Below are 47,812 nucleotides of genomic sequence, written 5' to 3'. Positions count from 1 at the left end.
TTACTCTGTATCACCTTCGGCAGAAAGGGCTTTGTTTTGTCATGCAAACTCACCCAGTGATACCTAGCCTCATATGAAGTTCGTGTTCCTCAGACCGGAAGTTTGCCGCTCGCTTCCTTCAGATTCCGCGTCACCACGGACACCCTTGCGTTAAGCTAACTGCTACTTCTGCCTTCGCAGCTCGGGACTTTCACCCTATAGATTACACCCATGCCGGGCGCACATGTAAAAAGCAGCAAGGATACCCATGCTGCTATTCTTTCTATCTATCTTATCGATATTAGTAACCCATTTCAAGATTTAATGATTGTGATACTATTGGTGTTCGATTGATTTCTTCTCCAATGGAATTTTCATTCAACTTTATTTCAAGCATAGAAAGCTTTTGTTTTGAAACAGCCAATTTATCCTGCTCTTCTTTATTTAAATTTTTCCTAAGTTCAGAGAAAGAAGCCTCAAGAGCAAACTCCAACTCTTCTAATTGATCATGAATATCCGTCAACTTAATTAACAGTTTTTCCTTTTCAATTGAACGATCAGCCATGTTTGAACCCTCCCTGTGAATTCTTATTGTTATTATTCTCTTTCTCTAATTTGCTTCCTTCCCTCTTGACAAAACTAGAAGCTATTCGGCAAAGAAAGTGCCTATCTGATATTTCCCCCATTTTTCATTCGACAAACATTCAATCGAATGAAAAAGACAATTACGTACATCCTAAAATTGGAGGTGTTAAAATGGCTAAAAATAAACAAAACAAAAAACAAGGACAACCAGTCAATGAAGAAAAAAGAGTCGGCTATGGTGATAAAAAACTTGAAGGACCTAACCGTCCAGCAGAGTAAAAAGCAAGGTTTATCCTTGCTTTTTTATTCCCATTTTTTAAGATGAAAAACTTTATGAAATGAGAGTAGAAGCATGAGTTGATTAGACTTTTCAATGTACCAGTCTGTTAGATGGATTGGGTGCCGATGTTTGACCGGATATTTCATCCATTTGGAAGGAACTCTTCGTTTCTTACTCCAATCATTCGAAATATTTTGGTGGTGCTCAATAATGGGGTACGTCATTCTCAAAATTGGAGTTTTTATCCCTGTCTTTACCTTGAAATATTGTTCATAATCATTTCTTGATCCTGTGTGTGAGGTTTTTTCCGCAAATTCAAAGAAATGTGGGAATAATCTCGGATGAAATAAGATGTTAGCCAATCTCTTACCTAAATTTATTCGTTTAGAAAGTGATCGAAATCCATTTACACTCGCACCATAAACTTCACCTCCCATTGTAGGAAATAATACACAACTAAAATGCAACCAATCTTGAAATTGAAACATAAGAGATTGAAAAACTCTTTTCTTTAATAGCGGATGGTCAATAACTGGAGTTTGAATCACATTTTGTTCATTAATGATTAAAGCTGTCGTTAACCTAAAACGATCTTTTTCCTTCCAATATTTGTACCATTCCTTTTGTATAAATGAAGAAACATGAAAATATGGTAATAAATGAAACATGGGGCGTTTCATTTCCGTCGAATATTGATAAATCAAAAGCTGAGGGTATACATCGTGAAAAATAAGCCAATTTGCTCGTTCAAACACTAAAAACAACTGTTTTCTATATTCAGGTGCCAATAGTTCACAAAATATGGAACCTTCAAGATCACACATATTCCAGCCACCATTACGTGATACCATGCTCGCAAGAAATGCCCAAAGTATATCTCGATTATTTTTAAAATATGAAAAGTAAGCATTCGTCCTCGAGATATTATCCATGTTTCTCTTATCAGTTTCAAAACGAATTTGACGAATAAGGTTTTGTTCTTGTATTGTAAGATCGTTCATTTATGTATCTCGCACCCTTAAAATAATAAATAGACTTTTAGGTAATATCGAAAACTTTTTAATTTGATGGAATTCTTTTAATGATGAACAAATTTGGTTCAGTTATTAAAATTCGCTTTAAGTTTGATTTTATTCACCCATTATTCCAAAGATTTGTTATGATAAGGTATGATTTAAAGAGGTGAATATAATTATGAATTATCCAAATGGTAAAAAATTCATAAAACAAGAACAGAAAATAAATTTATCGATTTATAGTAAAGATAGAGGTATTTATAGTAACAGAGGGATGACGCTAGAAGAAGATTTAAATGAAACGAATGAGTATTATCGTGAAAAAAATATTGCAGTCATTCATAAAAAACCCACACCGATTCAAATTGTTCATGTAGATTACCCAAAACGAAGTGCTGCTGTTATTAAAGAAGCCTATTTTAAACTAGCCTCTACAACCGATTATAATGGTGTATATAAGGGTAGATACATTGACTTTGAAGCAAAAGAAACGAAAAATTCGACCTCTTTTCCATTAAAAAACTTCCACGAACACCAAATTTCCCATATGGAGCAAGTGCTTAAGCATGGAGGCATTTGTTTTGTCATCATTCGCTTCTCCATATATGATGAAATCTATTTACTTGAAGCAAAACACTTATTGTCATATTGGGATAGGATGAAAAACGGAGGCAGAAAATCAATTACAAAAGAAGAAATCAAACAGAATGGATATTTTATTCCTCTTGGTTATCAGCCAAGAATTGATTATATTAAAATAATAGATAACTTTATAGGTTAAAGAATAGAAGATTATTGAGGTAAATTGGAACAACAAAGAGACCTAGTTTTATATTAATAACAAGCTCAAAAATAGTAAAATCGTCTAAGTACCTACTTAGACGATTTTTTTAAAACAAGTTTCTTTGCAAACAACTTTTCTTGTTCTCCCATTAGTTCAGAAAGCTGTCTGAACGAATGATATAAATTCGGTCTGGACTTAATAAAACTTAACCTTTCTTCCAAATTGACAGGCTTAATTTTCAGCTGTGGTATTGGGGTCGTATTTCTTTCTTCTTCTTCAATGTCATTCGTGAAATATAAAAAGTTCGTAAATAATTCAATACCTTTCTGCATGAAGTCGGTGGTTTCTTTCTGCTTTCGTTCCTGAAAAAGTACCTCAAGTTGTGTTTTTATTTTGGTCCAATTTTCCAGAATTATTGATGCCTGTTTTGACGAATTATTCATAGCCTACATCAGCCTTCTTCTTCATCCGCTTTTTCCCTTCCCTGCAAAGGTCCAATAATGGACAGCTAGGACACTGCGGATTTTGAGCCTTGCAATGGTAACGGCCAAAAAATATTAATCGGTGGTGAGTTATTGACCATTCCTCTTTCGGAACTTTCCTCATTAAAGTTTTTTCCACCTCAAGTACAGAATCCTTCCAACGACAAATACCAAGACGCTTACTTACTCGCTCAACATGGGTATCCACCGCGATGGCAGGAATTCCAAATGCAACAGAAACCACTACATTTGCGGTTTTTCTTCCTACACCAGGTAGTTTTGTCAATTCATCCCTGTCAGCAGGAATTTCACCATTATATTCCTCCAACACCATTCGACAAAGTTTTTGGATATTTTTTGCTTTGTTTCGGTAAAGACCTATTGAACGAATATCATTTTGTAATTCTTCCAGTGAAACCTTTAAATAATCTTCTGGACTTTTATATTTCTTAAATAAATCTTTTGTCACTTTATTTACAAGGGCATCCGTACACTGGGCAGATAAAGAGACTGCGATAATCAATTCAAAAGGGTTTGAATGATTTAGCTCGCAATGAGCATCCGGAAACATCTCTCCTATTTGATCTAAACAATAGCGAATTTGTGTATTATTCAGCAAAAATATCACCTGCCTATTAAACATAAAAGAAACGAGAGGATTCTCTCGTCAAACGGTTTCCTATTTATTGCTCCAGCCAGTTATAAAATGGAACGGAAGACTGATGGATTTCTTCTTTTGAAATCGTTTTTTGTAATTGCTTTTGCCGGAATTTACGCCCATGATTTTTAGCTTGTTCTATTGTTTTAATTCCATTTTTCTTCCATTCAAAAAGAATTCTATCAATATAACGGAAATTTAATTTTCCAGACATCACAGCTTCCCGTAGAGCAGCCTTGATAATGATTGGATCATGATGATCATCATCCATCCACATGGCCAATGTCTCACATTCAAACGGTGATAACGGACGACCAAATTCCTTTTCAAAGCAAGTATATAAATCCGTTTCTTCTGCCATTTTTGTAGTTGCTTGATTATTTTGACGCTGGGACAGAAATTGTGTAACAATCCTTTCCCATAATGGCTTAATAGAATACTTCTCAAATCGTATTCCATCCGCCGAATATTCATCTATTATTTCCAAAAATCCCCGTTGGATCATTCTTCTAAGAATTTCATTACATTCTGCCGTAGAAATTGTCATTCGTGCTGAAAGTTCTTCCGGGGTGGGAAATTGATTCCCTTTTTCTAAAAAGGTAAGGATATTTAATAAAAGAACGAGTTCTGTTTCGTTTAAATTTAAATTACGATATTCAGAAAATAAAATAGAGGGAATGGTTATATTTCCTTCTTCAAGCCATGCCAATAAGTTTTCTTGCATTGATTGGACACCTCCTGTTAAGTATATCATGAACACACCATCTAAGTAATAGCATTAGGTATCCAGCTATGGTAAAGAAATCAAAAAGTCTGCTAGCAGCAGACTTTTTGTTAATATAAAAAACTTTTATGCACGCATTTTTGATTCCACAAATTGATGAATTCTGGATATAGCTTTTTCCAGTTGTTCAAGAGATGTTGCATAAGATAATCGTATATTATCTGGGGTTCCAAAACCGGAACCTGGAATCACAGCGACATTAGCCTCAACAAGTAATGCTTTAGCAAATTCATCTACATTTTCAAACCCTGTGTTTATAGCTGCCTGCTTCACATTTGGATACAAATAAAAGGCTCCTTGAGGCTTTACACAAGTAAAACCAGGAATAGCAGTTAATTTTTTATAAATAATCTCTAATCTTTCCTCAAATGCCTGACGCATGGTCTCAACAGGTTCCTGTGGTCCATTGTAAGCAGCTATGGCAGCATATTGAGCTGTAGTCGTTGGATTTGAGGTACTGTGACTAGCGAGGTTTGTCATGGCCTTAATAATTTGCGAATTTCCTGCTGCATAGCCAATTCTCCACCCTGTCATCGAATGGGATTTGGAAACACCGTTAATAATAATAGTCTGTTTTTTCAATTCCGGAGAAAGCTGAGCAATGGAAACATGCTTTGCATTGCCATAAACTAACTTTTCATAAATTTCATCGGAAACTATAAGAATATTTTCTTCGAGACAAATTTTCCCCAATTCAAGTAACTCTTCTGCTGTGTATATAACACCAGTAGGATTACTTGGCGAGTTAATAATGACTGCCTTAGTCTTGTTGGTAATGGCTTTTTTCAATTGTTCCGGTGTAATTTTAAATTGATTTTCTTCTAAACCTTCAATATATACTGGAACACCGCCTGCCAATTTTACTTGCTCTGGGTAACTAACCCAATATGGAGTAGGAATAATAACCTCGTCTCCGTCATTTAATAAAACTTGAAACAATGTGTAAAGAGCATGTTTCGCTCCATTTGTCACAATAATCTCATTTGGTTCATAGATTAAACCTTGATCCATTTCAAATTTTTTACTAATTGCCTGTTTTAAAGTCGGAAGTCCCGCTGAAGGCGTGTATTTAGTATGACCTTCATTCATAGATTGGAAAGCTGCATCCAAAATATGTTGTGGGGTATTAAAATCAGGTTCCCCAGCTCCCAATCCAATTACATCTTTCCCTTGTTCTTTTAATTCCTTTGCTTTTGCTGTTATGGCCAATGTTGAAGAAGGTGTAAGAGACAATACCCTTTTTGCCAGCTCTACCATGTTTTCTTCCTCCCATCTAGTTTCTACTAAAGATTTTCAATTTCTTTTAGCCATTCTCCAGTTTCAAAATGAATATAATAATAATTTATTAAATTATTATTTGAACGATAATGAATCTCCCATAATGGAATATTTTTTTCCATTCCCAACCGCACTGAGATGATTTCCACCGAATTTTTTTCTTGCAGCAGTTTTTGAATGGCGTCCCCTTTTGTAAGGCCATTCTTGGCTTTTCTTACAAATACTTTTTTACTTTTTTCAGGTATCCATATAATGATTCTTTCACCACGTTTATTTTTCCCTTCAATAACGTTAACGGTCTCTTGACCATGATAAAGATGAAAATCCTCTACTTCTTGGATGTCTGTCTCTTTTTTTGCCAGGGAGAGTGCTTTTTTTTCTGCAATTTTCAATGGTTCCATTGCATTTACATAAACATTAATGCCGAATCCTATTATAGCAATCGTTAAAATTACGAATAAAAAAATCCATTTTTTCATCTAAGATCACTCTTATGTACGATAAATAGTAAATATCGCTTTATTTTTATCTTCTTGATCCAATGCAAGTCCAAACATTAAATCATTATGTTTAAGGGTACGATTAAGCAAATCAACTATTTTATATAAGTCAGCATGATGCTCGACTTTCACAGTTGATAATATTTCAATTTTACTTTCCATCCAAATTCCTCCATAACCTTCGACTCATCCAATAAAAAATTCTATCCACTATTATATCAGTTTCAGTTTGAACTTGCTGAAAAACATGCACGTTCAAAAAAATTTTTTTCCAAGTATTATTCTTTTTCCCCAGTAGGAATCTTAAAAATTTCATATTTCATTTCTGTAAATTTCAAAGTGACTGTACCATGTCTTTTAGTAAAATAAACTTCTGCCCACGAATCATGTAAATGATGCAAAATATCAGAATCAGGATGCTCCTCTTCCGGAGTAAATAATACAGCAATTTGTGGATTTAAAAAATCGATCAGTTTTCGGGACACTGAATCATTTTTTGTACTATTAGGGACTTTAAAAACATGAATATCCTCTAGATTTTTCTTTAATAGTACATCCTCCGCTCGCGAACTAAAAGAAGACATGATAAAGATTCGATGTTTAAAAAAACTTAATAAAACATCCAATCCTTCATTTTGCTCATTACCGGCAAATTGTACTTCAGCAGTAAGGTCAGGTAGTAAGCTCTTTCTTTCTCCTTCCCCCCAAACAATTACTCTAGGATTAGATGCTAATGATACTTGCTTCAATAACTGTTTAGCTATTTTTGGAGTTGTAATGATTTCCTCAATATCATAAGTATCAATTAACTGATTGATTTGATGAATGGATAGGTTTGATCCATCTTCTGTTAGGATTAATGTTTGTAATTTCTTTACATCATAAAGTGTTAGCCATTCCTCTAATTCTGTCGCCGTATCTTCTCCGCCAATATTGATTAAAACTGCCTCTTTATTAGGCCCTTGGATTAAGGTTGCTTCCCCTGTAGATAATCCTATAAACGTTATAGCCATTTCATGGTCTTTCAAGTTTAAATCAATATTCTCTACATTATTTGATACGGATGGAGCAGCTTGTACAAATGATGTACCAATGAACAAGAACGATAATAAGAGTAACAATGTTCTCATATACATTCCTCCTATATAGCTATAGGATATGTACTCTTCCAAAATTTATCATAACCATGATTGGATCAACCTAACCAATTCATCTATTTTTCCTTTTTTTATTGGTATTGGTGGAATCGAGTTTAAGAAGCATTTACCATACTTTGAAGAAATAATTCTTTTATCAAATACTACTACAATACCTCTATCTTTTTCAGTTCTAATTAAACGACCAAAACCTTGTTTAAATCGTAATACTGCTTCTGGCAAAGAATATTCATAAAACGGATTACCGCCCCGTTTTTCGATTAATTGACATTTCGCTTCTGTTAATGGCTCATCTGGAGGGGTAAATGGTAGCCTCACGATAACAAGACATGATAAATCTTCGCCGGGTATATCAACACCTTCCCAGAAACTGCTTGTACCAAGTAAAATAGCTTTATCATAACGTTGAAAATTCCTCGTCAACCTTGTTCTGCTACCGGCTGTAATCCCTTGAGCTATCAATACATAGTCATCCAAAAAGCCACTTTCTTTAATTAAATCATAAGTTTTTTTCAACATTTCAAAAGCAGTAAATAGAATGAGCATTCTCCCCTTTGTCGCCTCTGCTATTGTAATGATGTTTTCTGCAATGGCAAAAACATATTCATCAGTTGTTACGGAATTAATATCTGGCAAATCATCCGGAATAATCATTCTTACTTGCCGTTTATATTCAAAAGGGGAGGGAATTATCCATTTCAAGGTGTGATTCGGATCCAATCCCAATTCATTTATCAAATAATTAAACGATTTATTAACTGTTAAAGTGGCGGAAGTTATCACCACTCCTTTTTTCTTATTAAAAAACTCTTCCCTTAGATTAGCTGCTACAGATGCAGGCTGTGCCATAAACGTAGTAACATTTTGTGGTGTACGGACATCTACCTCAATCCATTTCACATCATTAGATTCTCGTATAAAACAATGGATCAATGCCTCCCTAAGTTCATTAAGTTCATTAAGGAACTGATATATTTCTTCTACTTTTCTCTCTTCTAAATCCGATAAACTGCTCTTTTGTTGATTGATCCAGAAAAGTCGGGAGTTAATAGCATTGTATAAATCCTTGATCAAGAATGTACATCTTTCAGCACTATGTAAAACAGCTTTACTATCTTTACTTTTATCTAAAGGAGAAAATCGAATTTTTAAGCGATACGACCCATTCGAATCATTTTTTTTGTTTTTGGCAAAGTATGCCAATAATTTAAAGAATTCATCTACTTCATAGCTTAAGTCAATAACCATTTGATTTATCTCGAAAGGATGCAGGAGAGTATCATTTCGATCAGGAATCGAGCGAACCATTTCCTCCAATTCATTTAATAGCCCTTTTTGGTCAAAGGTGCCGAATTGACTTAATAACATTCTTGTAGATAAAAAATCTAATGAAAAGCCGAAGTATTGTGCAGCTACTTTTTCCAGATGGTGGCCCTCATCTATCACAACCAAATCATAATTAGGCAATATTGATCCTTGATTTTTAATATCACTTAGTAAAAGAGAATGATTGGTTATAATTAAATCTGCCTTATTAGCCTCTTTTATTGATTTTAAATAAAAATCCCATTCCCGCCATTCTTGATGTGTTGAAGAAAAAGCAGGGTCATTCTTAATTTTATTCCAAAAAAGGAGACCTCCGCTTGACAAATTTAGTTCGTCTTTTTCACCGGTTTCGGTCTCCGTCAGCCAGACAAGAATTTGCATCTTTGTCAAGATAATATCATAGTTATCATTTTCTTCCTGAAGGACTTGAAGAAATCTTTCCAAGTTTATGTAATGACTTCTCCCTTTTAAAAGGATAGCCTTAATATTAAACGGTAGAATTTTATTAAGTAAAGGAATCTCTTTTTTTAAAATTTGTTCTTGCTGTTGAATAGTATGTGTGCTGATTACGATTGGGCGATTATGATTTTTCGCAATATACGCAGCTGGAAACAGATAGCCGAGTGATTTCCCTACACCAGTCCCCGCCTCTATTAAAGTATGTTTTTCATTTTGGAACGTATAATAGACAGCATCCATCATTTCAAACTGCCTTATTCTTTTTTCAAATCCATCCATTCCGTTTTCTAAAAACTTTACCTTGGCACCCTCATTTTCTGGGTATGGTTGATTTTCAGGAGAACTCTTTGTTTCCGTTTTAATAGCAGTTTTTCTTAAGGCAAGGCCTTGAAATATTTCAACAGAGTCAGACAAGACATCTTCCCTATCAACCAAAGTCTCCAATAATTCTTCAAGAAACAGTTGCAAATCGCTCTTTAATCCACCAGATAATGGCAATAACTGTCGTAAAGTAATCATTGGAAGGTTAGATAATTTTCTTAATAATATTAAAAATAATTCAGCAGTAACCTCTGCATCACTATCCGCCTGATGTGGACGATCATGATGGAGATTTTCTTTTACCGCAAGGTCTGAGAGCTTATAGCTGTCAGATGTGGGAAATAATATTCGGGCCATTTCAACAGTATCGAGGACCGGCCCAAAAAATCCTTCATATCCTGCCCGAATTAATTCTTCTTGTAAAAAGGATAAATCGAATAAAATATTATGAGCAACAAAATATGCCCCTTCTAGTAAATCCATTATTTTAGGCGCGATTTCAGAAAAAATGGGTGCATTTTTAACCATCTCATCATTAATTCCGGTTAATTCTTCTATAAAAACAGGAATCGGCTTTTGGGGATTGACTAATGATGAAAATCTTTCTGTTATTTCTCCGTTTTCTATAACAACAGCGGCAAATTGAATAATTCTGTCCCCTTTTTTTGGAAGATTCCCTGTAGTTTCTAAATCAACGACAACAAATTTGTTTGACATTACAAACACCCCAAAGTTTCGTTCCTTAAACGGTATCACAAAATGATTAAAAAGAAAACAATTGTTTGTTGAATGGTTCCAATAACAGGATCCCTTTGAAAATAAAATAGATAAAAAAGTTTAGAAAAGATAAGCTCCCTAGTTAGCAAACGTTTGACATTCTCCCAAATGAAATCACTTCAAAAGCAATTCAAATTCTAAAGAATATTCCTTTTGAGCCCGCTAACATAGAAAATAAATCCGAAGGTGATACGTACGTAATTGAAGTCGTAGCCTCTCTCAACTAGGAGCTCACGATAGACATATCTTAAGTCAAAAAAAATATACTTCTTATTAGAAAAATCCCCGAAAAATCGGGGATTCATTCTACATAACTGTCAAGGCTGGTTCTGCTTCAATCAGTTCTTTAATTTTGTTGTTTTCATCCATAATTGCAACTTTTGGAGTATGCGTGTGTATTTTTTCCTCTGGAACTAGTGCATAAGAAATAATAATAACAATATCACCTTTTTGAACAAGCCGGGCTGCCGCACCATTTAAACAAATAACACCACTGCCTCGTTCTCCTGGGATGATATAGGTTTCAAGGCGTGCTCCATTATTATTATTTACAATTTGTACTTTTTCATTTGCAACCATACCAACCGCGTCTAAAATATCTTCATCTATAGTAATACTACCTACATAGTTTAAATTGGCGTCTGTCACAGTAGCACGGTGAATCTTCCCATTCATCATGTGGCGAAACATCTATTCTGTTCCTCCTCTATTATCTACTTAATATCCATAATCAAATTGTCAATTAGACGAACCTTAGTAAATTTTACAGCAATCGCAATGATAATCCTACCATCTAATTTTTCCAATGGTTTTAACTCGGGATAGGAATATATGTCAACATAATCAATTTCCCCTGTACATTCCCTATGGATCATCTCTTTAATTATTTCGGTTACAACAGAAGGATTTCGTTCCCCATTCTCGATTGCTTGCTTCGCTGTTATTAAACTCTTATATAGGACAGTTGCCTGTTTTCTTTCCTCTGGCAACAAGTTGACATTTCGTGAACTTTTAGCAAGTCCATCTTTTTCCCGAACAATGTCAATCGCTTTTAACTCAATTGGGAAGTTAAAATCTGAAATTAACCCTTCGACAACCGCAACTTGTTGAGCATCCTTTTTCCCAAAATAAGCTCTCGTTGGCATAATGATATGAAAAAGCTTTGTTAAAACGGTAGCGACTCCGTCAAAATGTCCAGGACGTGATTTCCCGCATAGTACATCCGTTCTATCGCGTACTACTACTTTTACAGATGGTTCACTAGGATACATTTCTTCCACCGATGGATAAAAAAGATAGTCCACTTGTTCAGCTTCTGCCAATGTTCGATCACGTTCGAAATCCCTCGGATAGGTAGAAAAGTCTTCCTTAGGTCCAAATTGCAGGGGATTAACAAAGATACTTAAAGCGACGATATCATTTTCTTTTCTAGCATTCTGAATTAATGTTAAATGACCTTCATGCAAGAAGCCCATCGTTGGTACAAAACCAATTGATTTTCCTTGGCTTTTTATTTTTAAGATTTCCTCCTGCATTTCCTTTATTGTTGTTATAACCTTCATTCCCGACCTCCATATAGTACCTTAAGTTCCTCTTCCTTCATCGTAAAGGTATGCTTTTCCTCTGGGAACTGTTTATTTCTAACATCCGCTATATAAGCTTGAATCGATTCTATGATGAACGGATTGATGGAATGATATTGCTTCACAAATTTAGGAACGCGATCCACTCCATAACCGAGAATATCATGATAAACCAGTACCTGACCATCGACATCCATTCCCGCACCAATTCCAATGACCGGAATGGATAAAGAATTGGTGATTGTTGCGGCAATTTGTTTAGGTACGCATTCCAATACAAGTGCAAAGGCGCCTGCTTCTTCACATTTTTTAGCATCTTCCATTAATTTTTTTGCAGCCTCTGCGTCTTTTCCTTGTACCTTATATCCACCCAATATACCGACAGACTGGGGTGTTAACCCAAGATGAGCGCAGACAGGAATTCCTGCGTTAGTCAGAGCTTCAATGTGTTCCAACACATTGTCTGCTCCTTCCAATTTTACTGCATTTGCCCCAGTTTCCTGAATTAATTTTCCAGCATTGATTAACGTTTCTTTTACAGATAAATGGTAAGTTAAAAATGGCATATCAACGACAATAAAAGTGTCTTTTGCTCCGCGCTTTACAGCCTTCGCGTGATGAATCATATCTTCTAACGTGACCGGAATGGTGGAATCGTATCCAAGAACGACCATCCCCAATGAATCACCGACTAAAATCATGTCAACGCCGCCCTGCTCTGCTAGTTTCGCAGACGGATAGTCATAGGCAGTCAACATGACAATTTTTTCTTCTCTTTCCTTCATTTTTAAGAAATCCGTTGTTTGCTTCATCTAATTCCCTCCTTTAATATGGGAGAGGAGATAAAACAAATTTACAGAGTAAATAAAAAAATCCTTCTGTTGGCAGAAGGATTCCATACTCTTTTCACATGTTCCATCCCTCTGTCCCGGTCCGTTAAACGGATCTAGGCAGATACCTTTAATTTTAGTTTGACACTAAAAGGTGCAGTTCCTTTAGGATACTGCCCAAAAAAATTATAGCAAATTATACAAAAGCTATACAAGATTCATTTACCCGTTCTTAGCTCTATATCCGCTGAGTAGATATGATGGATAACTCCATTACTATCTTCTAATACTAATACCCCATCATCCGTAATACCTAATGCTCTACCTTCTATGGTGCTGGTTAATGTTCTAGCCTTAATGATTTTTCCAATACTTACTGCGTACCCTTCCCATAAAAGTTTAATCGGGAAAAAACCTTGATCCAAGTAAAGCAAATATAATTTTTCAAAATGCTTGAATATACTTTTGATTAAGTTTGCGCGAGAAATTGGCTCGCCTTTTTCAACTAATAGTGAACTGGCGATTCCCTGGAGTTCAGGAGGAAAATCCTCTTTTTTCTGATTGACATTAATGCCCATTCCAATAATGATTGAATGAATCCTATCCGCTTCTGCCTGTAATTCTGTCAGGATACCAGATATTTTTTTTCCATTCATTAAAATGTCATTCGGCCATTTAATTTCAGGTGTAAGTCCTGTCATTTCTTCCATTGCCTGGACAATTGCAACTGCCGTTAATAGTGTCAGCTGTGGCGCTTTAGTTAACGGAATATTTGGCCTTAAAATCAAACTCATCCATATGCCAGTATATTTAGGAGAATACCATTTTCTGCTCATTCTCCCTTTACCTGATATTTGTTCTTCGGCAATTACAACCGTACCCTCTGGTACATTTTTAGAGGCAAGTAGATGGGCAATTTTTTGGGTAGATTCCACACTTTCTTCATAGTGAATGTTCTTGCCAATGAAGGAGGTTGTCAACCCTAGTAAAATTTCATCTGCCGTTATTTTTTCTGGAGTTTTAAGGATGCGGTAGCCCTTTCTTCTAACAGCCTCTAATTCAAATCCTTCTTTTCTCAATTCTTCCATATGCTTCCACACAGCTGTTCTAGAACAGCCAATCAACTCTGCTAAATACTGCCCCGATAAGTAGGATTCACCTGAATTTGTGAAGGCATCCAGCAGTTTTTTTCTTAATTCTGACTGCACTTCATCAGCCACTCCCTAATTTTTCTATTTTCGTTCTCAACTTTTTGGAATATTATAGCCCGCTCGATCTTCAGCAATGTTTCCTTTACCCAAGGCCCCCCTGGCTGTTTGAACCACTCTATTAAATCACTTCCGGTTACATCCAACTCTTTACTATTTTTAATAGGAAGTTGGTCATATTGATCAATCCAATAGTGAATTGATTGTTCCTCTTTTATTCTATTTATAGTTAAATAAAGCTTTTCTACAGATGTAATGGTGGACCTTCCGGCTAAAAATAAATCATAGACAGTCCATTCCTGTTCAAGCCGCTTTGTTAAATACAAAATAATCTGTTTTATCTCTTTTATTACTTTTACGGGTAGCCGCCATTCTCTTAAAAATGTTTCAATAGACCGTCCGTTATGATTTAAACAAAATAGAAGTAATGACCACATTTCTTTTAAATTAAGATGCTCACATTCAAAAGTATGCAATAATTCTATTTGCTTGTTTTGCCTTTTTAATCCCGGTAAATAAGATACTAAATTTGTTTCGAGTAGTAATTGAATTGCTTTTCTTCTATTAATGCCAACTAATAGCTTTTCAAACTCTGTTCTTTTCCTTTCAACTGCTATTTTTTCAAGCAATGGAATAAGTTGAGTTAGTGCCTTCATCGTTTCTTGCTCAATTTGAAAGGAGAGCTGGCTGACAAAGCGGACAGCTCTCATCATTCTTAAAGCATCTTCCTGAAAACGATCGGTTGCAAGACCCACTGTTTTTATTATTTTTTGTTTAATTGCTTCCTGCCCGTTAAAAGGATCAATTAACCTTCCGTTCCGGTCCATCGCAATGGCATTCATAGTAAAATCTCTTCGTTCGAGGTCTTCTTTCAAGTTACGAATAAATGATACCTCTTTCGGCCTGCGATAGTCCTGATATTCCCCTTCCATTCTAAAAGTTGTTACTTCATAAGATTGATGATTGTGGATTATCAGAACAGTACCATGTTCAATTCCTATATCCACTGACTTCGGGAATATAGCCTTAACTTCTTGGGGAGTAGCCGATGTAGCAATATCTACATCACTGATCGGTTTATTTAACAAATAATCCCTTACAGAGCCACCAACGAAGTAGGCTTCAAAACCTGCATCTTCTAGTTTTTTTAATATAGGAATTGCCGATAAAAAGGGCTCAATCATAATTTCACCTTATTTCAAAAGCTTAAAATATAGCTCTTCATATTGTTCAACAATTCGTTCGGTCTTAAACCTTGATGCTACTGCCTCTTGGGCATTAATTGAAAATTGCTGATGTAAATTTTGATCATTCAACAATGCAATAGCTTTATTGGAAATATCCTCAATATCTCCTAATTCACATATATAACCCGTATTTCCGTGTTCAATAACTTCCGGTATTCCGCCAATATTTGTTCCAATGCAAGGAACACCGCAAGCCATCGCCTCCAATACTGCCAGACCAAAACTTTCCTTTTCAGATAATAACAGCATTAAGTCACTAATTGAATATAATTCCTCCAAGTTTTCTTGCTTCCCAAGAAACATGACTTGATCTTCTAATCCAAGCTGCTTAGTCATTTTGCAAACAATTGTCATTTCCGGCCCATCTCCGACCAAGAGCAATTTTGCCGGCATGACAGCAGAAATATTGGCAAACGATTTAACAACGTCTGGTACACGTTTAACTGCACGGAAATTGGATACGTGAATAATTACTTTTTCTTTTTCCTTTATTCCAAATTCCTTTTTTAAATGGTTCGCATCACTTTTTCGATAGATTCGATCATCAATAAAATTATAAATCGTTTCGATCTGTTTATCGGGATTGATTAATTCATAAGTCTCCTTAACTAGAGCATTCGAAACGGCTGTAACCATATCCGATTTTTCAATGCCAAACTTAATTGCCTCAGTAAGTGATGGGTCATAGCCCAATACAGTAATATCAGTGCCATGTAGTGTTGTAACAATTTTTAAATCGCGGCCAGCCATTTGTTTAGCTAATATAGCACAGACAGCATGTGGAATAGCATAATGGACATGTAATATATCTAATTTTTCTCGATTAGCTACTTCTGCCATCTTGCTTGCCAGTGCAATGTCATATGGCGGATACTGAAAAACAGAATATTGGTTTACCTCCACTTGATGATAATAAATATTATGATAGATTTTATTTAAACGAAAAGGGAGACTCGATGAAATAAAATGTATTTCATGGCCCCTTTCCGCCAGCATTTTCCCTAATTCTGTTGCCACTACACCAGAACCGCCCACTGTAGGATAGCAAGTAATCCCAATTTTAAGTTTTCTCATATTTAATCTCCTATCAAATCATGCTCTAAAAGAATAGGAACTTTTGTTTTAAAACCTTCTGCAAAAGCTGTGCCGACTAGTTTGCCAAACATTCTTTCTCTTGCTTCCACTGTTTCTATATATCCATTTACAAGAGGAGTTTGAACACTGTCATCAGCCATTACAAATTGACTTTTATATGCTCTTAAAGCAGCTAACTTTTTATCAATAAATTGTGTAATATCAATTGTAAAATCCGGTTTATGGAAACCATTTATCATATAAAAATAAATTCTTTCGACCCGATGCGGTTCATTAAAATCTGTTTGAAAGTTTTTTATTCCTGCTGAAAAAACAGCTTCCTCAACTAGGCGAGCACAATTCCCATGATCGGGATGACGGTCTTCATGATAAGGGGCAAATACCACCTTTGGCTTATAAATTCGAATGACATTCACAATTTTTCTTATGTATTCATCCTTAATATATAATCCCCTATCTGGAAAACCAAGTGAAGTTCTCATGGATACTCCCAATATTTCTGAGGCACGAGTAGCTTCTTCTTTTCTTAATAATACAGTCCCATTTGAAGAAAGCTCAGCATCCGTTAAATCACAAATTCCCACACGCATTCCTTTCGAGACATATTTTGCAATGGTGCCTGCCATGCCAATTTCGACATCATCGGCATGGGCTCCAAAAGCAAGTATGTGTAAAGAATTATCCTTCATTAACCTCACCATTTTCTTTTATAACATTTCTCCAATCAAGCATACCTAATTCCATTCCTCTAATTAATAACTCTGCCGTCCCCATATTTGTAGCTAGTGGAATAGAATAAACATCACATAAACGAACTAAAGCCGTTACGTCTGGCTCATGTGGCTGGGCAGTTAAGGGATCACGGAAAAAGAAAACGGCATCCATTTGATTTTTTGCAATCATCGCTCCTATTTCCTGATCGCCACCGAGTGGACCTGATTGGAATCGAGTAATAGGTAAACCAGTTGCCTCACTTATTCTTTTACCTGTCGTTCCTGTTGCATATAATGTATGCTTGACAAAAATATTCTGATAGGCGGTTACAAATTGTACCAAGTCATTTTTCTTCTTATCATGTGCAATTAATGCAATAATCATATAATTGACTCCTAATCTAATATATTTTCAAGCCCATAGACGAAACTATTGTTTTTTACGACCGTTTCCACTGCAATCTTGATCCCTGACATAAAGGAGCCCCGATGATACGAATCATGACGAATTGTTAAGGTTTGTCCATCAGCTCCGAATAAAACCTGTTGATGGGCAATTAAACCAGGCAAACGAACAGAATGAATATGCATTCCATCATACAATGCACCTCTTGCCCCATCGATTGTTTCCTTCTCGTTAGGATGACCTTGCTTCTTTCGTTCCCTCACTGCAGAAATCATCTCAGCTGTTTTAACGGCAGTACCGGAAGGAGCATCTAACTTCTGATCATGATGGAGCTCGATAATCTCCACATCATTAAAATATTTTGCCGCCATTTGTGAGAATTTCATCATTAGAATGGCTCCAATTGCAAAGTTTGGGGCAATAATACATCCTAATTCTTTTTCATTACAAATACGTTCTAGTTCTTCCAAATCTTTCTTCGTAAAACCGGTTGTTCCCACAACAGGGCGAACATTATATTCAAGGGCCGTTTTTGCATGATACATTCCAACTTCCGGTGTAGTTAAATCAATTAACACATCTGCTTTGACGTGCTGGAGACATTTTTCGATATCCGAAAAGACTGGTACGCTATGTATGATGGATTGAAATCCCGGTAAATCACTCAGCATCATCCCGTCATGTTTATAGTCTACTGCAGCGATTAACTCAAAATGTTCTGTGTTCTCCACCAGTTTTACTGCTTCACTACCCATTCGACCGCGTGGACCGGCAATAATTATTTTAATTGTTTCCATCCTATACACTCCTATCTTCCTGAGTTTTTCTTGTCCACCTATTTTTATCTCTTGTTCTAAATTTGTTCATTACTAGATCATGGGCTTCTTCTAAATCAATCTGCAAAGAATTTGCAAGACAGATTAGGACGAATAGGAGGTCACCAAGCTCCTCTTCAATAGCCTTCTCCGTTTCTGTAGACTTCTTAGGTTTTTCACCATAGTAATGGTTTATTTCTCTAGCAAGCTCCCCTAGTTCCTCTGTAAGCCTAGCAAGCATTGCCAAGGGGCTGAAATATCCCTCTTTAAATTGGCTAATATATTCATCTACTTCTTTTTGAAGTTCTTTCATGGCTTTCTCCTTCGCCATCATTATCACCCCGCTAAAAAATCTATTTACATGTTAGCTAAAATATAAAGGTTTTACAAATGTTTTCGTTTCAGTAAACCATTCATCACAGATTGCTCTTATTCTTTTTATTCGATATAATAATTTCCGCCATGAAAGAGAAAATATGGAAGAGGAGGAATGATTATGATATTTGGAATGAAGATTAAAAATATATTTTTTATTCTTTTGGGAGCGGCAGTTTTTTCCTTTGGACTTGTCCATTTCAATATGCAAAACAAATTGGCAGAAGGTGGATTTACAGGAATTACATTATTACTATACTTTTTATGGAATTTTGATCCATCTTACACCAATCTGCTTTTGAATATTCCATTATTTTTAATTGGTTGGAAACTCCTAGGAAGAAATGTTTTTTTATATACCATAATTGGAACAATGAGTGTCTCTATTTTTCTTTGGATTTTTCAACGGTATACCATTGAGATGCCTTTAAAAGATGATTTAACATTGGCAGCTCTTTTTGCGGGTGTTTTTGCCGGAATTGGATTAGGTATCATTTTTCGGTTTGGTGGTACAACAGGAGGGGTAGATATTATCGCCAGACTCGTACAAAAATACGTTGGCTGGAATATCGGAAAGACCATGCTAATATTTGATACCGCTGTAATCACGCTATCTTTACTTACATATTTAGAATATAAAGAGGCTATGTATACACTTGTTGCGGTATTTGTTGGAGCTCGGGTCATTGACTTTATTCAGGAGGGTGCCTATACAGCAAGAGGCGCCTTAATCATTTCGGAGAAAAATGAAGATATTGCACAAAAGATTATGAAAGACATGGAAAGAGGGGTAACTGCCCTAAGAGGATATGGCTCTTATACAAAAAATGATAAGGATGTATTATATTGTGTTGTGGCAAAAAACGAACTCACCCGTTTAAAAAATATCATTACTTCCATTGATCCACATGCATTCGTATCTATTTCTGTCGTACACGATGTTCAAGGTGAAGGTTTTACACTTGATGAAAATAAAATGCCGATTACCGATTAAAAAAAGCAATGTCAAGCGACATTGCTTTTTTTAATCTTCACTCCGAGTCATTCCAGTGTATATAAGAACTAGTCTCAATAATTCAAGTACAGCTACAGCAGCTGCGGCCACATACGTTAGTGCCGCGGCATTCAGTACTTTTCTCGCTTCCCCTTCTTCCTTATTTGCCACTAGCCCTAAAGAAACGACTTGATTCATTGCCCGATTTGAGGCATTAAATTCAACTGGTAATGTAATCACTTGAAAAAGCACAGCCGCCGCCATAAAAATTATTCCCAATAATAGCATCCCGCTCAACTGAGCAAAAATACCAATCATAATTAGAATCCAAGAAACATTTGAACCAAAATTGGCTACAGGGACAAGGGCATGTCTAAAGCGTAAAAATGCGTATCCCTCTGCATCCTGAATTGCATGTCCAACTTCATGCGCTGCAACAGCAGCAGCGGCGATGGAATGTCCATGATAATTTTCTGGCGAAAGTCGAACAGTTTTGGAACGTGGATCATAATGATCACTTAAATAACCATGTCCCTGTTCTACATTTACATGATATAAACCATTAGCATTCAAAATTTCTCTAGCAACTTCAGCACCTGTTCGATAGGTAGAGGAAGGTACTCGAGAATATTTAGCATACGTATTTTTCACCCTAAATTGTGCCCATAAAGGTATTAGAACAATTATTGCAAAATATAGCAAAAATCCCATTATTGAAACCTCCTATTCAGCTCTTGATGACGATCCAGCTGGATGCCGAATTGACGTCTCAATCTTTATGCTCCCTTGACCGATCTTTTCTCAATTCCTTTTCACCTTGATATTTTCTCCAGCCTACATAGGAAAGTGTCATGATTATAATACTACCTGTTGAAATGATTACCCACCATAAAGATGGATCGGCCTCATCATCTTCAATGTTAGCAAAAAGATTTTTTAAATCAGAATCTAGCTTATCAAGCTCCTGCTGACCGTCTAAATTATTCAATACTTCTGAACGATATTCATCGATAAATTTGATACGTGCATCTAATCTCTGTATATTTTCCACCGGTACGTCAATTTTCATACTAGGGTATATTATATTATAAAGGGATAAAAATTGATTAAATTTCGAATGAAAATGCGATGAATCACCATTACGTGCAGCTTGCTTTGCTTGATGAAACGTAGTCATAATTTGATTTTCCATTTCTGTCCATAAAGGCTGATGACTGGTAGCGATGGCATCCATGACAAGACGGAATTTAGTCAGTTTCTGAATTCGCTCCTCATGTTTCATATTCGGACTAACTGCTGCTTCCATTGCCTCATCATGCGAAGTATGAATAATTCTTACCTCATCCACAGATAAAGGCTGCGTTGATCCTGTAAAAATTTGAAATTGATCAGAAAAATATTCTAGCAATTTTTTCGCATCTTCATATCTATGAAATTTAACCATTTGGAGAGCTTCATCTGATATATCATCTAGCTTCTCCAGCGGTGTTTGTGTCTCTGCATATACTGAAAATGGAATAAGTAGAATAATCATGACAAATAAAAGGAACTGCCTCAGTTTCACATCTTGTCCCCCTTTCTTTACTATTAAAATGTATGAAAGGGTGGACAAGGTTAGACCATTAATTTATATCAAGCTTTAAACTATTTGCATGAATGCAACAGTAATAGGCCAAACCGATTGAAACAATCGACAGCCAGAAAGTAAAATAGCCTATTTGTGGTATAAATTGATCAAGCATGTGATATCTCGGAAGCATTAAAAAGACATAATCAATTACATCATTGTGAAGTGTCCATATTCCAGCAATCACCAAATGCCTCAGTCTAAAGCGGTAAAAGGGGGCATATAATATACCCTGGACAGCCATAGCGAGATGTGAACCAATTAACATATAGCCAGCCCAATCCAATTCTCCTTGAACAATAAAGACAAGGATGTTCATGACTACTGCCCAAATGCCATACTTAAACAGTGTAACCATCGCCAAAGCCTCAATTAATGGCCAACATTTATTCAATAAAAAGGCTAATAGTACAAGTACAAAAAATAAACTTGCTGTCGGACTGTCCGGTACAAAAGCAAGAAAAATCCATGGTGTCTCTTTTAGCTGCCAACCATACCAATAATAACCATAAACAGTACCAACAATATTAATCACTAACAAAAGTTGAAGAATGGACCGATTTGCTAAGAGCGGATAGATTGAGCGCACAATGACTCTCCTTTCGTCAATTGCTAATAGATGAGAAAAGTGCAAGTGCCCATATGGCTCCTCCAAAAGCTCTCTCTATTTGTCTTGTCATTCTTATACTTCCGTATTCCATGAGGAGCACTCTCACTGAGAAAAAAATCATTGATGAGATGGATGTAATTCGATACTAACCGGAAGCAAAGAGAGAAGTCATTTTCCGATTGGGCACTTGCGACAGACCATTCTCCAAGTCGAAAATATAACTATAAATTTTATTAATAAAAAAGCTGACGTCTTTCGTCAGCTTTTCACAATCATTTATTCTTTACCAAGACCTGCAATGAATTCAGAAAGCTTTTTAAGCTGTTCATCATCGCCTTTAAAGATACCGGCTGGCATTGAACCTTTACCATTTTTGGCAATTTTTGCAATTTCTTCCGCACTCAATCCTGTATTAGTTAATGGCGGTGCACCAGCTCCACCTTGAAGGTTATCACCATGACAGGTAATACATGTGTTTTCGCTAGCAATTTTATAGCCTTCACTTGACTTATCAATTTCTACTTGTTCCACAATTTGACCTTGGCGTTTTGCCGCTTCCCAGTCATGTGTAACAACAGACTGCCAAGTCAAGAATGTGATAGCAGCAAGAGCCAAAAGCATAAATCCAGTAGCTAATGGTCGTTTGCTTGCTCTTCGTTCTGGACCGCGGTCAATAAATGGAGCCAATAATAATCCTCCAAAAGCAAGACCTGGAATAACCATAGCTCCGATTACAGTATACGGACCTGACGCATACGAATACTTCAATAATTGATATAAGAATAAGAAATACCAGTCTGGTAATGGAATGTAACCTGTATCTGTAGGATCTGCAATCCGTTCAAGCGGACTTGGATGTGCAACTGTTAGACATAAAAATCCAACAAGGAATACTGCCCCAATCATCCATTCTTTCAATAGAAAGTTTGGCCAGAATGCTTCTGTCTTGCCAGGGTACTCTGAGTAGTCCTTTGGAAGCATTGGTTTTCGAGATTCACGCGCTAAAACACGAGAATCACCTACAAACTTCATACCTTTACCGCGATGCATCGAGCAATCCCCCTCCTTTTTCCGTAGAGATAAAAACTTACAATATCCGGTTTCATTTCATATCATAGTGGTCCGGAAATACCTTGTCTGCGAATCATAATAAAGTGTGCTGCCATTAATCCCATTAAAGCTGCTGGCAAGAAAAATACGTGGATTGCAAAGAAACGAGATAATGTTTGAGCACCAACAATCGATTCATGACCGGCCATTAATATTTTCAAATATGGTCCGATAAGTGGTACTGACTCTACAATTTGCAAAGTAACTTTTGTAGCAAACAGCGCTTTCATATCCCAAGGTAAAAGATAGCCTGTTAAACCTAATCCAAGCATGACGAAGAAAATAAGAACTCCGACAATCCAGTTTAATTCACGTGGCTTTTTATAAGCACCTTGGAAAAATACGCGTAATGTATGTAAAAACATCATTACAATAACAAGACTTGCACCCCAGTGATGCATCCCGCGAACAATTTGTCCAAATGCAACTTCATTTTGAAGATAGAATACAGATTCCCATGCATTTTTAATATCTGGTACATAGTACATGGTTAAGAACATACCAGAAAGAATTTGAATAACTGTTACAAAAAATGTTAGCCCACCAAAACAGTAAACGAACGCAGAGAAATGATGCGCCGGATTAACATGCTCTGGAACCTCATGATCAGCGATATCGCGCCACAAAGGCGTAATATCTAAACGCTCATCTACCCAATCGTAAATTTTGTTTAACAATGATTACGCCTCCTTTCGTGGTTCAGCTTTTCCTAAATAAAGGAATCCATCTTTTTCCTTATATGGATATACATCAAGTGGTGCCAATGGTGGCGTTCCAGGAACATTTGTACCATCCTTCGTATAACGGCCATAATGGCATGGACAGAAGAATTGGTCAGGATGCTCTTTGTCCCCTCCAAAGTTTACCGTACATCCTAAATGTTTACAAACCGGTGATAAAGCTACAATCTTACCTGCCTCATCCCTATAAACCCATGCAGTTTCGGTTACTTCAGACTCGTACCAGGCATCCTTTTGTTTGTAGGAAAAGTCCACACGAATTGGCTCTTCAGTAATATCAGCCACTTTTTGTGGTGTAGCAATGAAATCACCGCCTGCATCAGCCTTTAATACAGGATCAACTGCAAATCTGACCATTGGCATTAACATCCCTGCAGCCATGAAACCGCCAACACCTGTTAGTGTGTAGCTTAAAAATTGGCGTCTTGAAACACGCTCTTTACTCATGATTATCCCCCCTCTATTCATGAAGTTAAGTCCAGCGGACAATAAATAAACACTTATAAAACTAGGACATAACAATGATATATCAATCTTCAGACAAGGTCAATATCATTACTATTTTAAAAATAGAGATTATGTATAGTTTTACCTTTTTTCATTCCATTTATTTGTAAAAAGTGCTAATAGCTGTTTAGTTTGACTATCGATCATTTTTAATTTTTGCGAATCGTTCATTTGTTCAAGCGGAATGGAAGGAACCCAAATAATGGACCCTGAAACCTTATCCTCTTTTGTCCGCCAATTAATATCAGAAGTCAAATAAAAAAGATGTTTAAATTCAGCCTTTAAAATGGTATTCTCCCAATTTTTTAAATCATTTAATACTTTTTCACTATCATCATTGATTAGATAGGTAAAAGGTGGGAACAATACTATTCTCCCTGTGAATTGCCTTTCCAAATGGCTCGACAGTAATGTAATAAATTCAGCAGCTTCTGCAGATTGCTTCATTTCTGCTCCCGTAGAAACGAAGTATAATGGAACAAGAGCAGTATCTACATATTCTTTTGCATTTAGATAGGTTTCAACCTCTTGTGGTATCCATTTCATCCTTTTGCACCAACCTTTAAAAATTCACTATCCCTATAATAACATTATTTCCTATTACTGATGAATAAATTGAAAATTTTTCATGAAATATACAAAAAGGGCAAGTAGCCTAGTCTACGATGTAATCCTAAAAGCTATAAGTCTTGTGTTAATTGGGCTAATTCGAATCCCTTCCTTTGTTCCATTATGGAACCACGAAGTGCGGGTGACGATTCAAGGTTGACCGATTTTAAAGTGAAGATACAACTCACCCTGCCGTAAGGTCTAGCACTTAATTATTCCAGAATTCAAAATATGTTTTAAATCATATAAAAAAGGAAGCTGGCTTCTCGCTAGCTTCCATTTTGCTCTGATTGAGGAAGATTATTTAATTTTTCTGTTAAAATGGCAAATGCTTTTCGGTCATTATTATCAAGAGCCTCATCAATCATTTGAAGAAGCTTCTCACGCTGAAAACGCTCAATACTGCTTTGCAGCAGCTGTTCTGCAATGATTGAATCCTTCTCATTTACTTGCAAGTGTTTTGGGACGTATGGATTCTCTTCTAAAACTGCAACATATTGATGTGCTTGATGAGATGCATGAAAATTAAGCTGAATAAAAATGTCTTCATCACGATTTAGACGAATATCATGAAAAGATTTCTCCGCATCAGTCGTCATTACATTCTCTTTATAAAACCGAAATGGGACTTTATCGACACAATGTGTAGACATAATTAATCCTCTTGGACAATACTGGGCCTGCTCAACAAAATGAACTTTTTCCATTAGTTGGTCGTGGCTCATAAGATAATTAAGGATCCAAACACATTCTCTTCTTTTTAATTGGTAATGATTTAGAAACCAGCGAATAAAATCTTTCTTCTCGTTGACAGAAACAGGGGTTGTCATTGGTCTTTTCCCTCCTCTGCGTATTCAGCTTTTATTATGCATTTAAGTCTGTAAGACGTTCTACTAAATCCATGTACTCACTATTTGTTGGGTTCATCTTTAGCAGTTTTTTAAACATTTCGGCAGCAAGGTCATTTTTTCCTTCTTCAATCAAAAAATATCCATAATCATGTAAGAAGTTCTCATTATTCTTAAAGAAAGTATATGCACTTTCGTATTTGTCTAATGCTTCGGAATATCGCTCTAGTTTTTGCAGAGATAGTGCCAAGTCCCATAGAAGCTGTGGCTCTTCATCCTCTAAAATATCTAGCTCAGAAACCAAATCAAGTACATCTTCATATCTTTCTTGTTGGAGTAATAGCTTATTTAACGTTAGCGCTGCTTCAGCAAAACCTGGGTCCAACACAAGAGATTGACGTAAATACTGTTCTGCTTCCTTCGGCTTTCCAAGTTTGATTGCAATTTTACCGCCAAAATAGAATAAATCCTTATTAAAATCATCTTGCTGAATTCCTTCCCGGATTGTATTCAGACTGTTTTCTAGTTCTTCCTCTCGCTCATATGCTTGAGCCAAATGTAAATAAAGTGAATGATATTCCGGATCCAGCTCTTTTAATTCATTGAATTTTTCAATAGCTGTACGATTATATCCTGCTTGAAGAGCTGTAAATGCATAACCGAAGAGAGTATTAATCTCTAATTTCTCATTAAGTGACTTATCATAATAAATTAATGCTTCTTCAAAAGCCCCCGAAGAACTTAACAAATCAGCAATACGGCCGTTAATATTGACTCCAGCTATTTTATCCGTTTCTTTTAAAACGGCTTCATAAGCCTGCATTGCTTTTTTTATTTCACCTTGTTGGCTATAAAGTTCACCTAAAGCAAACTCAATTACAGGTTCATCTGGAAGTATTTCCTTGGCTGTCAATAACTTTCTCTCAGCTACTTCATACAAACCTTGAATTTGATAAAGATCAGCCAGCAGTAGTAATGATTGGCCATAATAAGCATCTTGTTCCGAAATTTTTTCTAAAACAAGTATAGCCTCTTCTTCCTCACCTGTTTCGATTAAAATTTCACCTAACAATGCAAGTAGTTCTCCCTCTTCAGGGTAGATTTTTAGCAAGCTTTCGATAAGCGCTTTTGCCTCATCTAGAAAACCGTAGTGAAACAATTCTTCTCCTAGAAGGAATTTTTCCTCATGGGAGCCTTTTTTTAATATCATATTATATTCAGTTAAAGCCTCTTTATGTTGGCCGTTTTCAAGCATGCGAATGATTTTAGTGATTCGTTCCATTGACTAATACCTCGTAAAAAGAAATTATATTATAATGAAAAAAATGATGGCTTCCTAACCTCAACAAATTCCCCATATCCTGGCATAAAAATTACTTTTGATCCGGCTCGGACTATTTTACCCCTGTGTACTGTAACGGCAAGTCTATCACCATGATAATGAAATAAAGTCTGTTCATCAACATTCTTGATTTCCCTTGATTGAAAATATAAGTTGTAGCTTAACTCTGTTCCGTTTAATAGACTACCTTTATGAGGGTACAACCCAATTTGATTGAGGACTTTTACAGATAATGGCTGATTTTCCTTCAGCTCCTCATAAATGGCTGGAATTTTTTCCTTTATAACTGTCTCTTTCCAATTCGACAATACAGTTCTTCGTTCCTTCTTTTGCAAAGAAGATATCACTGGAATGAGAGGGCAATTGTATGGAAACAAGGCATCCTTAATCCAGCCCCATGGAACCGTTTTCAACCCATCCTGTCCTGTAAGCTCCACAAAAATAGCCGGTACTTTTTCTTTTTTACATTTTCTAATAAACGAAGGTGTAACAAGCCTTATTGGAATTCTTACTCCTATCATAATATCCACCGGGCTGCTGTTTAGCTTCATTTTAAACTCTTTCAATTTAGCTGCTAATTCATCTTCATAGAAAACTTTGATATAAGTTAATATCGTGGTGCTTCCCTTTCGTAAAAAGTTCTCAATCATAAATTGTTTCAGTTCTTGAAAAGTATTTGTTGAAGGAATGTTAGAGTGTAAAACAACAAACGTCGGAGTCATGATAAACTGTTCAAAATTCATTTTTATAAATTGATAATTTTCGGAGCGGTTGTATATGGTTGTAATTCTGTTATTATCAATTAAAAATGAACGTAAAGTTATTTTGTTATTTTTTAGGATATTGGCATTTTCAATAATATAAGCCATCCAACCACCCTTTTCCTCTCTTTATGACAAGCTATGCAGCTTATTTCGAAACTATGACTTAGTAGAGTAGAAAACTGATTTCAAAGAGACAGCTTATGCTGTCTCTTTTACTCTCAGCTTCCCCTCATCAAACCGTACGTGAGGTTTTCCCTCATACGGCTTTCCGACGTTCTTCTCCTTTGGCTTTCGTTCCAGTCTAACTTGCTAATTTCACTATTAAGCCTTGCGTTACTTTCATAACTTCCTTCATTCTCGCATGTTTCTTCCTTTTGTTCTTCTTCTTATTCCAAAACAGAGTAAGTCTCTCTAGTACATACCAGTCCACTTTATTTAGCCACTTCTTGGCGATGGGCGAAATGCTATAGTAATTCTTAAACCCTTGTAAAATTCGATTGAGCCCCTTCACCAGTTCTTTGATGTCCATAAATAGTTTGTTCTTAGGACTCGTATATTCCCTAATCTTCATTTTCATCTTCTTCATGGCTTTCTTACTTGGAATGTGAGACATGACATAAACTTTCGAGCCTCCCTTATTCATCACAGGGAATTTCCGATGATGTAGACCTAGAAAGTCGAATCCATTTGTGTCATCCCAGATATTAACGAGTTTGGATTTCTCCGTGTTGATTTCAAGGTCTAGTTTCTTCATGATTGCTTTTAATACCTGGATGCTCTCCAGAGCTTGGGTTTTCGTACGACACATAATCACAAAATCATCTGCGTATCGCACCAGTTCCCCCAAATGTAGGAACTTCCTCTTCCATATCGTGTCCATATAATGGAGGTAGATGTTTGCTAAAAGAGGCGAAATGACTCCGCCCTGCGGGGTACCCTTTTCGGTGTTATGAAACTGGCCATCTTCCATTACACCTGCTCTCAGCCATTTCCGAATCAGTTTCAACACTCGGCGATCACTGATTCTCATTTCGACTAACTTCATTAATTTTTTTCTTGATTGATATTGTCAAAGTACCCTTTAATATCTACATCTACTACCCAGTAATGGTTCCTACTCAATTTTCGAATCTTTGCGATGGCTTGGTGAGCATTTCTTTTCGGTCTGAATCCATAAGAACAGTCTTGAAAGTCTGCTTCAAAGATGGGTTCAATGACCATTTTCGTTGCCATCTGTACGATCCGGTCTTTTACCGTTGGAATTCCTAACGGTCTCATGCTTCCCTTGTTGTCTTTTGGAATATAAACTCGGCGAACAGGGCTTGGGTGAAACCTTTTGTGCTTGAGTTCTATATAGATCTCATTCAGTAAGTTTCTTTCCCCGTATTGATGGACGATAAATTCAATAGTTTCTCCATCTACTCCGCAACTTCCTTTGTTCGCTTTTACTTTACGCCATGCCACTGCGAGAATATCTGGACGATAAATTTTATCGTATAAGGCATGAAATCGGCGTGTTGGACTTTCCTTTGCACAAAGGTATAAAGTTTTCCAGAGTTCTCGAGCTTTGACATCGGTGTAGTTAGCCAGTTTTCCGGCATTCACTCACTCTTACCTCCTTCTAACTTATGAACGAAGTAGGGGTCCTTCCTTCTGCCACGTTATGCTCCATGGCTTCATCAGTACTATGACCCCCTCCGACTCCCTCTCCACAGTCTACCATTTCACCTTCTGGTTTATAGGTTTCCTCTTTACTTCTTAAGAAGTGTGGAGGAGGGCCTCCCCAGTTCCGTTATCTACTTTCTCAACATACCGCTCCCCTTACCCCGAGGGATTCTTCGGTGCTGCACTTCCAAGATCTTCACACCTTCCATGGTCTTCGCCCATTTTCACCAGGCTCGACTTCCCTTTGTCCTCCAGAGGAGGTCTCTTTTGACGAGGCGGCAGGATTCACTTCATGTTACGGTCTGTTGATTTGCTCGCACTCTCTAAGAGAGTTACTTTGTCACAGGGCTTCAACCTTAGGATTTCTCCACCAGTTGCCTGTCAGCTACCGAGCGTCTTGGCATTTACTCGGGTTGGACTTGCACCAACTAGCAGATAACAGCTTAGCTGGGCACGCTGAAAAAGGAAAAGCTGCAAAATGCAGCTTTTATCATAGTAGGCTATTTAAGTGTGTGAAAAAGTTTGGATAGGATACAGAGATAGATTCCGGTTTTTCCAAAATGACTTCCTCATTACATAAGAGGGCAGCAATGGCAAGCATCATGCCAATGCGATGATCTCCGTGACTAGAAACAATGCCACCTTTAAGTCTTGTTTTTCCATGGATAATCATGCCATCTTCTGTTGCCTCAATAACAGCTCCTAGTTTTTTTAATTCATTTACAACAGTATCAATTCGATTAGTTTCCTTTACTTTCAATTCCTCAGCATCCTTTATAATGGTTACTCCTTCTGCCTGAGTAGCCATTAGTGCGATGATCGGAATTTCATCAATTAATTTAGGAATTAAATCTCCCTCAATAACTGTGCCCTTAAGACTTGAAGTTTTAATGATAAGGTCACCTGAAGGTTCAATTGAACTATTCTCCTTTTGAATGATTTCCAAATTTGCACCCATATTTTTTAAAACTTCAATAATACCAGTTCTAGTTGGATTTAATCCAACATTTTTTAAAACAATTTCACTTTCTGGGACAATGGCTCCAGCAACTAGAAAGAATGCAGCAGAGGAAATATCTCCTGGAACATGTACATTTGCACCAATTAGCTTTTGACCACCTACCACGGTTATTTCTTGGCCGTTCCTATGGATCTGACCACCAAATTGGCGAATCATTCGCTCAGTATGGTCCCTTGTGCTGGCGGGCTCAATTACTGTTGTCTCCCCTTCTGCTTGTAGACCTGCCAAAAGTATGGCTGACTTGACTTGGGCACTAGCAACAGGGAGTTGATAACGGATTGGATTTAATTTTCCACCACGAATTGAAATGGGTGTAAATGCCCCATTTTTTCGACCATCAATCTTCGCTCCCATTTTCGATAATGGTTCAGATACCCTCGTCATTGGTCTTTTAGCTATGGACTCATCTCCAGCAAGTGTAGAAAAAAATGACCTACCAGCTAAGATCCCCATCAATAAACGAATGGTTGTTCCAGAATTTCCTACATCTAACAGTTCAGCTGGCTCTGACAATCCTTCTATTCCGTTACCAAAAATCTTTACTGTTCCATCCTTTTCTTCGATCTTTACCCCCATTTTTCTAAAACAGGAAATAGTGCTTAAACAATCATCACCAGGCAAAAAATTAGTAACAACCGTTTCACCGTGAGCAATTGAACCAAACATGACAGAACGATGTGAAATCGATTTATCACCAGGAATTTTTATTTCTCCTGTCAAATTACTGACATTTGACTTAAGTTTTATTGATCCCATTACTTTCCACCTTTTGCTATTTATCTTTAATAACCGATTGAGGTTGTATAATTTGTATAAGTTAGAATACATTTTTCTGCACGCTGACGATCCTCATCCGTTTGGAAACTTATTACAAGTACTCCATGAATATCCTCTCTTGTTTCAAGGATTCGAATATTGGTAATACTAATATTTTCCATCGCCAAATATCCTGTGATTTCGGAAACAACCCCAGGGTAATCCGGAATGTCAACAAATAGATCGTAAAAGGCAGGTATTGCCCCTTTTTCCTTCACCGGTAATCCATCCCGAAACTGTTTGGCTTGAGAAAAATATTCCAATATCCCTTTATCATTTCCTTCTTCTAGTAATTCTTTAACAAAATCCATTTCTTCCTGCCACTGATTTAATAATTCTATTAAATTCTCACGGTTATGCATTAATATATCCTTCCACATTTGTGGACTGCTTGAGGCAATACGGGTAATATCTCTGAAACCTCCAGCTGCAAGGCGAGGAATTATAGTTTCATTACCGCTTAATCTTTCTGTTTGCCGTACAATAGAGGCAGCTATTATATGAGGAAAATGACTGATAATTCCCGTTAAATAATCATGTTCTTGAGGAGAAATGGTTAAGAACTTTGCTTTTGTCCCTTTTAACCAGTCTTTAAGAAGTTCAATCTTCTCGGTTGTTATATGATCTTCAGGTGTTAACAAATAAAAAGCATTTTCAAACAAAATTTCTTTGGCAGCTGAAACGCCGCTTTTATGAGAACCTGCCATTGGATGTCCTCCAATAAACGTGATTCCCCTCTCCTTTAATTTCGTTGCCTTATCGACGATTTTCTGTTTCGTACTGCCGGTATCCGTAATCAAAACATCCGGCTTTAATGTCAGCTTTGATAAGGCTTGAATAATAGATTTCGTATCGTTCACAGGCGCTGATATAATAATAAGATCAGACTCCTGGGCTCCATCTGGAATATTTTCAGCTATTTCATCAATAACTCCGAGCATTTTTGCAAGCCGAGCTTGTTCCCTATTGATATCAAACCCGATAATTTCCGCCTTGGGATGCTCTTTTTTTATACAAAGGGCAAGCGATCCCCCAATTAATCCTAAACCAATGACAAAAACCCGGCCTTTCAACATTATTCCCCCAATATTGTTTCCACTTCTGATTTGTATTCGGCAAGGAACTCTTCAAGAGCTTTGATCACTCCCTCATTTTGTTCCGTGGATCCTACTGTAATTCTGACCGCTGTCGGAAACCCTAAAGCATTACCAGATCGAACAATGAAACCCCGTTCCAATAAAAATTGAAATACCTTTTCACTTTCCACTTTAAAATCAATTAAGATGAAATTTGTTTGTGACGGATAATAACGAAGATCATTTCGTTTACAAAATTGATAAAATTGTTCCAACCCTTGTCTATTCTTTTTCTTACATTCTTCTACAAATTTTTGATCCGCAATAGCGGCGGCAGCTGCTGTCTGAGCTACAGAGTTTACATTAAACGGCTCTCTCGCTGGTTCAAGCGCCTTAATAATTTCCTTTTGGGCTACTCCATATCCGACTCTTAACGCAGCCAGACCATAAATTTTCGAAAAGGTTCGTAAAACTATTAAATTTCGATATTTCCTGGTTAGATTAATGGAATCATAATAATCATCTGCAATTACATATTCGTAATATGCCTCATCAAGTACAACTAAAATATGTTCTGGAACTTGATCAAGAAAGGCAACTAATTTGTTTTCTGGTATGTAGGTACCAGTCGGATTGTTTGGACTACACACCCAAATAACATTTGTCTTTTCATCAATAGCCGCTAGCATGGAGTCCAAATCATGTTCACCATTTATATCTGGGACTTCCTTTATAATAGCTCCATCTAATATTGCATTATGCTTATATTGTGAGAAAGTATTTGTTGACATAACTGTACTAGCATTCGGATGGAGAAGTGCTCTTGAAATTATTTGAATCAGATTATCGGAACCATTCCCAAAAATGATTTCTTCTTCATCAACTTGTAAAAATTTTGCCAATTTCTCTCTTAAATTGGCTGCATTTCCGTTCGGATAAATAGCCAAACTCTCAGAATAAGAGCGGAGTGCCGATTTCACCATTTCAGAGCATCCAAAAGGATTTTCATTGGAAGCAAGCTTTACGATCTTCTCAAGTTGATATTGCTTTTTAACTTGCTCAATTGATTTCCCAGGCTGATATGGAGTCAGTTTTAATAATTGCTCTTTCCATCTCATCTACCCCTCATCCCTCTCTTTTATTTTCAGTAACATCATCAGATTCAGGAACTTTTCCTAAATCAGGTCGTAACACTTTGGCTCCCTTTAAATACACATGATGAATTTCATTTTGTGGCTTGTTGGTATTGACATGCATCATCACTCTAATACATTTCGATAAAGAATTAGGAACAGGAATTTCCCTCATGCACATTACAGGCACATACGTCCATCCTTCAAAATTTCTAAGTACTTTAGCGGGAAAGACAGCATTAATGTCCTCAGTTGTGGATATAAATACAGAGGCGACGGAATCAGGATGAATATGATTGACTTCGATTAATTTCATTAAAAGCTCTTGAGCAGCTGATAATATTTCCTCTTCTGTATTCGCACTGACCGTCGTCGCTCCTCTCACCCCTCTTATCATGTCTTCACTCCCTCATTTAAAAAACTTTAAGCTCCTCAACAATGCTGGAATCTGAAATTGTCTTAAGGATTGGTCTACCTATACTCTCAAGCAACACAAAACGAATGGATTCTGCAATTGATTTTTTGTCGTGTTTCATTTTTTTTAATAAGTTCTCAATAGCTAATCCCTTTGGAATTTTTGTTCTATATCCGAGCCCTTCTACCCATTCAATAAATTCTTCCATGTCAAAATCAAGTCCTGTTAATTGCTTGCTTAATTTTAGGGCAAATATCATCCCAATCATTACAGCTTCGCCATGAGTAATGTTCCCATAGCCCATTTCTGCTTCGATGGCATGCCCAAGAGTATGCCCAAAATTCAAATAGGCTCTAACCCCAGTTTCCTTTTCATCTTTTCTAACAAACTCATTTTTAATTTTAATGCCTTTTGTTAATGACTCAGTTAACTGTTCAGCCGAAATAGCATTCAAATCTTGCACAGATGTTTTTAGCCAATGATAAAAATTAGCATCATATATAAGTGCATGCTTAATAACTTCAGCAAAACCTGAGCGTACTTCTTGGGGTGGTAGTGTCCTTAGCAGTTCCAAATCATAAAAAACAGCTTCTGGTTGATAAAAAGCACCAATCATATTTTTTCCAAGGGGATGGTTTATGGCCGTTTTTCCACCTACAGCACTATCATGTGCCAAAATTGTTGTCGGAATTTGAATAAAAGGGATACCTCTCATATATACAGACGCAACAAACCCTGACAAATCTCCCACTGCTCCACCGCCAAATGCTAGAATGACAGATTTCCGATCAAGCTGATCTTCCAAAGCTTTTGATAAAGCCGAATAAAAGACCTCAAATGTTTTTGCCTTTTCTCCGCTTGGAGTGGTAAATACGATTGGATCCCATGGGTTTAATTCAGAAGTTAACTTATCCAAATGCATTTTAGCTACTGTCTCATCAGTAATAATGAAAATTCGTGTTAGATTTGTGAAGTGATTTTTTAGAAATGGCCCAAGTTTATTAAGAACACCTTCCCCGATAAAGACAGGATAATTTTTAGACTCTGTCTGGATGTGAATGGTTTCCATTAGAATTCCCTCGCATATTCCCGTTGCCTGTTGATTTCTTCCACAAATGTTTCAAAACGATCGCTATAAAATTGATCGACAAGAGCATTGGCCAATTCCCAAGCAACGACATTTTCTGCAACAACGGCTGCTGCAGGGACAGCACAGCTATCTGAACGCTCAATACTAGCGGAAAATGGTTCTTTCGTTTCAATATCAACGCTCATTAACGGCTTATACAAGGTTGGAATAGGTTTCATTACTCCTCTAACAACAATCGGCATACCAGTGGTCATCCCGCCTTCAAATCCGCCTAATCGGTTTGATTTACGATAATAACCAGATTCCTTTTCCCATGCAATTTCATCGTGTACTTCACTTCCTGGTTTTCTAGCTGCTTCAAAACCAATGCCAAACTCAACACCTTTAAATGCATTGATACTAACGATTGCAGCTGCTAATTTCGCATCCAGTTTTCGATCATAATGAACGTAACTACCCACACCTGCAGGCATCCCTGTTACAATCACCTCTACAATTCCACCAATTGAATCCCCATTTTCCTTAGCATCATCAATAGCTTTCATCATTTTCTTTTCGGCATCTGGGTCAGACGTACGGACAGGTGAATTTTCTGTACGCTCTTTTATTTCATCTAATGTTAGTGAGTAATCGACACTCGCTTTCACTCCACCAATTTCAACAACTTGCGATACCACCTTAATCCCTACTAAAGATAGAAGTTTTTTTGCTACTGCTCCAGCCGCCACACGTACGGTGGTTTCACGAGCGGAAGAACGTTCTAAGACATTTCTCATATCCCTATGACCATATTTAATGGCACCATTTAAATCAGCATGGCCCGGGCGAGGACGGCTGACTTTACGTTTTACTTCATTTTCTTCGTCCTGTCCAAGCGGTTCAATTCCCATTATTTTTGTCCAATGCTTCCAATCATTGTTTTTCACTACCAATGCAATAGGGGAACCTAATGTATAACCGTGACGGACACCCGCAACAATTTCCACTGTATCCCTTTCAATCTGCATTCTTCTTCCTCTACCATAGCCCTTTTGCCTTCTTGCCAATTCTTCATTTATATCCTCCGCAAGTAGCGGCATACCTGCCGGAAAACCTTCTAAAATTGTCGTAAGTTGTGGACCATGAGATTCTCCTGCTGTTAAATACCTCATACCCATTCTCTTTCTCCCTTCAACTCATTAAAGAATTATGTATCAATATACCATATACAAGCTAAGAAACATAGTAGAATAATTCAGAAAAGAGAAATTTATTTTGTAATCGGATACAAAAAGGCACCTGTATTACCTTATACAAGTGCCCTTACCATTTTTATTAATAAACCCATTCATTTACAAGCTTCTTATACTCGACTAATTCAGCTTCTTTAAAGAATAAACCAATTTCACGAGCTGCGCTTGCAGGTGAATCTGATCCGTGAATTACATTTTTACCAACTGTTAAGCCAAAATCACCGCGAATTGTTCCAGGTGCAGCATCCTTAGGATTGGTTGAGCCCATCATTTGGCGTGCAGTTGCAATTACGTTTTCACCTTCCCAAACCATGGCAAATACAGGTCCTGATGTGATGAAATCAACTAATTCACCAAAGAATGGTCGCTCCTTATGTTCACCATAATGTTGTTCGGCTAGTTCTGTTGGAATGTGCATTAATTTCGCTCCAACAAGCTGGAAACCTTTCTTTTCAAATCGGGAAACGATTTCACCAATTAGATTGCGTTGTACACCATCTGGCTTAACCATCAAAAATGTCCTTTCCATTCTCCCACTCCTAAACCCTTATGTATGATAGTTGCCATAAACAACCCAACAAAATTTTACCATTGTTCATATGAAATAGCAAGAAAATTCAGGAGAGAACATAACTTCTAAAATTTCCGTCTACCAATATACTTCGCAATATCACGAAGTGCTTTTTTTGCACGATTTTCTGGAAGTTCCGCTAGTATTGTCAACGCTTTATTTAAGTATTGATCACTTAAGGAGATAGATTTTTCAATCCCCCCTGACTGTTTAATTAATTGTATAATATCTTCCATTTCAGAAGGCAATGTATTCTCATTTACTGTTTCAATCTTTTTGCGAACCTCCCGATTTTCCATGGCAAATAATGCAGGAGCAGTAATATTGCCCTGTAACAGATCACTACCAGCCGGTTTTCCAAGTTCTTTTTCAGTTGCTGTAAAATCTAATATATCATCAGTAATTTGAAAAGACATTCCTACATAATAGCCAAATAGAAAAAGTTTTTTATGTATGGATTCATCTACATGTGCTGCAATGGCCCCCAATTGACAGCTAACAGCAATTAACAATGCCGTTTTTCTTCTAATTCTTCGAAGATAATCCCTGAAATTTTGATTATAACGATATTTATCCTTTATTTGCTGAATTTCTCCAACTGTAACTTCCACAATTGTATTTGCCAATATTTTATGGGCCAATGGATTTTCTATATTGGTCATTAATTCTAATGCCAACGCAAATACATAATCACCAGTGTACATGGCAATTTTATTATCCCACTTTGATTTAACCGTAGGCTGGCCCCTACGAATATCGGCATCATCAATGACATCATCATGAACAAGTGATGCCATATGAATAAGCTCAAGAGCAACCGCAACATTTTTCATCCTATGAATATCGTATTGACCAAATTTACCTGCAAGCAAAACAAAAACAGGACGAATTCTTTTTCCCCCAGCTTGTAATGTATGCCTTGAAGCTTGTCGCAATAGAAGAGACTCCGGTTGAATCGTCTCTTCAAGCTTTTTTTCTATTAAGTTAATATCTGAATTCAAAAATGAATACATCATTTTCAATTTCACTTTGTATTCACCCTGCTTTTCATCCTGTCTTGTTACTTTATTATTTCTTATGACCTATATGAACGGCTGCTACACCACCGCTGTATGGTTTATATGTCACATCAACAAAGCCAGCTTGTTCAAACATTTTCGCCAATTCCTTCATCCCCGGAAAATCACGTGCGGACTCTTGCAACCAGGAATATTCATGATAGCTTTTTGCAAATAATTTGCCAAACAAAGGCATAATAAAGCGAAAATAAAAATAAAAAAGTTGTCTATAGCCGATCATCGTAGGCTGTGATGTTTCAAGACAAACCGCAATTCCACCCGGCTTAACTACTCGGTACATCTCTTTTAATACCTGCAAATAATCAGGCACATTTCTTAACCCAAATCCAATGGTGACATAGTCAAAACTATTATCAGGAAAAGGAAGCTCCATTGCATTACCGTGAATCAGTTTTACTTGCTTAAGCCCAAGACGTCTGACTTTTTCATTTCCAACTTTCAGCATATTTTTGCTGAAATCCAAGCCAATTACTTCTCCATTTGGACCAACCGCTTCGGCTAGAGCAATTGTCCAATCAGCTGTACCACAACAAACATCCAGCGCTTTCGCCCCCGATTGGACATTCATTCGTTTCATCGTGTCCTTACGCCATCTAATATGCTGTTGAAAACTGATTACCGAGTTCATTTTGTCGTAGTTATCTGATATTTTTTCAAAAACATGATGAACCCGTTGTTCTTTTGACTGCTGCATATTTTTACCCTTCTTCCACAAAAGTTTTGGCATATGGCTGGTATTGGTTTAATAATGTAAAAATTTTGCTTTCTAGGACGTGATTTAAATAAGGAAACTGCTGGAGCCCTTTTTCAATATTTCTTTTTGAAAGTTCAAGATAATTATCGCACACCATGATAAGCTTGTTTTTCTGCTCAATCGACATATCCATCATTTTATATTTTGTTACCGGGAATACTGTTTGTTTAAGTGCATCAAACAAAAATGAACGGCCCTTTTGAATAAATTCATTTTTCTCATTTAAAAGCCGTTTAAATAGTAATAAATGGGAAACCAGCTCATTCCATAAATCTAATTTAAAATATTCAAAAAGTCTTAATAGCAATGAACTTTCAATCATCATCATGCTTTGCATAAGCTTTTGTATTTCGGTAGTTTCTTTATGGTAAACAGCTATTTTATGTTCGTTCACTTCTTTTATGCCTCTGGAAAGAGCTCTAATAACTAAATGATCTTCTGATTCAGCCAGAAGCTTATAATATAGACCACTAAAATAGTCGCCTGCCAATACAGTCAACTGACGTATTTTTTCATCTTTTGCTGTTGATATATATTCATGGGTATCAAGGGCGATTTGTACCAGCATTGTTGAAAGAACGTAAGTTTCTAATTCATTATCAGACAAATCAAGCTGATCCATAATCGAGATAAGGATTAGGAGCTTTTCATCGTCGATAATTGGTGCCTTAATATATTTCAGCAAGTAAGTGTCAAAAACACTTTTTTCGACTTTCTCTTTTATGGACAAATATTTGTGTCGAATATCTTGCATTTTTATCACCCTTGCTTCCCCAAAATAATGTGTATATGTATTTTCATTCCTAATCTTGAAAAATAAATCTTACCCATAAAATTTTTGCAACCTCAGCAAGTAAATCAAACAAGACAAACACCATTATATCATATATGGGCATTTATGGGCATGATTTCACAAAATAAATCCATTTCATTGATTTATTGCAATAATTATTATTTCTTAATTTCACTTTCAATTTCACCGAGCTGTGTCAAAATTTTCGCATTCCCTCTAATTTTAATGGCTGATGTATGTTCAGTAAACTGGGCGATGAGCACTTCTCCTTTGTCAAGTTTTTCTGAATGGTGAAATCTTGTATCTGAACCTCTAGTCAAACCAATAACGCTTACTCCATCATCAATGGCTTTAATTACTACGTAATCGCTTGTCTGTGGCCCGTGCTTTTCCATAATTATCACCCCTATTTGGTATAATAATTAATTTTTTATTAATGAAAGTACTTCAGCACGTGCGTTTGTATCTTTGGCAAATACTCCACGAACGGCAGTAGTTATCGTTTTTGATCCTGGCTTTTTTACCCCGCGCATTGTCATACACATATGCTCCGCTTCTACAACAACCATTACTCCATGAGGTTCGAGCTTTTCCATCATACTATCTGCAACTGTTGAAGTGATCCTCTCTTGGAGCTGTGGTCTTTTTGCTACAGCTTCCACTGCCCTTGCCAACTTACTTAGACCTGTTACACGTCCATTACGCGGAATATAGGCCACATGAGCTTTTCCATAAAAAGGAACAAGATGATGCTCGCACATGGAGTAAAAAGGAATATCCTTTACTAAAACTAATTCTTCATGTTCTTCACTAAAAATGGTTTCAAAATGTTGTTTTGGATCCTCATTTAATCCACTGAAAACCTCTTCATACATTTTCGCTACACGTTTAGGAGTATCTAGTACCCCTTCACGATTTGGGTCTTCTCCAATTGCTTCTAATATTAAACGTACCGCTTCTTCAATTTGGGCACGATTTACTTCTGCCATAATGATTCCTCCCAAAATTCCCAACAATATTGATAATAAATACATATTAGCACAACCATTTCCATGCAAGCAAAAAACTAACCCAGTTGTGTTAAGACCTTTTCATAGAAAAAGGCCACGGAACAATCCATGGCCTTTTTGCCTAAGCATTCGCTTAAAGCACATATTTATGTAATTATTTTACTGCCTCTTTAAGCGCTTTACCTGGTTTAAAAGCAGGAACCTTGCTAGCAGCGATTTCGATTTCATCACCTGTTTGCGGGTTACGGCCTTTACGTGCTGCACGCTCACGTACTTCAAAATTACCAAATCCAATAAGTTGGACCTTATCACCATTTTTTAAAGCTTCTAAAATTGTATCAAACACTGCATCAACTGCTTTTGTCGCATCCTTTTTAGAAAGTTCGCTAGCTTCAGCAACTGCATTAATAAGTTCTGTCTTGTTCATGCCTTTCACCTCCTCCCAAAGTATGTTCAAGTTAATGAAGATTACTTATCTACATTTCTAAACAAAATTTCTAAAATATATACGTCATAGCGAGGATTTCATGTATATTTCATTCAATTTCCTACTTTTTGTGAAAAAGTGGACTAATTTCGTCTTAAAATCCCGTGATATTAGGGTTTCTACGCTATCACGTAATTCTGTTAAAAGATTATCATAATCAATAGAGCTAATCAAGAAGATTTCAAGAAATTATGGGAATCTTTTCTTTCATAACACAAAATTCTACTAATTTAGTCAAACATGGAAATTCTGTTTAGATTAGTGACCTTCAAACTAATAAAAAAGAGACCCCCAAAGGAGTCTTTTATAAAATGATGGCTATTAATCCACCTGAGCCTTCGTTTATAATTCTTTCTAACGTCTCTTTCAGTTTATATCTTGCATTTTCCGGCATTAATGACAGCTTTGCTTGTATCCCTTCACGAACAATAGAGCTTAAGCTTCGTCCAAAGATATCAGAATTCCAAATGGACAGCGGATCGTCCTCAAAATCCTGCATTAAATATCGGACAAGCTCTTCACTTTGTTTTTCCGTCCCTATAATTGGTGCAAACTCGGATTCAACATCTACTTTTATCATATGAATGGATGGAGCTACCGCTTTTAATCTTACACCAAATCTGGCCCCTTGACGAATAATTTCCGGCTCTTCGAGACTCATATCGGATAATGTCGGGGAGGCAATACCATAACCTGTTTGCTTCACCATTTTCAGAGCATCAGCAATGTGATCGTATTCTGCCTTGGCATAAGCAAAATCCTGCATAAGTTCCAAAAGATGATCTTTTCCTCTAATCTCCACACCCACGATTTCTTTTAATATATCATCATATAATTCATCTGGAGCATACAAATCGATTTCAGCAACGCCAGAGCCCATTTCAACCCCTGCAAGGCTTGCTCTTTCAATAAATTCGAAGTCACTAAATTGCTGAACTACTCGGTCAACATCCCGTAATCTCTTGATATCTTTAACCGTTTCTTTTACTGCTTCTTGATAGCTTGCGCGGAGCCAGTGATTTTCCCTAAGCACCATTACCCAGCTTGGTAAATTTACATTTACCTCAAGTACTGGAAATTCATATAGTGCTTCCCTAAGGACATTTAATACATCGCTTTCACGCATACTTTCAACACTCATTGTAATTACAGGGATATCATATTTCTCTGCCAAACTAGATCGCAACGTCTCTGTACTCGGATGGTAAGGCTGGGCACTGTTGACCACCATAATGAATGGTTTACCGACTTCTTTCAGTTCCTCAATAACTCTTTCCTCAGCCTCAATATAATTGCTTCTTGGAATTTCTCCGATTGTTCCATCCGTAGTAACAACAACGCCTATTGTCGAATGTTCCTGAATGACCTTTCTCGTACCAATTTCTGCGGCCTCATGAAAAGGAATAGGTTCTTCGTACCAAGGTGTAGTGATCATTCTTGGTCCATTTTCATCTTCATAACCCTTTGCTCCCGGAACGGTGTAACCTACACAGTCTACTAGTCTAATATTTACATCGAGCCCTTCGTCCACATGAACGGTTGCTGCCTGGTTCGGAACAAATTTCGGCTCAGTGGTCATAATTGTTTTTCCGGCAGCACTTTGTGGAAGCTCATCTTGTGCTCTGGATCTCTCCGCTTCACTACTAATATTCGGTAAGACAACGAGCTCCATAAATTTTTTTATAAATGTTGATTTACCTGTTCTTACTGCTCCGACTACTCCTAAGTAAATATCGCCGCCCGTTCTTTCAGCAATATCTTTAAAAATATCTACCTTTTCCAAGTGATCCCCTCCTGATCATATCGTAAAGTGGGATAATTTCATCCATTAGGTATTTTGGGACAGTATATGTTTATGATGTTGTCCTATTTAGTTATGACATTTTTATAAAATTTTTTACCTCCTTATCTTTAATTTAATTTGCTGTTATCTATTTACTAATTTGTTTAATGGAATGGAGGGTTTCTATCTATGATCATGTAAAGGGAAATAGTATGTTCCCCTTTACTATATGTTTTGCATAAAAAAACCCTTCTCCTACAATATATTTCGTAAGAAAAGGGTTATGACAAAAATTATAGATACAGACTCGTCTTAATCAAATCATATATGTTTAAAACAGTATCACTCTTCAAGAAATATTGGTTCCTTTGTTTTTTCATCCAATGTATACGGTAATGAATAAGCAGGAACAAACATCGAATCTTTCACTAGAATAGAACGAATGTCTTCCCCTGGTTTCAGATCCACTTCAGATTTCTTGAGGGCTTGATAAAGATCTGGGCGATAATCCACATATACTTCGGCATTTCCCGTGACAACAAATGATAAATTTTGATTTGTATATGGACTTACAGCCACAGGTGGTTTTTTATAACCTAACTGTTTAAAATCAAGAGAGTAAATATTCTTAGCCAATGTTTCTTTATAAGGCGGGTAATCGTTTGCTTTAATCCTTAACTTAATTTCCCGAATCGTCTCTGCTATCCTTAAATCAAAAATTTTTACAGTTGGGTTCGTTTCTACATCAACAAGTACATATTGAAAAACCCCTCCACTTTCATAAGCATTTCCAGGAGGTTCTGCCAAATATTTTGGCGTGATTTTCTTAAAATCAATCAAATATTTTTGGTAGATTGGGGTTTCCGCTTCCTTAGTTTTAATGGGAAGAATTCCGCCATTATCCTTTCTAAATTCATCTACTGCCGTTTGAACTGCTTGGATTTGATCCTTATAAGGTATTTGATTCTGTTTTAACTTTTCTTTCGGATACATACAGCCCGATAAAAGGAAAACTGTAAGTACCAAGAAAACACCAAGCATTCTCCAATTCATATAATCACCTTTGTTATTAGACATTTTTTGATTATGTAAAAAGTACGATAAACAATATCAAACCTGAAACTAGTAAAAATAAATAAGCAAAGATTCCAGTAAAAACTCGAAAAATCCCATTTAATTTATATCGACTCAAATAAATGAATAAGATTGCCAGAAACATACATCCCATTCCAGCAATAGATATCCACATTTTGATCATACCTGATGACATCAAATTTCCCCCTTTTTCGACTGTAATTATAGCACAAAAAATAAAAAACTGAAGTAAAGAGGGGCGAATTCTTTACTTCAGCCAATTAGACTAAATAACCCATACTCCAGGCGTCATACTATCAAGTTACTTCGCTGCATTGTATGCATATTTGTTAAAAAGCGTATCATCGAACGCCTAAATTCTTATCAAAAACCGTTATTTTTCATCTACAAATTTCTTTCACCAAGAATATTTACCAAATCTTCCATTTCATGAGTCTTCGCTCGGCCCATTAAACCATCTACCGCATCTTTCGTGGTTTTACCATTGAATAATACATCATATAGAGCAAATGTAATTGGCATTTTCACATCATATTTTTTAGCCAGTTGATATGCGGCTTTCGTTGTCCGGACACCTTCAACAACCATTCCCATATTTTCAAGGACTTCATCGAGCGTTTTCCCCTTCCCCAAAAGATTACCAGCTCTCCAATTCCTTGAATGGACACTTGTACATGTGACAATTAAATCACCAATCCCAGTTAAGCCTAAAAAGGTCAAAGGATTGGCGCCCATTTTTGTTCCAAGGCGAGCGATTTCCGCCAATCCTCTCGTAATTAAAGCTGCTTTGGCATTATCACCATAACCCAATCCATCTGTAATACCAGCAGCAAGGGCAATAATATTCTTTAGTGCACCACCAATCTCAACACCAATTACATCAGGATTAGTATAAACGCGAAAATAATTATTGATAAACAAATCCTGTACCACTTCGGCTGCAGCCATGTTTTCGGAAGAAACAGTCACCGTTGTTGGTTGTCGAAGACTAACCTCCTCTGCATGACTAGGTCCGGAAAGGACGACTATATCCTTTAAAAGTTCCGACGGCATTTCTTCTTGAATAATTTCCGTAATACGTAATAAAGTGTCTGGTTCAATTCCTTTACTGACATGTGTAAGCGTAATGGGATTCTTAATAACTGCTTTCATTTTACCAATTACTTCCCGGATGGCCTTTGTTGGTACAGCCAAAATTACCATTTCCACCCCATTTAAGGCATCACTTAATGAAGCATATCCAGTAATTAATTGAGGTAGACGAATCTCGGGTAAATATTTTTTATTTGTGTGTTCATCATTAATCTCTTTCACTTGATTTTCATTATGGCTCCAAAGACGTACATTGTGACCATTATCCGCCAACACCATTGCAAGGGCAGTTCCCCAGCTTCCAGCTCCAATTACAGCTATAACCTCTTTTTCTTGTACCATCCAATACACCGTCCTTACGCTTATTTTCTTTCCCTTGCAAAAATTTTGATAGGTGTTCCCTCAAAACCAAACGCATCTCTAATTCGATTCTCCAAAAATCGTTCATAAGAAAAATGTAATAATTCCGGATCGTTGACAAAAATAACGAAAGTTGGAGGTTTAACTGATACTTGTGTTGCATAGTAAATTTTTAATCGTCTACCTTTATCTGTAGGTGTAGGATTCATGGCGACAGCATCCATAATAATATCATTCAATACACTCGTTTCCACTCGCATGGAATGATTTTCACTTGCTAAATTAATCATCGGTAGTAATGTATGTATCCGTTTTTTGGTTTTGGCAGATAAATAAACGATTGGTGCATAATCAAGAAATAAAAACTGTTCCCGTATCTGACGCTCAAACTCAATCATCGTTTTTTCATCTTTCTCGATAGCATCCCATTTATTTACAACAATTACAATCGCCCTTCCTGCTTCGTGAGCGTAACCGGCGATCTTTTTATCTTGTTCAATGATTCCTTCTTCTGCATTTATGACAACTAAAACGACATCAGACCGTTCAATAGCTCTTAACGCACGCAATACACTGTATTTCTCTGTACTCTCATAGACCTTTCCTTTTTTTCTTATTCCAGCTGTGTCAATGATGACATATTTTTGCCCATGGTATGTGTATGGCGTATCAATTGCATCACGGGTTGTCCCAGCTATGTTACTGACGATCACGCGTTCTTCTCCTAATATCGCATTCACTAAGGATGATTTACCAACATTTGGCCGGCCAATTAAAGAAAATTTGATAACATCTTCATCATATTCCTCTTGTTTTGATTTCGGGAAATATTTAGCTGCAGCGTCGAGTAAATCTCCAATTCCCAACCCATGTGATCCAGAAACTGGAATCGGCTCACCAAATCCAAGTGAATAAAAATCATAGATTAGGTCACGCATTTCTGGATTATCTATTTTATTTACTCCTAATACTATTGGTTTTTTTGACTTATATAAAATTTTGGCTACTTCTTCATCTGCAGCAGTTATACCTTCTCTTCCATTTACTAAAAAAATAATAACATCCGCTTCATCAATCGCCACTTCTGCCTGTTGCCTGATTTGCTCTAAAAATGGTTCATCCCCGATATCAATACCACCTGTATCAATAATATTGAAATCATAGGACAACCATTCTGCAGAACTATAAATTCTATCCCGTGTTACTCCTGGAATATCTTCAACGATCGATATTCTCTCACCAACAATACGGTTAAAAATTGTGGATTTCCCAACATTAGGCCTTCCGACAATGGCAATAACAGGTTTTACCATTTTAATCGCCACCCTTTCCATATTTATATTTAACAAATTGAAGCGCTTATCCTTCCAAATACAAAAATCAAGTTAACGAAGAAAGAAACCCTTCCATTGGTAAGAAGGGCCTGCCTATTATCTTAGCAATATTTATACTTTCCTGCAATCGTAAGAATAAGTGAGTTTCTTAAGTAGATTTTTGTTTCGATTTCTCCAAAAAGCTCCAATGATTTTGGAAAATTACACCTGCATTTTCCAGGAGACTCCATATAACTAGTAAAATAGAAATCAGAGAACAAACATCCAAATAATTCAAATCTGACACTTGATGTGGTAAATTATTTTTATTGAGTATTATCGAATATAATACCTCTCCCTGGATTGTACCACTTAATACCGCCAACAACCTTCCCTTTAATTTATTCTGTAATAGAATTGTTAAAAATACCATTCCAACCGCTAACATCCATTCCCTCTTAAAAATTACCCAAACAGGATCAAAGATCTCAAGTAATTGAAAACCAGTATAAGCCATTGAAATAATTAGAGAACAAATAATGGAGTAGATTATTGTACTCCATTTCTCATGACTTAAAAAGAAGTAAGATACTATTAATACGAATAATCCACTGACATTCATTTCAAACTTACCTAATATCAGATAATAATTTGAAAGAATTATGGCAATTAATATAGTAGCCGCAAGTTTCATTCGGTACGGGTTTTGTTTTGGCAAAAAAAAGGTTGATATAACCCAGAACAGCCAAAACCCCCAATAAAACAAAGCCCCTTCCATTTTCACACCTCCTATTATTTACATTATTGGTACCTATTATGTACTTTCATACTCCTTGAATAATATTTTCATCTGGACTCATCTTAAAAAATAGGAGGTGTTCATATATGGGAAAAGATCGTCAAGAAAAGAAGTTAAGAGAGAGTAAAAGGGTAGAATCAGATCGTGACCAAGCTTTACACTATAAAGGTGCCACAAAGTTATCAAGCCCATCCGAAGCAAGAGGTTTAAATGACGGGAAGTATGATATCTAAAAATCGAGTAGGAGGGGGTGACTAACCTCCGACCTCTCACACCACCGTACGTACCGTTTGGTATACGGCGGTTCAATTAAGTTTGACGTAGCTCTTGATATCTTTCGAATAGACTTCTTAACCCTCGACTCTTCCAATAGGAGTTGTCGAGGGTTTTGTGTAGAATGGGACTGCAGGCAATCCGCC

Annotated in this window: 54 protein-coding genes; 3 read left to right on the top strand and 51 right to left on the bottom strand. The window is 36.6% G+C overall.

Features of this window, described 5'->3' with window-relative positions; genetic code table 11:
- Window positions 1-280 precede the first annotated feature (280 nt).
- Both GZA11_RS09275 and GZA11_RS09270 read right to left on the bottom strand, forming a co-directional pair.
- Complete coding sequence (locus GZA11_RS09275; RefSeq protein WP_163183560.1) at window positions 281-544, bottom strand: hypothetical protein; 264 nt, start codon at window positions 542-544, stop codon at window positions 281-283.
- Between the two features lie 323 nt (window positions 545-867).
- Window positions 868-1,845 carry a DUF2515 family protein gene (locus tag GZA11_RS09270; RefSeq protein WP_038535807.1) on the bottom strand — a complete coding sequence of 326 codons (978 nt, stop codon included), beginning with the start codon at window positions 1,843-1,845 and terminating at the stop codon, window positions 868-870.
- A 187-nt stretch (window positions 1,846-2,032) separates the two neighbouring features.
- Here GZA11_RS09270 and recU point away from each other — a divergent pair, with 187 nt between their 5' ends.
- Complete coding sequence (gene recU / locus GZA11_RS09265; RefSeq protein WP_231314934.1) at window positions 2,033-2,641, top strand: Holliday junction resolvase RecU; 609 nt, start codon at window positions 2,033-2,035, stop codon at window positions 2,639-2,641.
- Between the two features lie 92 nt (window positions 2,642-2,733).
- On the opposite strand, the gene GZA11_RS09260 is transcribed toward recU, so the two are convergent.
- The 18 genes from GZA11_RS09260 to GZA11_RS09175 form a co-directional block, all read right to left on the bottom strand.
- On the bottom strand, window positions 2,734-3,087 hold the full coding sequence (locus tag GZA11_RS09260) for a YpoC family protein (protein WP_051968177.1): 354 nt from the start codon (window positions 3,085-3,087) through the stop codon (window positions 2,734-2,736).
- Entirely contained in the window at window positions 3,080-3,745 is a 666-nt protein-coding gene (nth, locus tag GZA11_RS09255; RefSeq protein WP_163183558.1) for an endonuclease III, read from the bottom strand. Before nth ends, GZA11_RS09260 begins: the two co-directional genes overlap by 8 nt.
- A gap of 64 nt (window positions 3,746-3,809) precedes the next feature.
- The gene (locus GZA11_RS09250) at window positions 3,810-4,508 is read right to left on the bottom strand and encodes a DnaD domain-containing protein (protein ID WP_038535812.1); all 699 of its coding nucleotides are present in this window, start codon (window positions 4,506-4,508) and stop codon (window positions 3,810-3,812) included.
- 126 nt (window positions 4,509-4,634) lie between these two features.
- A complete protein-coding gene (locus GZA11_RS09245) occupies window positions 4,635-5,825 on the bottom strand; it encodes a pyridoxal phosphate-dependent aminotransferase (RefSeq protein WP_038535814.1) in 1,191 nt (396 codons plus the stop codon).
- A gap of 26 nt (window positions 5,826-5,851) precedes the next feature.
- Window positions 5,852-6,325: a cell wall elongation regulator TseB-like domain-containing protein gene (locus tag GZA11_RS09240; RefSeq protein ID WP_038535816.1), complete on the bottom strand. Its 474-nt coding sequence runs from the start codon at window positions 6,323-6,325 to the stop codon at window positions 5,852-5,854.
- 12 nt (window positions 6,326-6,337) lie between these two features.
- Window positions 6,338-6,508, bottom strand: coding sequence for a YpmA family protein (locus tag GZA11_RS09235; RefSeq protein ID WP_081905043.1), 171 nt, complete (start codon window positions 6,506-6,508; stop codon window positions 6,338-6,340).
- Window positions 6,509-6,624: 116 nt separating this feature from the next.
- Window positions 6,625-7,476, bottom strand: a complete 852-nt coding sequence (locus tag GZA11_RS09230) for a ComEC/Rec2 family competence protein (protein ID WP_038535817.1) — start codon at window positions 7,474-7,476, stop codon at window positions 6,625-6,627.
- 48 nt (window positions 7,477-7,524) lie between these two features.
- Entirely contained in the window at window positions 7,525-10,326 is a 2,802-nt protein-coding gene (gene dinG / locus GZA11_RS09225; RefSeq protein WP_163183557.1) for an ATP-dependent DNA helicase DinG, read from the bottom strand.
- Window positions 10,327-10,692: 366 nt separating this feature from the next.
- Window positions 10,693-11,076, bottom strand: a complete 384-nt coding sequence (gene panD / locus GZA11_RS09220; protein WP_163183556.1) for an aspartate 1-decarboxylase — start codon at window positions 11,074-11,076, stop codon at window positions 10,693-10,695.
- 23 nt (window positions 11,077-11,099) lie between these two features.
- Window positions 11,100-11,948 (bottom strand): pantoate--beta-alanine ligase, encoded by an 849-nt coding sequence (gene panC, locus GZA11_RS09215; RefSeq protein WP_038535824.1) that lies wholly within the window; start codon window positions 11,946-11,948, stop codon window positions 11,100-11,102.
- Window positions 11,945-12,781 (bottom strand): 3-methyl-2-oxobutanoate hydroxymethyltransferase, encoded by an 837-nt coding sequence (panB, locus tag GZA11_RS09210; RefSeq protein ID WP_163183555.1) that lies wholly within the window; start codon window positions 12,779-12,781, stop codon window positions 11,945-11,947. The genes panC and panB overlap by 4 nt, the downstream gene beginning before the upstream one ends.
- Before the next feature lie 236 nt (window positions 12,782-13,017).
- Entirely contained in the window at window positions 13,018-14,007 is a 990-nt protein-coding gene (locus tag GZA11_RS09205) for a biotin--[acetyl-CoA-carboxylase] ligase (protein WP_038535827.1), read from the bottom strand.
- A complete protein-coding gene (locus GZA11_RS09200; RefSeq protein WP_038535829.1) occupies window positions 13,992-15,191 on the bottom strand; it encodes a CCA tRNA nucleotidyltransferase in 1,200 nt (399 codons plus the stop codon). Before GZA11_RS09200 ends, GZA11_RS09205 begins: the two co-directional genes overlap by 16 nt.
- Window positions 15,192-15,200: 9 nt before the next feature.
- Window positions 15,201-16,328 (bottom strand): N-acetyl-alpha-D-glucosaminyl L-malate synthase BshA, encoded by a 1,128-nt coding sequence (bshA, locus tag GZA11_RS09195; RefSeq protein ID WP_038535830.1) that lies wholly within the window; start codon window positions 16,326-16,328, stop codon window positions 15,201-15,203.
- Window positions 16,329-16,330: 2 nt separating this feature from the next.
- Complete coding sequence (bshB1, locus tag GZA11_RS09190; protein WP_163183554.1) at window positions 16,331-17,038, bottom strand: bacillithiol biosynthesis deacetylase BshB1; 708 nt, start codon at window positions 17,036-17,038, stop codon at window positions 16,331-16,333.
- Entirely contained in the window at window positions 17,028-17,447 is a 420-nt protein-coding gene (mgsA, locus tag GZA11_RS09185) for a methylglyoxal synthase (RefSeq protein WP_163183553.1), read from the bottom strand. Before mgsA ends, bshB1 begins: the two co-directional genes overlap by 11 nt.
- Before the next feature lie 11 nt (window positions 17,448-17,458).
- Window positions 17,459-18,265, bottom strand: a complete 807-nt coding sequence (dapB, locus tag GZA11_RS09180) for a 4-hydroxy-tetrahydrodipicolinate reductase (RefSeq protein WP_038535836.1) — start codon at window positions 18,263-18,265, stop codon at window positions 17,459-17,461.
- Window position 18,266: 1 nt separating this feature from the next.
- The gene (locus GZA11_RS09175) at window positions 18,267-18,614 is read right to left on the bottom strand and encodes a nucleotide pyrophosphohydrolase (RefSeq protein ID WP_038535838.1); all 348 of its coding nucleotides are present in this window, start codon (window positions 18,612-18,614) and stop codon (window positions 18,267-18,269) included.
- Between the two features lie 165 nt (window positions 18,615-18,779).
- On the opposite strand from GZA11_RS09175, the gene GZA11_RS09170 reads away from it, so the two are divergent.
- Window positions 18,780-19,652 (top strand): YitT family protein, encoded by an 873-nt coding sequence (locus tag GZA11_RS09170; protein ID WP_163183552.1) that lies wholly within the window; start codon window positions 18,780-18,782, stop codon window positions 19,650-19,652.
- A 30-nt stretch (window positions 19,653-19,682) separates the two neighbouring features.
- On the opposite strand, the gene GZA11_RS09165 is transcribed toward GZA11_RS09170, so the two are convergent.
- The 31 genes from GZA11_RS09165 to GZA11_RS09020 form a co-directional block, all read right to left on the bottom strand.
- The gene (locus tag GZA11_RS09165) at window positions 19,683-20,363 is read right to left on the bottom strand and encodes a zinc metallopeptidase (protein ID WP_204317761.1); all 681 of its coding nucleotides are present in this window, start codon (window positions 20,361-20,363) and stop codon (window positions 19,683-19,685) included.
- Between the two features lie 58 nt (window positions 20,364-20,421).
- The gene (gene ypjB, locus GZA11_RS09160) at window positions 20,422-21,216 is read right to left on the bottom strand and encodes a sporulation protein YpjB (protein WP_231314929.1); all 795 of its coding nucleotides are present in this window, start codon (window positions 21,214-21,216) and stop codon (window positions 20,422-20,424) included.
- Window positions 21,217-21,274: 58 nt separating this feature from the next.
- Window positions 21,275-21,868, bottom strand: coding sequence for a lipoprotein heptaprenylglyceryl N-acetyltransferase LhaT (gene lhaT, locus GZA11_RS09155; RefSeq protein WP_163183551.1), 594 nt, complete (start codon window positions 21,866-21,868; stop codon window positions 21,275-21,277).
- A 297-nt stretch (window positions 21,869-22,165) separates the two neighbouring features.
- A complete protein-coding gene (locus GZA11_RS09150) occupies window positions 22,166-22,939 on the bottom strand; it encodes a menaquinol-cytochrome c reductase cytochrome b/c subunit (RefSeq protein ID WP_038535843.1) in 774 nt (257 codons plus the stop codon).
- Between the two features lie 62 nt (window positions 22,940-23,001).
- Window positions 23,002-23,676, bottom strand: a complete 675-nt coding sequence (gene qcrB, locus GZA11_RS09145; RefSeq protein ID WP_038535845.1) for a menaquinol-cytochrome c reductase cytochrome b subunit — start codon at window positions 23,674-23,676, stop codon at window positions 23,002-23,004.
- A gap of 3 nt (window positions 23,677-23,679) precedes the next feature.
- Complete coding sequence (locus GZA11_RS09140; protein WP_038535846.1) at window positions 23,680-24,186, bottom strand: QcrA and Rieske domain-containing protein; 507 nt, start codon at window positions 24,184-24,186, stop codon at window positions 23,680-23,682.
- A 141-nt stretch (window positions 24,187-24,327) separates the two neighbouring features.
- The gene (locus GZA11_RS09135) at window positions 24,328-24,792 is read right to left on the bottom strand and encodes a YpiF family protein (RefSeq protein WP_163183550.1); all 465 of its coding nucleotides are present in this window, start codon (window positions 24,790-24,792) and stop codon (window positions 24,328-24,330) included.
- Window positions 24,793-25,124: 332 nt separating this feature from the next.
- On the bottom strand, window positions 25,125-25,685 hold the full coding sequence (locus GZA11_RS09130; protein ID WP_038535850.1) for a ReoY family proteolytic degradation factor: 561 nt from the start codon (window positions 25,683-25,685) through the stop codon (window positions 25,125-25,127).
- 34 nt (window positions 25,686-25,719) lie between these two features.
- Window positions 25,720-26,985 (bottom strand): tetratricopeptide repeat protein, encoded by a 1,266-nt coding sequence (locus GZA11_RS09125; protein ID WP_163183549.1) that lies wholly within the window; start codon window positions 26,983-26,985, stop codon window positions 25,720-25,722.
- A 29-nt stretch (window positions 26,986-27,014) separates the two neighbouring features.
- Window positions 27,015-27,914 carry a hypothetical protein gene (locus tag GZA11_RS09120; protein WP_163183548.1) on the bottom strand — a complete coding sequence of 300 codons (900 nt, stop codon included), beginning with the start codon at window positions 27,912-27,914 and terminating at the stop codon, window positions 27,015-27,017.
- A gap of 196 nt (window positions 27,915-28,110) precedes the next feature.
- Complete coding sequence (locus tag GZA11_RS16905) at window positions 28,111-28,839, bottom strand: reverse transcriptase domain-containing protein (protein WP_268926765.1); 729 nt, start codon at window positions 28,837-28,839, stop codon at window positions 28,111-28,113.
- Window positions 28,840-28,853: 14 nt separating this feature from the next.
- A complete protein-coding gene (locus GZA11_RS16900; RefSeq protein WP_268926764.1) occupies window positions 28,854-29,414 on the bottom strand; it encodes a reverse transcriptase domain-containing protein in 561 nt (186 codons plus the stop codon).
- 550 nt (window positions 29,415-29,964) lie between these two features.
- Window positions 29,965-31,251: a 3-phosphoshikimate 1-carboxyvinyltransferase gene (gene aroA, locus GZA11_RS09110; RefSeq protein ID WP_163183547.1), complete on the bottom strand. Its 1,287-nt coding sequence runs from the start codon at window positions 31,249-31,251 to the stop codon at window positions 29,965-29,967.
- Between the two features lie 26 nt (window positions 31,252-31,277).
- The gene (locus tag GZA11_RS09105; RefSeq protein WP_163183546.1) at window positions 31,278-32,384 is read right to left on the bottom strand and encodes a prephenate dehydrogenase; all 1,107 of its coding nucleotides are present in this window, start codon (window positions 32,382-32,384) and stop codon (window positions 31,278-31,280) included.
- Between the two features lie 2 nt (window positions 32,385-32,386).
- Complete coding sequence (gene hisC, locus GZA11_RS09100; RefSeq protein ID WP_163183545.1) at window positions 32,387-33,505, bottom strand: histidinol-phosphate transaminase; 1,119 nt, start codon at window positions 33,503-33,505, stop codon at window positions 32,387-32,389.
- A gap of 7 nt (window positions 33,506-33,512) precedes the next feature.
- On the bottom strand, window positions 33,513-33,917 hold the full coding sequence (gene aroH / locus GZA11_RS09095; RefSeq protein WP_163183544.1) for a chorismate mutase: 405 nt from the start codon (window positions 33,915-33,917) through the stop codon (window positions 33,513-33,515).
- Window positions 33,918-33,933: 16 nt separating this feature from the next.
- Window positions 33,934-35,004 (bottom strand): 3-dehydroquinate synthase, encoded by a 1,071-nt coding sequence (gene aroB, locus GZA11_RS09090; protein ID WP_163183543.1) that lies wholly within the window; start codon window positions 35,002-35,004, stop codon window positions 33,934-33,936.
- On the bottom strand, window positions 35,004-36,176 hold the full coding sequence (aroC, locus tag GZA11_RS09085; protein ID WP_163183561.1) for a chorismate synthase: 1,173 nt from the start codon (window positions 36,174-36,176) through the stop codon (window positions 35,004-35,006). Before aroC ends, aroB begins: the two co-directional genes overlap by 1 nt.
- A 163-nt stretch (window positions 36,177-36,339) precedes the next feature.
- Window positions 36,340-36,786, bottom strand: coding sequence for a nucleoside-diphosphate kinase (ndk, locus tag GZA11_RS09080; RefSeq protein ID WP_038535862.1), 447 nt, complete (start codon window positions 36,784-36,786; stop codon window positions 36,340-36,342).
- Between the two features lie 107 nt (window positions 36,787-36,893).
- Window positions 36,894-37,856 carry a heptaprenyl diphosphate synthase component II gene (hepT, locus tag GZA11_RS09075; RefSeq protein WP_038535864.1) on the bottom strand — a complete coding sequence of 321 codons (963 nt, stop codon included), beginning with the start codon at window positions 37,854-37,856 and terminating at the stop codon, window positions 36,894-36,896.
- 40 nt (window positions 37,857-37,896) lie between these two features.
- On the bottom strand, window positions 37,897-38,601 hold the full coding sequence (locus GZA11_RS09070; protein WP_038535866.1) for a demethylmenaquinone methyltransferase: 705 nt from the start codon (window positions 38,599-38,601) through the stop codon (window positions 37,897-37,899).
- Window positions 38,602-38,605: 4 nt separating this feature from the next.
- Window positions 38,606-39,415, bottom strand: coding sequence for a heptaprenyl diphosphate synthase component 1 (locus GZA11_RS09065; RefSeq protein ID WP_038535868.1), 810 nt, complete (start codon window positions 39,413-39,415; stop codon window positions 38,606-38,608).
- 197 nt (window positions 39,416-39,612) lie between these two features.
- The gene (mtrB, locus tag GZA11_RS09060) at window positions 39,613-39,849 is read right to left on the bottom strand and encodes a trp RNA-binding attenuation protein MtrB (RefSeq protein ID WP_038535869.1); all 237 of its coding nucleotides are present in this window, start codon (window positions 39,847-39,849) and stop codon (window positions 39,613-39,615) included.
- Between the two features lie 27 nt (window positions 39,850-39,876).
- A complete protein-coding gene (gene folE / locus GZA11_RS09055) occupies window positions 39,877-40,443 on the bottom strand; it encodes a GTP cyclohydrolase I FolE (RefSeq protein WP_038535870.1) in 567 nt (188 codons plus the stop codon).
- 175 nt (window positions 40,444-40,618) lie between these two features.
- A complete protein-coding gene (locus GZA11_RS09050; RefSeq protein ID WP_038535872.1) occupies window positions 40,619-40,891 on the bottom strand; it encodes an HU family DNA-binding protein in 273 nt (90 codons plus the stop codon).
- 364 nt (window positions 40,892-41,255) lie between these two features.
- Entirely contained in the window at window positions 41,256-42,734 is a 1,479-nt protein-coding gene (spoIVA, locus tag GZA11_RS09045; protein ID WP_038535873.1) for a stage IV sporulation protein A, read from the bottom strand.
- A gap of 342 nt (window positions 42,735-43,076) precedes the next feature.
- Window positions 43,077-43,787 (bottom strand): hypothetical protein, encoded by a 711-nt coding sequence (locus GZA11_RS09040; protein WP_163183542.1) that lies wholly within the window; start codon window positions 43,785-43,787, stop codon window positions 43,077-43,079.
- 31 nt (window positions 43,788-43,818) lie between these two features.
- On the bottom strand, window positions 43,819-44,004 hold the full coding sequence (locus GZA11_RS09035; protein ID WP_038535877.1) for a DUF2768 domain-containing protein: 186 nt from the start codon (window positions 44,002-44,004) through the stop codon (window positions 43,819-43,821).
- Between the two features lie 209 nt (window positions 44,005-44,213).
- Window positions 44,214-45,263, bottom strand: a complete 1,050-nt coding sequence (locus tag GZA11_RS09030; RefSeq protein WP_163183541.1) for an NAD(P)H-dependent glycerol-3-phosphate dehydrogenase — start codon at window positions 45,261-45,263, stop codon at window positions 44,214-44,216.
- A gap of 20 nt (window positions 45,264-45,283) precedes the next feature.
- Entirely contained in the window at window positions 45,284-46,594 is a 1,311-nt protein-coding gene (der, locus tag GZA11_RS09025) for a ribosome biogenesis GTPase Der (RefSeq protein WP_038535881.1), read from the bottom strand.
- A gap of 169 nt (window positions 46,595-46,763) precedes the next feature.
- Window positions 46,764-47,372, bottom strand: a complete 609-nt coding sequence (locus tag GZA11_RS09020; RefSeq protein ID WP_163183540.1) for a YphA family membrane protein — start codon at window positions 47,370-47,372, stop codon at window positions 46,764-46,766.
- A gap of 107 nt (window positions 47,373-47,479) precedes the next feature.
- On the opposite strand from GZA11_RS09020, the gene GZA11_RS09015 reads away from it, so the two are divergent.
- Window positions 47,480-47,626 carry a YpzI family protein gene (locus GZA11_RS09015; protein ID WP_081905044.1) on the top strand — a complete coding sequence of 49 codons (147 nt, stop codon included), beginning with the start codon at window positions 47,480-47,482 and terminating at the stop codon, window positions 47,624-47,626.
- The last annotated feature ends 186 nt before the right edge of the window (window positions 47,627-47,812 follow it).

Source organism: Neobacillus sedimentimangrovi (genome assembly GCF_010614825.1).
In the GTDB taxonomy this organism is placed as follows: domain Bacteria; phylum Bacillota; class Bacilli; order Bacillales; family Cytobacillaceae; genus Neobacillus; species Neobacillus thermocopriae.
The sequence above is the reverse complement of the archived record's forward strand: the minus strand, read 5'-3'. Positions and strand labels throughout refer to the sequence as shown.

Coding starts and splice junctions, on each gene's coding strand:
- GZA11_RS09230 (WP_038535817.1), bottom strand. CDS start 7,476: ATGAGAACATTGTTACTCTTATTATCGTTCTTGTTCATTGGTACATCA.
- GZA11_RS09250 (WP_038535812.1), bottom strand. CDS start 4,508: ATGCAAGAAAACTTATTGGCATGGCTTGAAGAAGGAAATATAACCATT.
- aroB (WP_163183543.1), bottom strand. CDS start 35,004: ATGGAAACCATTCACATCCAGACAGAGTCTAAAAATTATCCTGTCTTT.
- GZA11_RS09040 (WP_163183542.1), bottom strand. CDS start 43,787: ATGAATTGGAGAATGCTTGGTGTTTTCTTGGTACTTACAGTTTTCCTT.
- GZA11_RS09050 (WP_038535872.1), bottom strand. CDS start 40,891: ATGAACAAGACAGAACTTATTAATGCAGTTGCTGAAGCTAGCGAACTT.
- GZA11_RS09260 (WP_051968177.1), bottom strand. CDS start 3,087: ATGAATAATTCGTCAAAACAGGCATCAATAATTCTGGAAAATTGGACC.
- folE (WP_038535870.1), bottom strand. CDS start 40,443: ATGGCAGAAGTAAATCGTGCCCAAATTGAAGAAGCGGTACGTTTAATA.
- dapB (WP_038535836.1), bottom strand. CDS start 18,265: ATGGAAACAATTAAAATAATTATTGCCGGTCCACGCGGTCGAATGGGT.
- GZA11_RS09270 (WP_038535807.1), bottom strand. CDS start 1,845: ATGAACGATCTTACAATACAAGAACAAAACCTTATTCGTCAAATTCGT.
- GZA11_RS09170 (WP_163183552.1), top strand. CDS start 18,780: ATGATATTTGGAATGAAGATTAAAAATATATTTTTTATTCTTTTGGGA.
- GZA11_RS09030 (WP_163183541.1), bottom strand. CDS start 45,263: ATGGTACAAGAAAAAGAGGTTATAGCTGTAATTGGAGCTGGAAGCTGG.
- panB (WP_163183555.1), bottom strand. CDS start 12,781: ATGAAGCAAACAACGGATTTCTTAAAAATGAAGGAAAGAGAAGAAAAA.
- GZA11_RS16905 (WP_268926765.1), bottom strand. CDS start 28,839: ATGAGAATCAGTGATCGCCGAGTGTTGAAACTGATTCGGAAATGGCTG.
- GZA11_RS09245 (WP_038535814.1), bottom strand. CDS start 5,825: ATGGTAGAGCTGGCAAAAAGGGTATTGTCTCTTACACCTTCTTCAACA.
- bshB1 (WP_163183554.1), bottom strand. CDS start 17,038: ATGAAGGATAATTCTTTACACATACTTGCTTTTGGAGCCCATGCCGAT.
- GZA11_RS09065 (WP_038535868.1), bottom strand. CDS start 39,415: ATGCAAGATATTCGACACAAATATTTGTCCATAAAAGAGAAAGTCGAA.
- GZA11_RS09275 (WP_163183560.1), bottom strand. CDS start 544: ATGGCTGATCGTTCAATTGAAAAGGAAAAACTGTTAATTAAGTTGACG.
- GZA11_RS09150 (WP_038535843.1), bottom strand. CDS start 22,939: ATGCATCGCGGTAAAGGTATGAAGTTTGTAGGTGATTCTCGTGTTTTA.
- GZA11_RS09140 (WP_038535846.1), bottom strand. CDS start 24,186: ATGAGTAAAGAGCGTGTTTCAAGACGCCAATTTTTAAGCTACACACTA.
- aroC (WP_163183561.1), bottom strand. CDS start 36,176: ATGAGGTATTTAACAGCAGGAGAATCTCATGGTCCACAACTTACGACA.
- dinG (WP_163183557.1), bottom strand. CDS start 10,326: ATGTCAAACAAATTTGTTGTCGTTGATTTAGAAACTACAGGGAATCTT.
- GZA11_RS09235 (WP_081905043.1), bottom strand. CDS start 6,508: ATGGAAAGTAAAATTGAAATATTATCAACTGTGAAAGTCGAGCATCAT.
- panD (WP_163183556.1), bottom strand. CDS start 11,076: ATGTTTCGCCACATGATGAATGGGAAGATTCACCGTGCTACTGTGACA.
- mgsA (WP_163183553.1), bottom strand. CDS start 17,447: ATGATTATTGCATTAATTGCACATGATAAGAAGAAAAATGACTTGGTA.
- GZA11_RS09175 (WP_038535838.1), bottom strand. CDS start 18,614: ATGGCGAAGGAGAAAGCCATGAAAGAACTTCAAAAAGAAGTAGATGAA.
- GZA11_RS09200 (WP_038535829.1), bottom strand. CDS start 15,191: ATGATTGAGCCCTTTTTATCGGCAATTCCTATATTAAAAAAACTAGAA.
- GZA11_RS09070 (WP_038535866.1), bottom strand. CDS start 38,601: ATGCAGCAGTCAAAAGAACAACGGGTTCATCATGTTTTTGAAAAAATA.
- GZA11_RS09015 (WP_081905044.1), top strand. CDS start 47,480: ATGGGAAAAGATCGTCAAGAAAAGAAGTTAAGAGAGAGTAAAAGGGTA.
- GZA11_RS09240 (WP_038535816.1), bottom strand. CDS start 6,325: ATGAAAAAATGGATTTTTTTATTCGTAATTTTAACGATTGCTATAATA.
- GZA11_RS09120 (WP_163183548.1), bottom strand. CDS start 27,914: ATGGCTTATATTATTGAAAATGCCAATATCCTAAAAAATAACAAAATA.
- aroA (WP_163183547.1), bottom strand. CDS start 31,251: ATGGGATCAATAAAACTTAAGTCAAATGTCAGTAATTTGACAGGAGAA.
- GZA11_RS09130 (WP_038535850.1), bottom strand. CDS start 25,685: ATGACAACCCCTGTTTCTGTCAACGAGAAGAAAGATTTTATTCGCTGG.
- hisC (WP_163183545.1), bottom strand. CDS start 33,505: ATGAGATGGAAAGAGCAATTATTAAAACTGACTCCATATCAGCCTGGG.
- bshA (WP_038535830.1), bottom strand. CDS start 16,328: ATGAGAAAACTTAAAATTGGGATTACTTGCTATCCTACAGTGGGCGGT.
- ndk (WP_038535862.1), bottom strand. CDS start 36,786: ATGGAAAGGACATTTTTGATGGTTAAGCCAGATGGTGTACAACGCAAT.
- GZA11_RS09020 (WP_163183540.1), bottom strand. CDS start 47,372: ATGGAAGGGGCTTTGTTTTATTGGGGGTTTTGGCTGTTCTGGGTTATA.
- der (WP_038535881.1), bottom strand. CDS start 46,594: ATGGTAAAACCTGTTATTGCCATTGTCGGAAGGCCTAATGTTGGGAAA.
- panC (WP_038535824.1), bottom strand. CDS start 11,948: ATGAAGGTTATAACAACAATAAAGGAAATGCAGGAGGAAATCTTAAAA.
- GZA11_RS09165 (WP_204317761.1), bottom strand. CDS start 20,363: ATGGGATTTTTGCTATATTTTGCAATAATTGTTCTAATACCTTTATGG.
- GZA11_RS09035 (WP_038535877.1), bottom strand. CDS start 44,004: ATGTCATCAGGTATGATCAAAATGTGGATATCTATTGCTGGAATGGGA.
- GZA11_RS09135 (WP_163183550.1), bottom strand. CDS start 24,792: ATGAAATGGATACCACAAGAGGTTGAAACCTATCTAAATGCAAAAGAA.
- GZA11_RS09125 (WP_163183549.1), bottom strand. CDS start 26,985: ATGGAACGAATCACTAAAATCATTCGCATGCTTGAAAACGGCCAACAT.
- aroH (WP_163183544.1), bottom strand. CDS start 33,917: ATGATAAGAGGGGTGAGAGGAGCGACGACGGTCAGTGCGAATACAGAA.
- mtrB (WP_038535869.1), bottom strand. CDS start 39,849: ATGGAAAAGCACGGGCCACAGACAAGCGATTACGTAGTAATTAAAGCC.